A 57,671-nucleotide genomic window follows, 5' to 3' on the forward strand; every position below is an offset into this window, starting at 1 on the left:
GTCTGTATCACTTGCAATCTATGGAATTACTAACAATGACTGGATTGAAGAAACATTAACTTGGCGTAATGCACCAAATGTTGCTTTAGATACCGTAGAGGTAACTGGACTAAATGAGACTGCATTTTATCTAGGAACCATAACTGTAGACCAAGCTGAAAATAGTAAATATAGTATCGATGTTAGTTCCTTTATAGAAGAAGGAAGTAATCAGAGTGTTAGTTTAATGGTAGTAGATATCGAAGGACAAAATGGGAATGTTAATTTATATTCTCGAGATGAACAGAATACTGCAAGTTGGCCAAAACTGGTTATTGGCGCAGTAGAGGACTAAGTTGAAAAAACCGCTAACCTACAAGGTTGGTGGTTTTTTGTACGCTAATTACAGGTGCCTGTGTTAGAAACTATTCTGTGTATTCAATGTAATTGCATAAAAATAGAAAGGGGATACCGACTATATAACACTTTGTCGATATTCCTTTGTTTTTTATCCGAAAAGTGTGAATATTTAATTTCAGGTACCTGTGTTGGAAACTATTCCGTGTATTCACTGAAATTGTATAAAAATAAAAGTTGGATATCGATTATATAATGCTTTGTCGATATCCCTTTGTTTTTTTATCCAAAAAACATGAATGTTCATAGTTGCGCCTGACACAGGTACTTTCCAATAAGCGCTAAGAAAATAGATTTTTGGCCGAACGAAACCATAGCTTCATATTGGTAATTTTTGAAACTCAACAACCACAAAACAATATAATGGTGTTTTTCCGCAACGTGAAAATGAGCCCGTATATTGGGAACTTGAATGAAAATCATATTCCCACAGTATATTTGACTGATAGGTGAACTTGAAGTTTGATTCCACTACGCATAAGTAAGGGGTGCTTGATTACAGGTACAAGTCACGAGAACTGTAAATGTATTTATTCAGTTGTCTGGGATAGACTATTCTGCATATCAAATATAAATGCACCTTGCATAGTGATCGAAATGATAACGGTATCTAAAGTAGGGCAAGCCGATTCGTTAGAAAACTATTGTTCTTAGGTCTATAATGAGTATATATTCACGTATGACAAATACTAACAACAGGAGAGATTCATATGGAAAACTTTTCGAATAAAGTAGTATTAATTACGGGAGCTGCGGGTGGAATTGGTATGGCTACAGCTAAAGCTTTTGCAGAACAAGGTGCAAAACTAGCATTAGTCGACCTAAATAAAGAAGCTTTAGAAAAAGCAGCAAAAGATGCAGGATTAAACGATGCTTTATTGCTGACGGCAAACGTAACAAACGAAGATGAAGTGAAAAAGTTTGTTGATGACACAGTTGAAAAGTACGGAAGAATTGATTCATTTGTAAATAATGCTGGTATTAACGGTGAATTTGCAAATATTGTCGATCAAACCGTTGAAAACTATAAAAACGTATTAAATGTTAACGTTATCGGGGTATTCCTGGGTCTAAAACATGTCATGAAAGTTATGATTGAACAAAAACAAGGTTCAATTGTCAACCTAGCTTCTAATGGCGGGTTGCTTGGTGCACCTGGAATGAGTTCATATGTAGCTTCCAAGCATGCAGTAATTGCCTTGAATAAAACAGCAGCACTTGAAGGTGCAGAACACGGCATTCGTTCAGTTGCAGTTTGCCCATCTGGTGTGGACACGCAAATGATGCGTTCTATCGAAAAGAATGCAATGCCTGGTCAAGAAGAAGAAGCCAAATCAGCATTTGCAGCAACAGTCCCAATGAATCGCTATGCAGAAGCATCAGAAATTGCAGATTTAATCACTTTCTTAGCATCTGATAAAGCGTCATTCATATCAGGATCTTACCACCGCATCGACGGTGGACAAGGCGCTACTTCGGTTTAATTTAATTAAGAAAAATTATTCAACAACAATTGCATGAAACAAGGGGATACCGACTATACAACACGTTGTCGGTATCCCTTTGTTTTTTTATCTGAAGTCATGAGTTGTCATAAATGCACCTAACAGATACTTTTCACTACCACGCCGGGAACAAGTACCATTTAAATACTAGGATTAACTTGATAGAGTAGTTTCAATATCTGTCTGTTATAATATCTGAAATGTGACATAGGATATGTTAGGAAGCTACTTTAAAGTTTAAGATGGGGGATGGATAGTGTGCTTTTTTGTAGTGAGTGTGGCAAGGAATGTGCTGAAAACACCAATTTTTGTTCTACATGTGGGAATTCGCTAGTCTCTTCTTCCAATTCATTAAAAACTGATTCAGTATCTACTAATGGAAATGTAATGAACAATGGATCTGTATATGCTATCTTAGGATGGGTTTTCACTGCTATAGCAATTTTGTTTTTCCCAATCTTATTTGGTGGTGGTGGCGTTATATTTGGATACTTGCATAGTAAAGTTGAGAAAACGCACGGAACCATCATTATGATTTCAGCAATCACATGTGGATTATTCGGAACAGTCTTAGGCGCAGGTTTATGATGCAGATAGTTTAACTCAGGACCTATAGTTGATTTCAGGTGTCTGTGTGGGAGACTACTGGGCATATTCACTACAATTGCATAAAACAAGGGGATACCGACTAAACACATTGTCGGTATCCCCTTGTTTTTTATCTGAAATGGGTATGTGAATTGGGAGTTAATTGTTAATGACAAGGTCAAACCTCATGATATAATAGACCTAGTATAAAATGTAGAATGATAGAAAAAGAGGGATTTTTTTGCAGTTTAAGGGTAGAATCTTCGCCGTCATTATTGTTGGGCTTTTTAATGTACTTCGTTTTTTTTATTATAATGTTTATATCGGTTTACCTTTTAAGATGAATTTCTTTGTTTTAACAGCAATATTTTTATGGATTGCCTGGTGGTGTGGAAAGTATTATGATCGAGCGGAATACTTTTCGAAGAAAGATCCTTTAACAGATACTTACAATCGCCGGCAAGCGGAACAATATTTTGAAAAACTTTCGTCAAAAGATGATGAAAAGTTGGGTGTTCTAATGATCGATCTTGATGATTTCAAGAACATCAATGATACATATGGTCATTTAATAGGTGACGAAGTATTACTAAATTTCGCGACGGGTTTAAAAAAAGTTGTCGCAAAAAAGGACATAGTCATACGATGGGGAGGGGACGAATTTATTATTCTTGTCCCTAGTATGTCAGAGGATGTTAACATGACAACGATCGAAGCGTTCGAAGAGGACATTAAAAACAATCTATCCAGTGATTTACCCCCGATTGGCTTATCCGTAGGCTTCGCGCTTTACCCGGATGACGGAGAAGATTTTCAACAACTTATACGACAAGCTGATTGTGATATGTATGGGAGAAAGGGAAATTTACATCATAACCTGAAGAGATGAACCGTCAATTAACAGGTAATACTGCAGCAATTGATTCTTTGAAGATGACGTTTAAAGATTCTTATACACATCCAATGCTAGAATAGCTTGGGGATGAAAGGTTAATCTCTTGTTCACTGCACATCAAAGAGAAAACCTTGCTGAGCAATGCGTAACATATTTAGAGCCGTTAATCATGTTTTTGCAGTGTTTAGCGGAAAATAAAATAATTATAGAAGAAATAGCCGCATTGGATGATAATGTGGCTATTTATAATGTAATTATTCTATGGAAATGCTACTTGCTAGGATAAAAGTATTGCAGGGAGTTTAGATGCCGGGTGTAAAGGCTTGGTCCAGACACATCAATTTTCAAAATATGCAGAATATTCATTGACTGTGTTAGAATTATCCAATAGTATATTGGTGAGATGTCAAGTGATAGTGTCAGGTACCTGTGCTAGAGACTATTCTGCACATTCACTACAATTGCATGAAACAAGAAAGGAAATGTTGGTTTTATAACGCTTTTTTGATTTTCTTTTGTATTTTCATCCGAAGTCATGAGTTGTCATAATTTCACCTTGCACAGGTACCTTTCACTTAGAAAGATCATCTTGAACACACTTTTCAATTAGATTTTGTATTTCTTTTGTTTTCAATGTGAAATGGATCTGGGCCTTATTGATTTGCCTCCAGGAAAAGTTTTTGTCGTTAAGAACATTGTAACAAAAAGGCAGTCAATATGGACTTTATCAAAATCCATTCGTACAAATTACTATTTATTATTAATCTTATAGGAGGAATAATATGTTTAATATTCAGAATGTTGCTTACTCTTACGACAAAAAAAATACTGTTCTAAACAACGTAAGTTTTAATTTAAATAAAGGAGAACTATTAACAATTGCTGGCCCTAATGGAAGTGGAAAAACAACGCTTATTAAGTTAATAGTAAATTTACTTAAAATTCAAGAAGGGGCTATTTCCATTAATAAAACTTCCCATGATAACCCATCGTTTAAAAAAGAAATTATATATTTATCTAGTGAGGATTTTTTACCGGATTTTTTAACAGGTAAAGAATATATAGAAATGATATGTGATTTTTATGATACACCATTGGATAAAGAAAAGTTATCTCGGTTAGTAGAGTATTATTCTTTAGATTCTAAATTAGATCAATTGATAGAAAGTTACTCTCATGGAATGAGGAAAAAGATTCAATTAGTTAGTGCATTTATGATTAACAATAAAATTATTATTATAGATGAAACATTGAATGGTATAGATGTGGAAGCAAAAGAAGCAACCAAACTATTATTTGTACAATACAAACGACGTGGTGGTTCCATAATAATGTGTACCCATGATTTAGAATTAGTTGAAGAGATAGGATATAGGGTGTTACTCATAAATAATGGTGTAATATATATAGATGATCTTATTGAAAACATTCTCAAGACTGGTTCTAATTTAACAAATGTTTTTAAAGAACTTATAGATTATGAGGGCATGAAAAATGAAATTGAAAAATATTTTTAATTTACAAAAGCTATATTTCCTATTTATTTTAAGAAGAATTCTAAGTGTGGGTATAATAAAAGAGAAAATATTTAAAGCTTTCATCTTTATTGCTACAGTAGTAACTATTACGGTAACCACAGTTTTTCTATATAATTTTTTAGATGACACCGATGTTTTCGAACAAATTGACTTTATATATTTTATTATTAAAATGCAAGGTGTAAATATTATCGTTTGGACGATGATTATATTCGTTTTTACTAGAATTATTTTCTTGAAAAAAGGGGATTTCTTAAAAATAACAAATCAGTTGCCAATTACACATAATGAAAGAAATAGTTCATTTATTATTTTTGAATTGCTTATGTCTTTAACTATTATTTTTGTAATTAGTATCGCCGTTATTATTGCAGTAGTATTACGCACTAACTTTCACTATATTCCTTTACTAATTTGCACAATTTTTTTTACGAGTTTAACAGGATATTTATTATTACAACTGATTAATTCCATAATCATATACGTACTAAATTTAATTAAATTCGAAAAAGTAAGTGCACTCGTTTCAATTCTAAGTTTTATTGTTATGTTGGCAATATTATATCTAGATATAATGCATTCTATAAAAAATATAAATTATAAAACTGGTGAATTTAATCATTGGTCCCAATTTTATATAGAATTGTATAGTAATTATGGATTTATTGTTACATCCTTAATTTTTGTAATAATCATTTTTGTGCTATTAATGATCATTCTTTATATTCCTAATAATTTCGGATCAGAAGATAATCTATATTTTAAAATTAAAAAGCCTACTAAACTTAGACTAACCATGTTTAATTTGTATATTATACAAATATCGAGAAGAGTGGAAAACATAACAACTCTTATAATTGCATATTTTTTATCGATTTCTTTGCTTTCTCTAGATATATTGAATCCGTTATATGCCATGTTTTTAGTTACTACATCAGGACTGTATATTTATAGTCAAACTGATTCAATTAGAATAAATTACTATAGATTTAACTATAGTGCAATTAAAGATTATATTAATCTAATTATCAGTCAGTATCTATACATTTTAATAACTTCATTACCAATATTGATATTAGGGCTTATTATAAATAAAGGTAACGTTAATCTTTATGATACTCTAATTATTTTTGGTCAATTACTTTTAATAATTATACTTTCAACTTTGATTGGAATTCTATTCCCGGCAAAAAAGGACAATCCATTCTCACCTTTTATTGGATTTTTAATAGTCGTAATAATTTCAGGATTTATATCATTAATAATACAATTCTTAAATTTATCAAAACTGTACAATAGCATATTAATGATGATTTTATATATTTTCGTTATACACATAAGTTGTTTGGGATTAAAAAAACTAAAGGAGGAGTTTTTACATGAAGATAGTTAATATTATCATTGGAACTCTAGTGTCAGCTGTGATAAGTACGTTAATAATCGTAGTATTTAGTTTGATCAAGCTGATGTTCACTTATGATGAAGTTGGTTATACAACATCATTTTTCAATTCGTTATTTGTAAATGTCGAGGAAAATACCGAGGGCTGGGATTTATATACAAGTCTAGGGGTGAATACCGAAAATTTAACACCTATTATTTTAACGATTATCTTTTTTTGGTTTTTCTATTTAATTTTAACTAAGATCTATATAGATAGAAAAAATAAAGTAATAGATAGAAAAAATAAAGTAGAAAATGTACAGTAAAATATTATGGTAGATAAAAAAATAAATATTTAATTTCAGGTACCTGTGCTAGAAACTATTCTGTATATTCAATACAACTGTATGAAAATAAATGGGGATACCGACTATATAACGCTTTGTCGTTATCCTCTTGTTTTATTATCCGAAAAACATGAATAGTCATAGTTGCTCCTAACACAGGTACCTTTTGATTATCCAATGACGCACATTATAGGTACCTTTTAAAAATTGCATAAACAGAAATAGGAAGTCAACCAGATCAAAGTTTGGTTGACTTCCGTTTGTATATTTATTTAGAAATTTAAATTGTCATAAACGCATCTCGAATTCAAGAATTGATAGTGTCCTGATTAATTACAGTTACATCAAAATTCATGTTCTTCTCCGAATCCTAAAACGATAACTTCTGTTTTATCATAGTCTTCTAATAGCTCGGCCAATTCCTGGTCTCTATCCATCATTTCAGTAACAATCGGAAATCCTGCTAATAAGAGATCATAGTTTTTCTGGGAGGCGGCAGTTTCTTTGGTAGGAAAAGTATGACTTGGGATAACATATTTCACTTCCAATAGATTTTTAACAGTGTAGGCTGCTTCTTTTGGTCCCATGGTGAAATGACCAGATGAGGACAAAATAGCGACTGTTGGTTTATATATATCTTGAATGAGCTTAATATCCAACGTGACAGCAGTATCTCCAGAATGATATAGCGTCAAGGAATTTTGAAATTCAAAAACATAACCAGCCGCTTCGCCCGCATACATGGGGGGGCCTTCGGTTTCACCATAAGATGAACTATGCTTTGCCGGCACCATTGTAGCAATAACGTCCTCTAAAGTAATGGCGCCACCAAGATTAATTGGATAAACATTCTCCATACCTTTTTGCATTAAAATAAATGCTAATTCATATTGCGCGACAACTAAGAGCTTGGAATTGACTGCCACTAATTTGTCGAGACCACTTGTATGGTCAAAATGTCCATGTGTAAGAAAAACAGCATCAATCGACTTGTAAAATTCATCGTTGTCTAAGCTTTCTGGAAACCCTGGATTCATGTCAAAGAATGGATCAATCAGATATCTTTTTCCCTCGTTGCTTTCGTATAGAAACATAGCGTGGCCTAAACGTAATATCTTCATTATAAATACCCTCCTTCAAATTAACCCTCATAAAAGGATTTGCAGTGATTCAGTTTCATGAACAAGTGTATGAAACGAAGGTTAAGTTTAGGTTAAGAAATAGAAACTAATATTTAGGTGCAATTTTAGGTGTTTGCATTTACCTTGATTTCATTGTCACTTCGCGGTTCTGGTGATGAATGATGTGTTAATGTCTGTAAATCATTATATCTCGAGAGATAAATCAGCAGTTTAATAAAGATGGCAAAACGTTGAATGGGGACTTGGGCTCTAATCTCTTTTCAAGATAAACAAAAAACACTGGAATTCCCTCGGGGGATATTCCAGTGTTATGGATTTCTTAAAAGGTGCTTCCTGTTCCATGTTTATTGCAAAATTGATCCGCCATCAATTATTAATTCGCTTCCCGTTACAAATTTGGATTCGTCGGAGGCTAAGTATAGAACTGCATAAGCAACATCAGTTGGTTGACCAAGTATATTCAAAGGGATACCCGATAGTGCTGCTTCTTTACCTTCTTTGGTCCCTACAAATTCTTTGATCATTGGTGTTTCAATGGTTCCCGGATGGACAGAATTTGCGCGTATATTATATTTTCCATAATCTAAAGCTATATTCTTTGTCAAAAGTCTGAGGCCGCCTTTAGATGTGTTATAGGCAGGATTCCCAAGACCATAAATACCAGAAAGAGATGAAATGTTGACAATACTACCTGCCCCCGCTTTTTTCATTTCCGGAATAACAGCTTTAATGCCTAAAAACGGTCCTTTTGCATTAATATCCATGATCAGATCCCATGTTGATACTTCTATATTCTCAACGTTTTGCATAATTTGACCTGTAATACCAGCATTATTTACGAGTATATCGATTTTACCGAATTCACTTATTGCAGCATCGACCACCGATTTCCATTCATCTGCAGATGTAACATTATGTTTAACAGCAATTGCTTTGCCGCCATTTGATTTGATATCCTCAACGACACTCTCCAATAAATCAAACTGCAAATCAGTCGCCACAACTTTGGCACCTTCATTTGCAAATAATCTTGCTTCTTCTGCTCCTTGGCCACTAGCCGCACCTGTAATAATTGCAACTTTACCATCTAATCTTCCCAAAATAATCTCCCCTTTTAACTGTTTTTTTAAGAATTTATTAGTGATAGTGAGACTATCACTATACAGACTATTATAATATGTTTGTTAGTGAAACTCAAATAATAGGGGGGGTTTCGTTGATGCCTTGATAATCACTCTATACTCTAGTAATCTTTTTAATAAAGGTGGAGTTTGTAGCATGAGCATAATAGGTGGAGACAATAAGTCTGGATTTAATAAAAGACTTAAACGACAGACAAACATAATTGATGCTGCGGAAAATATTTTTAGCAGGCAAGGATTTGAAAAGACAACCATGCAGGAAATAGCTGATGAGGGAAGCGTAGGCATTGCGACAGTTTTTCGCTATTTTCCTAAAAAGGATAAACTGATTGTGGCAGTTGCGGTAAATATATTAGAAAGATATATCACGATTTTCCAAAGATATGCCGATATGGAGGTTAGCTGTTTTGAAAAGGTGGACAGATTGTTTGATTTTTTCATCGCTCAAAACAAGCCCGAGAACATAGTAAACGCTCAGCTGATTGAAGCGTTCGAAAGTTATGCTTCTCTTTTAAATGAGCCCCTTGAGGATATTGCTGAATATAATAAAGCTCAAAAAAACATATCAAATATATTTGCCGCGATCGTTGAAGAAGGTAAAACAGATGGTTCCATCCGCTTAGATATCCCAACTTGGGAAGTGCTAAGCTCGATTATGAATGCTTTTGGTATTTTCTCAAGGAAACTTTCTTTATTTGAGAATATCCCTTTATTAGAATCTGATTTACCTCCCGAAAGCCAATTAACCATCATCAAACAGATATTCATGGCGTATATAAAAGCGAAATAATTGGTCGCATAAAATAAATAATAGATGGAATTAGAGATTGAAGGATAGAACAAGAAGCTTATAAGTATATGGATGATTATAGTCGGTTGTTAATGCTATAGAGGGGTTGATAAATGTTTTAGGCACCATGTTTGGTTGAAGGTAAAGGATGTGAGGTAGATGGGAAAAACTTTTGATTAATTGCTTTGCTACCCTTTTGCTAAATATGCCTGAAAGTTTATTATTAATCATCTCAACTAATGCGATGTGGGCGGTTTTGATTCTGGTAGTCTGGTTGACTAGGCCAATAAAAAGAACGCTAGTATATAAACAATTAAAAAGTGACCTATAAAAAATGTGCACGCTTCTAAGTATAGAAACGTGCACATTTTTTTTACTTCTTCAAGTAATTGATTAGATTTTCAGCTTGTTGAGTCAAGTTTTCCTTTGCATCCACAGTTATATGTTGTTGCATTGGCTTATTATTCATATGCTTAAGGAACTTTTCTACAAAGTCTGCTGCTTTCTGTTCAGATCCTTTATTCAGATGATGTTCAGCTTGTTTTAAACTATTTTGAAGCTGATTTACTAATGGTCCACGTACATCGTTTGAATTGATATATGCCTCTAATTGCCCAGACAACTCAGCTAATAGTAATTCAGCTGATTGTTCAGGCTCAACTGGGACAACTTCTTTTTCATAAGTCAGTTGGAAATCATCGTAGTATACACCTTTTGTTGTAAAGAAGTTAGACGCTCCTGCAAATAATCTAGCATATTTAGCACCTTCTGGAGCTTGAACAGTAGCGTTGACAGTTTGCCATTTACCATGTCCACTACGAATATGAATAATATTCACACCATCTTTATCACTTCCAACTTGTTTTCCAGCTTCATCAAAATAACGTAAGAAGAAGCTTGCACTTCCATCTTCTAAATACATTTCAACAGAACCTGTATAGTCAACACCTGCTTCGATTGGTAGTAAGTCGGATTGAACAAATACTGTTTCAGTTGTGGAAGTATCTGTGACTTTTAAGCTTTTCTCATCACTATTGCTCTTTTCCTCCGAGACTTCAAATGACACGTTATCCGTTATATTTGCAAATAAGGATGACCAGCCTGGGATTGACCCATCTTCATTTAAATCCTCTTCAAATCCTGGATTAAGAATGGGTACATGCACAGTTTCATATTCAGGTACGACTGGTAATTTACCACCATCAATTACAGGAATCATTTTTAAGTAATTTGGTTCATTAATAAAGTAAATGTTTTGATTACCTTCCGCATCGTATGCCAATTCCATAAAGGACAGTTCTGCTCCAGTATCAATTAAGCTTACATGATCTAAATCAGCTGAATTAGGATCAACGACCGCTAACTTTCCGCCAATATCTGTGTACAATAATCCATCATCACCAAAATGAATATGAACTGGTCGCCACATTCCCCGTTTAATAATATTCGGGTAAATATTTTTATGTTTCACAATTTCATACGTATTGGGGTCCATTGCAAATATAAAACCATCAACCGCTCCCCATAATAATCCTTCGTCATCAAACGTCAAACCACTAATCATCGGTGACTTCCCAAGTCCTGGTAGTTTAACTTCAAATTCTGTGATTTTTTTCTTACCTGCGATATCCCAAACAAACATTTTTGCATTGTCTGCTGTTGGTGCAATATCTAAGCCACCCCGAATTGTCGTAGAACCATAAATTTTTCCATCTTTCGTTGCTAGTCCTACAATACTATGATCTTGGACGACGTTTCTATATGTCTCTCTTTCCTCTGTTTCAGGATCATAAATTGTTAATGTACCACCTAATTTTTGATAATCAGGAATTGTCCCTATTAATAACTTATCATTTTCAAATTTCATAATGTATGGACGATCCTGTTCATAAACATCTTTTAAATTGAAGAGGGTATTCATTTTCAATGTATCGGTATCCATTTTTTGAATAACTGCACCTGCATAAATTCCAAAATACATATCTGATCCATTCCCAGCAATCATACCTTCAGCTTGTCCTTGCGCATATGATAGGAATTCACCAGTTTTTGTATTATATTGTGCTCCCCTAGGTCCACCAGGATATGTCGTCATATATAAATTCCCGTCTGGTCCTAATCCTAAGTTATGCAAATCTAATGGCTGATCCCCACGAATTGCTAATGGTAAAATTTCCTTTGTTTTCTCAGCAATGTTAATCGTCAAGAGTTCTCCATTTCTTTGGAAATTTACCAAGCGGATATCCTCTTTACCATCTTCACTGAAATCTGAAAAACTTAAGCCACGCCAACCTGCTGCGTTATCAATTCCAGTTTCTCGTGTCTCTAACGTCTCTACATCAATCTCTAGAACTTTTCGGTCATTAATCACATATGTTTTATTATTATGGACAGGTAATTGTGTGAACCCGAAACTGCCAAAATCCTCAACTGAGCCATCATTTTTCTTTCCAATGACGACGTCCTCAACCCATTTATCCGCAACTAAGTCATAAAATACAATTGCAGTAGCATCACTAAATCTGACGGCTAAAAATTCGCCTACCACCGCCATATCATAAGCAAACCCGATATCTTTATGATCCATCTCTAAAATTTCTGGTACATTTTTTGTGATATTTTCCTTATCAGTTGAATCATTCGCATTAATCTTATAAACGCTCCCAGTGACACCTAACCCCGCATAAATATACCCATCATAATATGCAAGAGAACGGACATAACTACTATCACCTTCGTCATCGATTTTTCCAAAATCAACAAATTTGTTCAAAGACGAGTCATACTTAAAGATTTTTCCTTCGCCTTCTTTGTACGTCCCGATATAGACATTACCGTCTTCATCTGTCGTACTACTCCAAAACTGATGGGCGGCATCTGCAACACCATGATTCGTGACCGATTTAGTTTCGGGTGAATAACTCCATAACGTACCCACATTCCCTGCCGCTAACCCCGCAATATACACTGTTCCATCTGAAGCAACGGAGTGCGTCCATACTTGTGAAATCCCTGCCAGTTGTGCTGTGAATAGCACTTTATTGTCCACGACATCAACTGCACTAAATGTTCCGCCGTTAGCCGTGGTATAACCAACACTTCTTCCATTTTCAACACCAAAGACAGCAGAAGTTAAGACAGCCCCAGTTGCTGGCATACCTAAATTTACTTCTTCTTTGAAACCGCGATCCTTAAGTTTAGCAACCACATCCTCTTCCTCAGTTGTTGCAGCCAAGCTACTAAATTGAAATGAGCTAAAGACCAATAATAAAATTAAAAGACTTGAATAAATAACTTTTAAATACTGTTTTTTCATTTAAAATCTCCTTATTATTAATGTATTTTAGAGCGATGGAGAATCAAGATAATAAGAGAGCGCTTACATATAATGCGTCAAAACACCTCCAGAATCATTGATAATTTAGACGAAATAAGAGTTATCTTCATCTTAAATAGAAGGCTATCAGAGTGCTTTTATATAGACAAGTCTTTAAGAGGTCTTTAATCTAATGAGTTAGACTATTTTCATATTTTTGATTTATTGGCATTTAAATGTGTATTTTAAAGGAGTGAGTGAGCTATTAAGGTATTACTGGAAAAGGATATGAATAGCTAATCCATAAATCAATTCTACTACTACGATGCCTATACATGCCGATGAAGGATTCCTTCTCCTTTTGTCGAATTGGGTAGATAGAAGGAAGGGGCTACCTTGACTTTATTAAAGAATCTACCGGAAGGTTCAGTTGCTTATGGATAGGCACTCAAAGTTAACAAAGGGGGATGATTTAATCATGCAAGTAGATGAGTTATTAAAAATATATAAAAAGGTTTTCAGCTTGAAAAATGGATATAAAAGAACTGTTAAGTTACATAAAGTGGTACTTTTCTTTGTAATACTAACAGGGGCAATGGGTGTTGCACTTATTATTAGTAGTATATTCTTCAAAAAAATTATTTTTCTTGCTATAGTACTTTATCTTGCATGCTGTGTAATAGTAAGTCTAGTAATTCAGTTCATTTTAAAGCGGAAATATAATGATGTTCATTACTTGGAAAAGGAATCAAACGCTGAATTTATTGATAAAACTTATCAGACTTTAAATCTTGATTTCCGAGATGATAGGGTACTAAATACAATCGAGGACTACTTAAATTTTCATTGGAAAAAGGAGAAGAATAAAGTATCATTCCTAACTCTATTTAAACCTGGGATGTCTTGGATAATAATTATTTTCCCGATTTTACTATCATACTATGTTAAGGAGATTGATCATGATGTCATGTATTTTCTTGTAATATGTTCAATATATATTCTCGCCTTTATACTTATGTTTTATGTAGTTAAAATAGATATAAAGAATCGCTCGAAAGATAATTTAATAATGGGGATGTTAGAAATTTTAAGTGATCAAAAAATCATTAATCTTCGCAGAGACTTGGCGATAGATGTTATAAGTCTAGTACTATCAAATGGGCATTTTGATAAACTCTCCAAAGAGATATTAATTGATGCAGGGTATCAAAATATTGTCGAACAAAATATGTCACAGTATATTTCTTCATTAAACTCAATTAAAGAAAATATGGATGCGAATAAGCTACAAGACGTTATTAATGACTGTAATCATTTTATTGAAAATAAGTTTGAAGAGAAATAGAAGAGGTTGGTTTAATGAACGATAATTCCTTGCCTTACTTTTACTGTTATGAGATTATTTCAAGAAGGGTGCAAACTTAAGTTTCAGGTGCAAGACACTATTCAGATAATCAATTACATATAACAAAAAAGGGATATCAACTGTATAACTTTTTCGATATCCTTTTGTTATTCAAATTCTTGAATTGTCATAATCGCACTATGCCACCATTAATCTTCCCTAAGTCATTCGAATAACTCCGCTTTGTCATTGTCATCTGGTCCAACTAATTTTGCAAGCACATCTTCATAACCGTAAATACCACCGCAATCTTACGGTAGGCAAGCTAGTCGTTCCTCATCTTGTCCGAGAATCTTCTGTTCTGATCTTTTCCAGTATAATCCTAATGTCTATTCATCGCCGAAGTTATCTGTGTACAGATAGCCTTCTTTGATTAGGGGTTCTCGGTCCATTGTTTTACTCGGATGATAATTTAATCAGTTAATTGAAAATCGAATCTTGACGCTATGGCGATTATTGGATAGAGTTACTTATTATCGATAGATTTATTGAGTATTATATAAGTTCAGAAGAACAGGAATTTGAAATACATATTGTAAGCGCTTTACTGAACAGCTGTTAGACTTATGCGAAAAAAGGATTGAATTTATTGGAGGGGAAAATGTGGAGAAGATAGCGGTAATTGGCTGTGGAACTATGGGGCATTCTATTGCACTTAGTGCAGCTTGGGCAGGATATGACGTGAAGATGCAAGGGATAGATATTGCAGATGTAAATAGGGGACTGGAAAGCATCCAGGTTAAATTACAAGTGCTCATTCAAAATGGGTTAATTGACGAAGTGGAAGCGCAGTTGATAAAAGCTAGAGTTGAAACGACGACATCGATTGAAGAACTTGTAGTGGGGGCCACTTTTATAATTGAAGCTGTTCCAGAGAATATTGAATTGAAGAAACAGCTATTCAAGCAGTTAGATAGTTTATGCAGTATGGATGTTATTTTAGCGAGTAATACTTCTGCACTGAGTCCAACGAAAATTGCTTCCGAGACGAATCATCCAGAGCGAACAGTGATTACACACTTCTGGCATCCGGCACATCTTATTCCATTAGTTGAGGTTGTCCGTGGTAATAAAACAAATGATGCTACTGTAAAGAGATCATTGGAATTGATGATCGAGATGAACAAAAAACCGATTGAAGTAAAAAAGGAAGCACCTGGATTTGTCGGGAATCGTCTGCAATTCGCCCTTCTTCGAGAGGCGCAACATATTTTGGAGGAAGGCATCGCGTCTAAAGAAGATATTGATGCGGCTGTTGTTTACAGTATAGGACGTAGATTACCTGTAACGGGTCCAATTTTATCCGCAGATATGGGTGGGCTGGATGTGTACCAGGACATATCGAATTACTTGTATAGTCATTTATCTACCACGCAAGAATCATCGCCTAGCATGAGTGAACTTGTAGATGAAAATAAGCTTGGAAATAAATCAGGTGAAGGCTATTATAAGTGGGATACAGCGTTCTCTGAAGAGGTGAATAATGCGAGAGAAAAGGAGCTTATTCGCTATTTAAAACAGGATATGGGTAGATAAGAAGATGTTCAGATAACATTTAATTACTTCAACTAAAATGTGCGCTTATCCCTTGTCCCTCGCTTGGGACAACGTATGCTATTGAGAAGGGAAGTTTGTGTTAGAAGATTGTAAAATGCTGCTTTCATGAGTCCTTTCTCACATACGGGTAAAGGAGGTTTGGACATGTCAATATTTTATGAAGATGAAATACGAAAAGTAAAAGCCAAAGCCAGTCCGTCTGAGTTAAAAGAAATCTATTCACAAGATCCGCGCGTTAATGGCAAGATGGAGAGTAGAAATAGACAAGTTTTGCTTGACCCTAGCACACGGAAAGATGAACGCTGGCGGTAAGTTTAAGGTGCCAATACAAGACACGATTCCCAAAATATCATATAAATGCATATAACTAAAAGGGATATCGACTGTATAACATATTGTCGATATCCTCTTGTTTTTTATAACGTCGTGAATTGTCATTATTCAATTTTGAACGGGTACCTTTTCACTGATTGTTTCTACTGGACCCGGTTTCCGTTAGTGTCAGTATTTAAGCCCATGATCATCAGTATTTCAAATGCAGACATAGTTGGTAGTCGATTTGCAAATGTGATAGCGCTTTCACGATTCAAGAATCCAAATGCCTCGATTTCGTTATCTATGCTAAATTCAGTGGGCTTTCTTATCAAAGAATATAATCTAACGACATGGCTAATGACTTCGGGATATGTATTTTGAATGATAATTAGCACAGCTGGTCCTTGCCCATTTTCGCTGATACAGATTTCATGTACTTCCATATTGTCGGCGTCTTCTAGTCCTTCTAAGTTCAGTTCTACTTCATCCTTCAACATTTACATACTCCTCTACAAATTAGTAAATTATAGTACAGTGGATAGCTTGGCATTAACCCCAGCAAAAGCTTCAATTTGTTTTTGTTTAAAAAGCATCAGTAATTCAAATGCAGGCATTTCAGGAAGTTCATTCGCAAATTCAACAGCAGCTTCATAACTACGGAATGAGAAACTGTCGATTTGACCGTCGATGACTAGTTCTCCCTTTTCTTTTTTTAAGGCGTACAGTCTGACGACGTGACTAATTCTCCCAAGGGAAATCTCATGTATCATAATGATTGCTTCCCGACCATCCCGACCGCTTATGAAGTTATGTGCCTCCATATTCTTTCCTGCGATATCCCCTAAATTCAGCTTAAGATCATTCCCCAACAATCCCAATTCCCCCTTGCAATCTCTCTGTAGAATATACAAACTAGTGGCTATACTCCCACTATGATTATAGAACATTCTGCCTATAGTTGTCGATAACTATTTTTCAGAATTCGTAAAATAAACAATAATTTTACAGAAATGGATTGTCGACTAAAAAATATAGTCGACAACTCATTTCTAATGTTCTTTATATAGAAGGAACTTCTTTTGAAGAACTCTCTAATACCTCTCTCAATTTCACCAACATTCGTTGTCGTCTTTTTTTTATACCCGCAACAGAAACACCAGCTTTTTCAGCACACTCAGATTGCGAAAGCCCTTCAACGAAAAACGACTGGATAAATTCTCGTTCAGCATCATTCAAAACTTTAAATGCAAGACAAAGCCGATCGGACCATTCATCGATTGTTTCTGGACTTTCAATCTCATTCAAAAACTCCAACACATCTTCCTCGGTTTGCATCACATTCTCCTCAAAGTGAACCTCCTTCTTTATCAAATCGAGCATAGCCCCTCGAATACTCCTAGAAGCAAAGGGTGCAAAATGACCTCTCTCTTTCTCATAACGTGTCCAAGCCTGCCACAAAGCAACGCGACCAGCCTGCCGAAAACTGTCATGATCACGGTATATATTCAGCTGTCTCAAAGCTGCAGAAATCATTGGTTCATATTGCGTAAGTACCTCTTCAAAGTTTTCCAATATACGGCCCTTTCGACCGTGCACGATACAGTTATTCCCGGGTAAGACAATCGTAGAATATTACTCGAACTGAGTCGAATCGATAAAATTCACAAATACCCGTTTATTATTGAGTTTTGTATGTATTTTTAAAGCCTGGTTAAAACACGTTTGTTGTTATTATAAAATGATTTTTATGGGGAGAGAGTGGTCTGTAAATGTTGTAGGTGAGGAGTTTGTCAGGGGTTCTGGAGAACTGTTTTTTGTCAAGTCGGTGAAATTCAATTTTGATGGGGTGAAAGTTGAATTATTGTAGTATTTTTGGAGTGAGGTGTGCAGTGTGCATTTAGTCGCTTAAATAGATTTGGTGAAAAAAGAGATCTTATAGACCTGAAGCAAGTGATATGGCAGTTGCAGGCGCAATGTTAATGATTATCCCAGAAACGTATACAGATATCGCGGGGGTAGTTATAGTAGGCGTCCTATTTGGATTAGATTGGCTGAATAGTAGAAAAGCGGAACGAGGGAAAGTCGAATATAGTTGCGGGAATAGTAAAGATGGGGAGAGCAACTCTTGGTGGGTTGCTCTTTTCTTATATAAGAATGACTTACACGAAAGTCTACCATCAAGATCACTCTAAAGTAGAATGCGATTTCACCCGTTAGAGGGAGGTTTGATTCTTTTGCTAGGTCTATACTAAACGTAGTTCCATTTTCATAGTGAGAAAAAAGAAGTTTCAAGGAGGAGATCGCCAGCACTTATCTATAGAAGAACTATCTAAATCACGGCATTCTGCTTCTTTTATCAATATTTCAGGCTGAGAAAGAAAAATGTAATGCGTGGTCAGCCGGTTTTCTGATAGGGAAGAGGAACCAGTTTATCAGATGTTGCAACATTAGCAGATAAACAAAGTTATCTAGCTATGAAAATGAGGAATGAACTAGGTTTCATTACCAAAAGCTTGAACACGGTACTCATAAGTGCAAGGAATAAAACTAAAAACAACTATTAGGAGGAATTTTATAATGAGTCTAAAAAAGAAATTGGCAATGGGTATCGCAACTGGGGCATTGGCTGTAAGTATGATCGGTGGAGGAACGTATGCTTATTTTAATGATGTGGAAGTGAATCAAAGCACTTTTGCAGCTGGTACTTTGGATATTAATGTTGCAGGTAACGATGCAGACAATGCAATTATCAATGTTAGTAATCTAAAACCTGGGGATCATATGTTGCGTACATTTAACCTAAATAACACTGGTAGCTTGGATGTATCCAAGGTATTGTTGACATCAAGTTATACGGTTTCTGACTATCATGGTGATAATGCCGTCACAGACGACTTTGGTGAACATATTAAGGTTAAGTTCCTTGTCAATGAGGACAAAAGGTCTGATGTTATCTGGGAAACTACTTTAAAGGATCTTAGTGAAACAGACGCTGTTGCTAGAGATATAATTGGAGCAATTCTTGGCGGAGAACGTAGCGGACTAAAGGCAGGCACATCCGATAAACTTCATGTTCTGTTCGAATTTGAATACAAAAATGAAGATCAAAACGTTTTCCAGGGAGATACTCTAAAGCTTAACTGGACATTTGATGCAAAACAGACACTTGGGACATTTAGATAAAAAATACCAAGGGAGGAGAGCACTTCTCCTCCTTACTTTTATTTCACCAGAACCCCAGTGTTCAACTTACATATATTTCTCAACACATAACTGAACTTGTGTTTTGAGGAATATATTTAATGAAAGTAAGATAAGAAATTGAAAGGTGGAATCGGGTTGGAAAAAAAGCGGGGGCGCAGATACAGGGATAAGGGGAAGCAGAGTCTTTTCTTAGTAATTGAAATGGCGCATACGTGTTATTTGAATGTCTCCCAAGGGATCACTACCAGAATCGAGTTGAGAAAAAAGCGGAGGCGTCGATATAGGAAATCAGATAAACAGGGTCTTTTCATAGTGATCAAAATGGCACTCATCTGTTATTTGCTCATCTTCGGTACCAGTTACCTGACGTCCAACACATCAGCCTTTTACAGCAGTCAGTCGACAGTAGAGCAGACGATTACTGCCGGTACATGGGAAGATGAGACGAATGTATGCAGTGAGGAAAATGTGGAATCAGGCGATGATGTTGACTGCGAAGAAATGGAAGAAGAGCCTATTGTAGAAGACGATATAGAAGTTGAAGAAGATAGTGAGCCGGCTGAAACAGATAGTGATGAAACGAATATAGATGAAGACACAGTCGATTCAGATGCAGGTCAAGAGGAAGAACAACAAAATCCTGAAGAGGAAGATCAAACACCTCCAGAAAACGAAAATGAATTCGAGGATAATGCTCCTATAGAAGATGAAGAACAAGAAGATGTTGCTGAGGAAGAAAACGAAATGAATGATAAACAAATAGGGAAAACAGGGGAAGTAGAGGGGGATCATCATGAAAACGAAGAAAATCAGGAAGAAGAAGACGAAAAAAATAATGAAGATAATGAATAACATCGTTTCCACCATACTGATGGTTTTGTTAATTACTGTGGCGTCTGTTGTAGTTATCACGAAAGCTTCTGGCGGAGAGCCACAACTCTTCGGTTACCAAATAAAAACAGTTTTGTCGGGATCCATGGAACCAGGAATCCAAACGGGTTCGATTATTACCGTAAAAGAGGCCGTGGATAAAACAAACTTCAAAGAAGGCGACGTTATAACATTCCTGGCAGAAGAGCAGATTTTGATTACCCATAGGATTACCGAAGTTGTCGGAAGTGGAGATTCTGTACTTTACCGGACAAAAGGTGATAACAATAATGCTGTGGATATGAATCCGGTTTTAGCTACGAATGTAGTTGCGGCGTACACAGGGTTTACCATTCCTTACGTCGGATACTTTGTTAACTTCTCCCAATCGAAAAATGGTGCATTTCTATTATTAATTCCCGGCTTTTTATTGCTGATTTACTCAGCTTTTACAATCTGGCGGGCATTGTCACAACTCGAACTGCCTCAGAAAAATCAATCGGATATTTTGGGCGGAGATGGAGAGAAAAGTACATCTTAAACCAATTGCTAAGCAATAAAAGGAGGCAAATTCATGACCAAGCTGTTTCGGCTCTTCCCGCTTCTTTTATTGATTAGCGGAATATGTTTCTTACCTGCAATTAGTGTCCTTGCAAACGATGAAGATGGTGTGGAACAGAATGAAATAGACATCACACTTTCACCAACTGATAATTTATTTAATATCAGTAATATGAAGCCTGGCGACTGGGCGCCCCGGACGATTACGGTCAAAAATTCCGGAAGTAAAGATTTTTTCTATCAAATGGAGCTGCAAAACAACGGGGATACCAAACTGTTTAATGAAATGTTGTTAGAAATAAAAGTGGATGCCAATGAGTTGTACAACGGTAAATTAGCTGAATTTAATTCAATCGTCACACGTGAACTCGTAAGTGACAGCAAGGAGAATTTAGACATTACAATTCGTTTCCCAGAGCATCTGGGGAATGAGTTTCAAGGAATGGATTCGTCATTTGCTTTAGTTTTTATCGCCGAAGGAAAAGAAAGAGGAACAGCAGATCGAGCCGTCGCAAATGGGAAAATCGGCAGTAACAATCCAGCATCATCCGGCTTCACCCTACCAGACACCGCAACAAGTCTATTCACACTACTATTATTCGGCACAGCCTTAATCGCAGCTGGTATTGTATTGATGATTGTGAAGCATTATAAACGGGAAAAAACGGTATAAGATAATCGTGAAGTAGAATCCAATCAACTAACACTTGATTGGATTTTTTGCGTTTTTATTGCACCGTGCAACGTATTTATTTGGATTTTCTAATTATCTCTGTTTCTTGAATTATGGTAATATAGAATCAACATAGAACAATTGAGTCTAAGGGAGTTAGGGTGAGGAATGGAAATGCTAAATGAAGTAGTTGATGAAAAGAAAGATGACATGCTGAGTGCTGGACATTGGATGACGCCTTTTCCACATGTCATCGAGGTTGGAAAAACCTATAGGGAAGCCGCGATCATGATAGAAAAGTTTGATATAAATTGTCTGCCTGTCGTGGATGAGTTCGGGCATCCAGTAGGTTTGGTCACTTTGAAGAAAATCATGAACTTATTTCTCCATGGGAATCCGGATGAGGAAATTAGGAGTAGTGTTCGAGTTCGTGATTTAGTGCTTATTAAACAAGATGCTAATTTAATGGATGTCTTTAAGATTCCTCATAAACAGTTTTTGGTAGTGGATGACAGTGGGCAACTCGTTGGTATTTTGACGAATCAGGACATCCTGGATGGGTTTTCGAAGTATATTTATAAATTAGAGCAAGCCGAGAATAAAGCTGATGTGCTGAGTGTTATTTTGGAAAAAGCGTATGAAGGAATTGCAGTTGTAGATGAGAACGGGGTTTTATTGGAGTTTAACGAAGCGTACAGCCGCTTTACAGGTGTGAAAAGTGAAGATGCGATTGGTCGACATGTAACGGAGGTGATTGAAAATACAAATCTTCATATCACAGTGAAGACGGCTATTCCAGACCGAGGGGTACTCCAAGTGATTCAGGGACAGCCTATGGTTGTCCACAGAATACCACTTTGGAAAAATGGAAAAGTTGTTGGCGCGATTGGTATGCTGATTTTTGAAGGTGTCTCAGAGGTTTATGAAATTATTGAGAGGCTACAAAGTGAAAAAATGAAAAATTCGGCCGAAAGAAAAATGATAACGACTGAAATAGCAGAAGATAGTCGTATAACGATGGATCAAATTATTGGAACGAGTGAAAGTGTATTGCAGGCAAAACGATTAGCGCGAAAGGCTGCAAGAACGGCGGCTACGATTCTCATTTCCGGGGAAAGTGGTACCGGGAAAGAAGTGTTTGCTAAGAGTATTCATCATTTGAGTCCCTATTATAATGGTCCATTCATCAGCGTGAATTGTGGGGCGATCCCTGAAAACTTATTTGAGTCAGAACTCTTTGGTTATGAAGGGGGTGCGTTTACGGGTGCTAAAAAAGAAGGGAAACCAGGGAAGTTTGAACTGGCGCAAAATGGGACGATCTTTCTGGATGAAATCGGAGAGTTATCTCTCTTACTACAAACAAAGTTACTACGTGTCTTGCAGGAAAGAGAAGCAGAAAGAGTAGGGGGCGTGACAAAATATCACGTGGATGTTCGTGTGATTGCCGCAACGAATCGGAATCTTGAACAGATGGTTGAGGACGGAACATTTAGAGAGGATTTGTATTACCGATTAAATATTATCCGTTTGCATTTGCCGCCTTTACGTGAACGAAAAGAAGATATCCCTATATTATTAGCCTATTTTTTGAAAGAAATATGTGAGAAATACAACATCGAGAAAAAACAGTTTACTTCAGCTGCCGTGTCATCTTTAGCTAATCATCAATGGAAAGGAAATATCAGAGAACTCGTGAACACCATTGAACAAACTGTCATCATGAGTGATCAGGTAATGATTGATAGTAGCGATTTACCCAGAGTGATGCGGGAGCAATCAATGGATGACGGGACGAATCTGACGTTAATCGAACAGGCAAAATCAGTAGGGGAAGAAGCTGAAAAACAACTTATTTTACAAACATTAAAAGAAGTTGGTGGAAATAAGTCAAAAGCGGCGATTAAACTTGGTATTCATAGAACGACATTATATCAGCGATTGAAAAATTACAACATCTACTAATATGTAGTGTCATCACTACAATGTGTAGGATGTTGTAGTGAACACACTACATATTTGTAGGATAAGATTGAGGTTCATTTACATAGATAATAACAAATGAAAAGATTAATATTTTAAAAAATAAATGGCCTACTTGCCGTCAATAAAGGAAGTAGGCCCTTTTAATATGACTAAATCACCTTTATTTTCATCTGAAAATGGCTATTTAAAATTAGTTGGCATGCTTCTTGCATTTAAGTAGTGTGAAGAGAATGGAGTGATGGAAATGGAAAATTATAAGCTTTTCAGATCGCCACAATTAACGGTATACGGGCGAGATGCATTTAATCGGGTAGGTTCAGAAACAGCTCTCCGAGGAAAAAAAGCTTTAATTGTAAGTGACGGAATTATGGAAGGCCTTGGGTATTTGGATCAATGTGTACAACTTTTAGAATCGGAAAACATTGAATGTGTCGCGTATATAGGCGTGAAATCGGAACCATGCGACAAGTATGTAGACGAAGCGTTAGCTATATTCGATGACAATAACTGCGATGTCATTCTTTCACTTGGTGGAGGTAGTTGTATTGATACGGCAAAAGCAGTGGCTGTTGTGGCAACAAACGGTGGATACATAGGGGATTATATGGGTGGGAAAAAGATGGCCACAAATCCATCTGTTCCCCATATCGCAATTCCTACGACAGCTGGAACTGGATCAGAGGTAACAGATGTCACGGTGATTACGAATTTAAGTAGTGATGAAAAAATGATGATAAAGCAACCGGCCTTTATGCCGGCAGTTGCGATTGTGGATCCATTCTTAACGATGTCTTCCCCTGCTAAAGTAACAGCAGCTACGGGCGTGGATGCTTTATGTCATGCTGTGGAAGCCTATTTATCTAAAAAGGCACAACCGTTAACAGACACACTTGCACTCTCCGCAATTACATTAATCGTCAAGAACTTAAAGCAAGCTTATAACAATCCAAAAGATATCGATGCAAGAGAAGGCATGTCAATTGGGTCCATGTATGCAGGAATGGCATTTACGAATGCGTCTGTTGGCCTTGTTCACGGCATGTCTAGACCAATTGGTGCACTCTTTAATGTCCCGCATGGTGAATCGAATGCAATGCTACTTCCCGCAGTTCTAGAATTTAGTCGTGTGGCATGTACGGAAAGGCTTGCAGTCATCGGGCGTATTTTTTCCGAAGAAGCATTACAAATGGATAACGATGAGGCATCTGAATTTGCAGTAGAGCAAATTAGAAATCTTTGTTTAGATCTTAAGATTCCTAATTTAAGATCCTGGGGAATTGAACAAGACAAATTTGAAAGCGTTCTCAGTAAAATGTCAGTAGATGCTTTAAATAGTGGTAGCCCTGGTAATAATCCTCGAGTTCCGAATCAACAAGAAATCGAAGAATTATACCAAACCTGCTACGATTATCAATTTTCAGGGAGCAATGTCTATTAACTAGATATGGGGTGAAATTATGTTAGGTATGATTGGTTTAATTGGATCTCTTGCGTTATTGATGTTCTTAACGATGAAGGGCGTTAACATTATCATTGGCGCGATTATTAGTGCAGTTGTTGTTGCTATAACTGGGGGTATTAACCTTGAGGTTGCAATGACTGAACACTATATGACGGGTTTCACAGGCTATTTTGCTAGTTGGTTCCTAATATTTCTATTAGGCGCAATCTTTGGTAAGATAATGGAAGGCACCAAAGCTGCCGATAGTATAGCGAAGTGGGTAACCGATAAACTGGGTCATGCTAGAGCAGTATTCGCAGTTGTTGCCGCTGCTGCCATTATGACTTATGGTGGGGTTAGTCTGTTTGTTGTCGGATTTTCGGTTTATCCAATTGCAGTCTCGTTGTTTAAAAGAGCGAATTTACCTCACCGTTTTATTCCAGCGGCTTTAGTATTCGGCTCGATTTCATTTACAATGACAGCACCAGGATCACCGGAAATTCAAAACCTTATACCGACTCAATTTTTCGGAACGAAGCCAACAGCTGGTGGGTTGATCGGCGTACTTATGGCCCTCATAATTATGACAGCTGGTGGTTTATACCTGGGGCGTATGGTTAGAAAAGCAACAGCAAATGGGGAAATCTTCTCGTTACCAGCTCAATCTCAGAGAAGAGAAGATGAAAAGAAAGAAAAGGAAAAAGCAGATAAAGAAAATGGCGTGAAAGTTAATAATGGGGCACTTCCACCAATACTGCTCGCCGTATTACCGCTCATTTCTGTCATTGCCATATTAAATATTATGGCGAACTTTATGTCTTCAACGGCAGCGGCACTTATCTCGTTATCAAGTGGTATTTTCCTAGCTAGTGTGTTGATGGCTAAATATTTGAAGCATTTCTGGGATGCATTGGCTCAAGGGGCGCAAGATGCATTAGTTGCGGCGGCCAATACATGTGCGGTTGTCGGGTTTGGTAGCGTTGCCGCTCAAGTAAATGCATTTGATAGTGTAATAGATGCACTCATGAGTATTCCAGGTCCACCTATGTTGGGACTTGCGATTGCAGTTACCTTAATTTGTGGGATAACAGGATCTGCTTCTGGTGGTCTTGGTATCGCATTACCAATCTTAGCACCAATATATATGGCTCAGGGAATTGATCCGGGATCTATGCACCGAGTTTCAACGCTTGCATCAGGTGGTCTGGACTCACTCCCACATAACGGATATGTCGTGACGACAATTCGAGCGATTAGTGGAGAAACACATAAACGAGCATATGGACCAATCTTTATATTAAGTGTAATCATTCCAACGATTGTCATGTTCTTAGCTGTATTCTTATATACAATATTTTGAGGAGGAATAAACAATGACGAAAAATATATTGAAAAACTTTATTAACGGTGTATGGGTAGAGGCAAAAACAGAGAAGTATGATCCAGTACCAAATCCAGCAACAGGTGAAATATTAGCGGAAGTTCCAATTTCAACTGCGGCTGATGTAAACGATGCAGTTGAGGCCGCGTCAGTTGCGTACCGTACATGGAGTAAAACAGCTGTACCAAGAAGAGCACGAATCTTATTTAAATATCAACAGCTTCTAGTCGACAATTGGGACGAACTTGCTAAATTAATTACCATTGAAAATGGGAAGAGTTTCAATGAAGCTCGCGGTGAAGTACAACGTGGTATTGAGTGTGTTGAATTTGCGGCAGGTGCACCGTCACTAATGATGGGGAAACAATTGCCTGATATCGCAACGAATATTGAGTCAGGAATGTACCGTTATCCTGTTGGTGTGGTGGGTGGAATTACACCGTTTAACTTCCCGATGATGGTCCCTTGTTGGATGTTCCCACTGGCGATTGCAATGGGGAACACATTTATTTTGAAGCCATCAGAAAGAACACCACTTTTGGCTAATCGCTTGGCGGAATTATTCCAAGAAGCAGGTCTTCCGGACGGCGTATTTAATATTGTTCACGGTGCACATGACGTTGTCAATAGCATTCTTGAGCATAAAGATATTCCAGCTATTTCATTCGTAGGATCAGAGCCAGTCGCGGAATACGTCTACAAAACAGGTGCTAGCTATGGTAAACGTGTACAAGCATTAGCAGGTGCAAAAAATCACTCAATCGTTATGCCAGATGCTGATTTAGATGCTTCTGTTAAAGAAATTATCGGCGCAGCTTATGGTTCAGCAGGCGAAAGATGTATGGCTTGTGCAGTCGTTGTTGCGGTGGGCGAGGTTGCAGATCCACTCATTGATAAATTAATGGAAGCTGCTGATGGCCTTAAAATCGGTAACGGAATGGACGATGGTGTATTCCTTGGACCAGTTATTCGTCCAGAGCACAAAGAAAAAACAGCGAATTATATTGAGATTGGTCTAGAAGAAGGCGCAAAACTCTTACGTGATGGACGAGAAGATGAGTGTATGACAGGAGAGGGCTACTTTATTGGGCCAACTATTTTCGATAATGTAACAACGGAAATGAGAATTTGGAAAGAAGAGATTTTCGCTCCAGTCTTATCGATTGTTCGTGTTGCAACGCTTGAAGAAGCAATTGAGCTAACGAATAAATCCGATTTCGGAAACGGCGCATGCTTATTTACACAAAGCGGACATAGCGTTCGATACTTCCGTGAAAACATTGAAGTTGGAATGCTTGGTGTTAACTTAGGCGTTCCTGCACCAATGGCATTCTTCCCATTCTCAGGATGGAAAAACTCATTCTACGGCGATTTGCATGCGAATGGATCAGATGGTGTCGAGTTTTATACAAGAAGAAAAATGATAACATCTCGTTGGTCGTAAAATAAGCTAGATAAAAGGCTGCAAGGAAGGGTAATTCTCTTCCTAGCAGCCTTTTTAGATTTCTTTTCGCATTCGCGATGAGGGGATGTTGAGTTCTTCTCGGTACTTACTAATCGTGCGTCTTGAAATTATAATGTTGTTTTCCGATTTAAAATGATCGGCTATGTTTTGATCGGATAGTGGTTTTTGCTTGTTTTCATTTTCAACAATTCTTTCTAGAAGCGCTTTCAATGTCGTCTGAGAAATGTCATCACCGTCTCCTGTTTCCAGCTTTGAAGTGAAAAACAGGCGTAAATCAAATGAACCCTTCGGTGTTTGAATGACTTTATTGGTTGTTGCGCGGCTAACTGTTGATTCGTGCATATCAATTTCATCGGCTACTTCCTTTAATGTAAGTGGTTTTAATGCGATGAAACCATCCGTGAAAAAGGCTTCTTGTTTCTGAATAATGACCTTCATAATTTTAATAATCGTTTGACGACGTTGTTCGATGCTGCTGATTAACCAATTATAATTGGCCAGTTTCTTTTGAATATATTTTGACGTTTCATCGTTTGAAGTAAGTGCATTCGTGTAGTTGTTCGCAACATGAATTGTAGGTAAATAACGATCATTTAAATAAAATGAAAGGCCCTTATCCTTATATTCTACAATAATATCAGGATTCAAATATTCCACTGAAAAATCAGCTAAAGAAGCGCAAGGCCTTGGATTTAAAGTTTTAATAAAGTCGGTTATTTCTTTTACTGTCTCTAGTGAAATTTCCATGATAGAAGCGATTTCATTCCATTTGCGATTGGCTAGTAAGTCCAGATTATATTTAATTAAAGATTCTGCCAATTTCCGCCCTGGGTATTCATATGCGATTTGTAAAAGTAAGCATTCTTCTAAATCTCGGGCACCTATACCAATTGGGCCAATTTGCTGAAGAAGATGTATGCCACGCGTAATTTCCTCCATGTCAAATTCTTCATGTGAGGGGAAGTCATTTTCTGTAATCTGCAAATAACCATTATCGTCTATATTATAAAGTATGAATCGAACAAGTTTTTGATCTCGAGAATCCCTAAATAAAAGCATTGCTTGCTCAACTAATTGACTCCGCATATCGATATCATCACTTTTTATCTGATCTGTTAGCGGTTCAGAAGTACCCCTAGCTATTGTATTTCTTGATCTTTCCTCATAAAGATGATCTTGCGCGTGTTCCTCTAATTGAATTAATGGGTTTTCGAGCTCTGCTTCTTTTATATATTCATAAAGTTCATAAGTAGAATACTTTAATAGTTCAATAGCTTGTCTTAATTCAACGGTCATCGTTAGATTTAATGTTTGTTTCTGTTGGAGAACAAGTTCCAAGTATTCCTCCTCCTAGCAATTATGAAGCTAATGTTTGCGCAATTACAATTACTTACTATTATAACACAATCACTTTTTGGGTCTATGCAAGAAACTGATTTGAAAACAAACTATAATTGCAGATTCGTAAAAAGAAATCCAATCAGCTATTAAGTAAATTTGCACAAGAAAATCATGTGAAACTCGTCATAGAGAATGTCGGCTATAACGGGACATCTATTTTTACACAAGCAGAATTCACAAGCTTCCTAGATGAATATTTCGAAGACGATGAGTCAATTGGCGATTTAATAGAAGTGGGCCATGCTTATTTAAATAGATGGGACATTCCTAAACTCCTGACAGAGACAAAACATCGCTTGTTAGCCATTCACCTTTACGACAACAACGGCATCAACGACGACCATCTTCCTATCGGAGAAGGCAAAATGGAATGGCAGCTATATTTAGTACCATTCAAGAACACAAGAAATCAATTGTGAATTTATCTTAGAATACAGTCCAAACATCCCCTTGGACAAGTTAAGAGAGGGTAAAGAACTACTCCAAACAAAACGCGTATTTTAAGTGCTTTGGTAAATACAATCCAATTGCATAAACCGAAAAAGGAGTCCGATTAGATTAATACCTAATGGGGCTCCTTTTGTGTTTTTTATCATAATTGAACCTTGCATAGCTTACCTATTTTTCAATCACAACCTAGTTAAAGTCACGACTTTGTTCTGACAACATAAGCTGATTTACTAATTTTTGATCTTTTCCTATTCCTAACGCTTCTATATAAGCGTACAATACCGCACCAAGTGTCGGGGATAATTTTGTTTCGGTAAATGTGATTGTTTTTTGGGTTTTGCTAGAATTTAGCTCTTCTTGTAATAACGCCTTTATGTAAGGTTGATTGGCGACGCCGCCTACGAGTGCTAGTGGTACGGTGGTAGTTGAAAAATTTGATGAAACCAGCTCAATTCCCGTTACTAATGATTTCGCTACTTTTTCACAGGAATGTTTCGCAATTTCGCTACCTATAATTGCTTCATCTGTTACGATTGGCCCCATTTGGCTAAGCTTTTGGATTGCCTGTATCGGATTGGTGGAAAATCCGTTTGAAGCGATTAACCTTAATCCCTCAATATCCACTACATTCCAATAGTTTAAAACGCGATTTATTAGCCGTTGGTCCTCCAGTCCTGCATTTTTTGAAATGATTTCGTAAATAGCCGCGTACGATAAATATCTTGCGGAGGCATTGGAATCATAATGGAAATCTCGCGCTACGAATAGTTGCCCGGTTTCTGTTTTACCTAATACTGTCGATCCTGTGCCTGCGATTGCTAACAAACCATGACTCCCCAAAAATGCGCCGTATTGTGCGATTTCGGCATCGTTCACTATGATTACTGGACAATTTATCCCTGGTAATTTTACGTATTCTGTAGCCCATTCTTTATCATTGGGTTTATTTAATCCAGCAAATCCACCAACAATACACGTGACGGCTTCTGCGGGTTGATTTGCCATCAGTAATGCATCGGCTATTGCGGACTGGACATTTTGTTCTGGATTTCTGTTTTTCTCTGGATGAGCGCCTCCTTTTTTGGAAAAAGCGAGGACTCTTCCTTCAAAATCAGCAGCAACAACTCGGGTATATGTTCCGCCGCCATCGATGCCCAATACAATCCCTTGTGTCATATCAATTGCTCCCATCTCTTATTTTTTAACATGCTGAAAGTAGCGATAATGATAGATAAAGCATAAGATGTTCACGATTAAGAGTACTGTATAGGAGATAATCCACGTTAAATCTATTGTAAACCATGCAGACCAAAGCTCCATCCCTCCATAGAGCGTGGCTTCTTTGACCATTAGGAAATTATGAACAAATCCCAAAGTGAGAGAGAGTATGCTTAAGCCGCCGAACATAATAATGATTGCAATATAATTGCTTTTTAATTTACTGTTTTGTGCTGGATCTTTTTTAAATAAAAAGGAATACATTTGTTCGAAATATGTCGTCACGCGATTAAATTTGGAGTTGGTTTTTTTTACCTCAACATTCCCGAGTATTGGTTTACGTAAAAATGTTTCCCAATCTAATGCGCGTTCAGTAATCCCGGATTTTGCTGACAACTCTTTATGCACTTTGTCTTCTATCTGTTTTATGTATTGGCCAGCTCGTGACATTCTTCGTACTTCACCGTTCCAAATGAGGATGATTAAATTACACATAAATGGAACAAATATAACATAAATGCTTTCAACAATTCTTTCCTTTAGCCATAGATTTGCACTAAACGCGATTAAAACACCGATTGCTGTTAGTCCGTAGTTAATGATGGATTGCTGGTTGTTTAATGAATTCGCGGACTCATTTCTAAGCGAATTATATTCTTCTATCGCGAGGTCAAACCATTTTAATTGAAATTCAGTTTCTGTTTGCTTTTGATCCATCTAATGATCCTCCTCAATCCTATTAACCAATTCGGAAAAAGTTATTTCTGCAGTATTCAAAACATGCCAATCAGCCGTTTCCATGATTGGATCCTTCCCTATCCCAATCGAAAACATTTTTGTCGAATGAATGGCTTTCATTCCAGCAATCCCGTCTTCAATAGCGGCACAATTCTCTTCAGAAACACCTAGTGCTTCAGCGGCTAATAAAAAAATCTCCGGATCAGGTTTCCCTTTTAATAGCGTATTTGGGTTAACTATATAATCGATATAGGTAAAGAGTCCGACTTTATGTAAAACTACCTCACCGTTTGTGCTAGAAGAGGCAATGCCAATTTTAATTTTATTTCTGCTTAATTCCATAATGAATTCTTTCATCCCTGGTAATATGAATTGTTCATTCATATTCTCGATTAACAGTTGGTAATAAAGATTTTTTTCATGAGCAAGTATCGCCTTTTCTTTCTGACTGACGGTTTTACTAGATGTATTGACCAACGCATCAATGATTTCATTTCGACCAATCCCTCTAAATTGTTCATTATCTTCTATTGAAAAGGGAACACCTAATTTGTCAGCAACCATTTTATTGGCTTGATAGTAAAGTTCAAATGTATCGACAATCACCCCGTCTAAATCAAAAATTACCGCTTGAAGGGTACGCTTCAAAGTAAACAAAACCTCCTTTTTCACTGTTCAATTTAGAATTTTCTTCCTAACCTTCACTATACTTGAATTCCAATCACCTATACAAGAAATTCAAAAAACAACAACAATAGGCAGGTACCGGTGTTAGCTACATGTGCAAGGGAAAATTTAGAAAATACACTGGAATTGTATAATGTAGTAGAAGTAATTCGATTATATAAACATGTTCATGGATTTCATTTATGTTTTTATTCAATGGACTAAATTGTCGTAAATGCATCGTACACAGGTTTCTTTGTTATATCGGCTATTAAAAAACTTGTATAATAAATAGTTTGAAATATCTTTTATTATAAAAACACTCGTATTAAAATGCATTAAAGGTTATAATTATAATTATTAATTGAAATCGTAGGAGGGCATACATATGGTGAAAAAAAATATATTAATTATTGGTGCGGCGGGAAGGGATTTTCATAATTTTAATACGTATTACCGAAATGACGAGGCATGTAATGTAGTTGCTTTTACAGCGACGCAAATTCCTGATATAGATGGACGTAAATATCCGAGTGAATTGGCTGGGGAACTTTATCCAGAAGGTATCCCGATTTATTCACAGGACCAATTAGAAGTGTTGATCGACGAGTTAGAAGTTGATGAGTGCGTGTTATCTTATAGTGATATTCATTATGTAGACGTGATGAGTTTGAGTGCCGTTGTGAATGCTGCTGGCGCGAACTTCACGCTTCTTGGATCTAAGAGCACAATGATTAAGAGTAATAAACCTGTGATTTCTGTTTGTGCTGTGAGAACGGGTACAGGGAAAAGTCAAACGTCTCGCAAGATTATCGAAACACTACTTGAATATGATATTAAAGTTGTTGCAGTCAGACATCCGATGCCTTATGGCGATTTAAACGCACAACGTGTTCAACGTTTTGCAACGGTGGAGGACTTAAAGAAACATAATTGTACGATTGAAGAAATGGAAGAATACGAACCACACGTCACACGTGGAAATATTATTTATGCGGGTGTGGACTATGCAGATATTTTGGCGGCAGCTGAAAATGATCCAGACGGTTGTGACGTGATTTTATGGGACGGCGGAAATAATGACTTTTCATTCTACGAGCCTGATTTAGCGGTAAACGTCTTAGACCCACATCGTCCAGGTCATGAGTTATTGTATTATCCTGGTGAGGTTTGTTTAAGAACAGCTGATGTGAATATTATTAATAAAATCGATAGCGCGTCAGCAGAAGCGATTCAAATTGTAGAAAACAATATTAAAAAAGCAAGTCCGGACAGTATCATTATTAAAGCCGAGTCAACGATTACAGTTGATCGTCCAGAACTGATTGCTGGGAAACGTGTGCTTGTTGTAGAAGACGGTCCAACATTGACGCATGGAGAAATGAAAATTGGTGCAGGTACAGTTGCCGCGGAACGTTTAGGTGCAACAGAAATCATAGATGCACGCCCATTTGCGGTAGGTTCATTAATCGAGACGTTTGAAAAATATCCGCATATTACGAATGTCCTTCCTGCGATGGGGTACGGCGAACAACAATTAAAAGATCTAGAAGAAACAATCAATAATGTTGACTGTGATGCAGTCATTATTGGAACGCCAATGGATTTAACGCGCATCATTTCGATTAATAAACCGACAACACGTGTACACTACGAATTAGACGAAGTCGGCGCACCGAATTTAAGCGAGATATTGAAAGGTTTTATTCAAGAACATAAACTTGCGAAGTAATTTTTAGGTAGCTGTGGAAGAAATAAAGACTCTAATTGCATAAAAGAACAAGGGGATCCCGACTATGTAACACTTTGTCGGGATCCCCTTGTTTATTTATCTTATGTGGTGGAATTGTCGAAATTGGACAGTGCTCACCCTTTTATGCATAGCGTTTGGAATTTACTCTTCGACCAATAGCGTTTTAGCAGCGAACTCTTTATGGCGGATAATTTGTCTAATATAATGAACGAATACGACAAATGTGATGAGGCCACCGATGATGAGAGAAATTGTATAATTTAAATTTAATCCTTCTGGTGCATACAAGAAATAAGTTGAGACAACACCTGTCATGAATATTGCTGGAATCCCAGCGATCAAATGGGCGTGGGCTCGTCCTTCTTTTAATAAATAGGATACGATGACCCATAACATAATTGCCGCAGTGAGTTGGTTAGTGCCGCCGACATATCTCCATAAAAATGAATAATCAATCAGTGACAATGAAAATGCAGGTATGGCTAGTACGGTCGTTGTAAAAATCACTGTCCGATTCTTCTCGGGGTCGATCCATTTAGAAAAAGAATCCATTACAATCATTCTGCAAGAACGAAGTGCCGTATCTCCAGTCGTAACCGGTAAAATAATAACCGTCAGTATGGCCAAAATACCACCAAATCCACCGAGCATGGAAACCGACATCTCGTTCACCACGCCAGCAGGACCTCCTGCTGCAAGTGCTGTTTGCAACCCGCCTGTTCCGCCAAAAAACGTCATTCCAGCTGCTGCCCATATTAATGCAATAACGCCTTCTCCAATCATCGCACCGTAAAATATTTTACGACCATCCGATTCTTTCTTCATTGTTCTTGATACGATGACACTTTGCGTGGAGTGAAATCCAGAAATTGCCCCACAGGAAATCGTCACCATGAGAAGTGGCCAAATTGGCAACTCTTCAGGATGTAAATTGCTTAATGTTAAGTTCGGAATTGTATAATCTCCAAAGACTAAAGCGAATGCGATTGCAGCCGCCATAAAAACAATCACCGCTCCTAATATCGGGTAAATTCTACCGATAATTTGGTTGATAGGTAGAATTGCAGCGATGAAATAGTAAGCGAAAATAATGAGGATTGCGGCGATGAAAGAAAGTGGTGTGACCTGCGCGAGTAACTGTGCGGGGCCAGCTGTAAAAGCCGCTGTTACTAAAATCATTAAAATTAGTGACACAACAACAACAGAATTCTTTGCGAATTTCCCTAAGTATTTCCCTACAATTTGTGGGAATTGTGCTCCACCGTGTTTCGTTGAGAGCATTCCAGAAAAATAATCGTGAACGGCCCCTGCAAAAATAGAGCCAAGGACGATCCAAATAAATGCAACAGGACCATATAACGCTCCTGCCACGGCTCCGAAAATCGGTCCCAATCCTGCGATATTTAATAACTGAATAAACCATCCTTTCAACCAATTCATCGGTACATAATCCAAGCCGTCATTAACAGAATATGCAGGCGTAGTACGTGCGTCATCAATCTTAAACGCTTTTTCCACGACCCTCGAATAAACCGCGTATCCGGCAAAAAGTAAGACCAAAGATGCTAAAAACGTCGCCATTTACGCTCCTCCTCTATGTATGAAAATATATTAATATACTGATAAGTATATATTGTTGAATAGAATTAACAAGTACCAACTGTTGTAATTATCCGATGATTTAAATTGGAAGAGATGATTTAATTACATAGAAAAGGGGATACCTACTATAGGTTATTTCTTATGCTAGCCACCAATTTTATTGTCTATTTATGCGATTTGAACCGCAAAACTATAAAGCTTATCTTATCGATAACATCACTGTATATTGGTCAGAAAAGAGGGGAAATTAAATTGAGTAGATAAACAATAAACAAGGTTTTAGACAACAGCATAAAACAGCTATTTCACACTGGCTAAAGCAAATTTACAAAACCTTAACAATTAAAGTCTATTAATATTTACAATTCGACAGTATACTCTACAAAGACCCATCAAATTATGTTGGAGGTACAAATATGAACATTATAAAGAATGCAGCAAAAGGTTTGTTTTTTATATCCTTGGCAGTTGTCCTGACTGCATGCGGCAACAATGACGAGGGAGGTACCAAATCGTCAAACGGCAATTCTTCAGTAATATCTATTTCAGGGTCTACTTCAGTAGGACCACTGGCTGAAAAATTAGCATTTAAATATGAAGAGAACAGCAATGTCAAAATAGAGATAAACCAGATTGGATCATCAGCAGGTATTACAAATGCAATAAGTGGTGTATCTGAAATCGGTATGTCTTCCCGTGATTTAAAACAAGAAGAACTGGATAGTGGGCTAAGTGAAATCATTATTGCTTACGATGGAATTGTTGTCGTCACACATCCGACAAATAAAGTAAAAGATCTCACGTTGGAACAAGTTAAAAAAATATTTACCGGTGAGGTGACCAATTGGAATGAGCTTGGCGGTGAAGACTTGGAGATTGTCGTTGTTTCCAGAGAGGACGGCTCAGGTTCGCGTGACTCATTTCAAGAAATTATTGACTTCTCATCCGGTGAATTAGTCAGAAGTGCCATTATTGCAAGTGGAAATGGTAATATCAAAACGACTGTTGCGATGAATAAGCACGCAGTTGGTTTCATTTCCTTTGAGTATGTCGATGAATCCGTTTCAACAATTGATATTAACGGCATCGAGGCAACCGCAGATAATGTACTCGAACAAACCTATCAATTATCACGTCCATTCTTATTCGTTAACAAAGAAGAAAGTCTTACTGACGAAGGACAAGAATTCATTGATTTCATATTAAGTCCAGAGGGACAAGCCGTTGTTATTGAAACGGGTGCTATCCCTGTTAATTAATCAAATCAATAAATCTACGTCTGTCTTGAATCAGTAATCTTGGAGGAATGTAGCCATGACAAGTCCACCTATTGAAAAACCAAACATAGGTAACGGTAAATCAAATAAAAGAAAATATATAATGGAAAGTTTATCATCAAAGCTTTTCTTATTCTGTGCACTTCTATCAGTGCTCAGTTTGCTGCTAATCGTCGGATTTGTATTTTATAGAGGATCACATCCGTTTTTAGCAGAAGGATACAGCTTTTTTGAATTCATCTTTGGCTCAGATTGGGTGCCGAGTGAGGATAAATACGGGATATTCCCAATGATTGTTGCTTCTATCTACGCGACAATTGGTGCATTAGTTATTGGAGTTCCTATTGGATTGTTTACAGCGATCTTCTTATCAGAGATTGCACCAAAACGCGTTGCAAAGATTATTTCACCAGCTGTCCAATTGCTAGCTGGAATTCCATCTGTTTTATATGGTGTTTTTGGACTTGCGATTATCGTGCCATTATTACAAGAAAATTTTGGCTTAGCTAAAGGACAAAGCTTATTGGCGGTTATTTTGGTTTTAGCGATTATGATGCTTCCGACAATTGTTACGGTAGCTGAAACGGCGATTCGCGCTGTTCCTAAAACATACCGAGAAGGCTCATTGGCACTTGGTGCTTCTGAAATCGGTACAATCTTTAAAGTCGTCGTGCCAGCAGCAAAGTCTGGTATTATGGCAGCCATTGTCTTAGGATTAGGTAGAGCCATCGGGGAAACGATGGCGGTTATTTTGGTCGCAGGGAACAGTTTAATCGTTCCAACAAGCCTGACAGATAGTGTCCGCCCGTTAACGACCAATATTGCATTGGAAATGGGTTATGCTGCAGGCGTCCATCAAGGAATGTTGTTCGCAACAGGAATTGTATTGTTCTCCTTTATCTTGATATTGAATTTTGTATTAGCATCAATCAGTTCAAGGGGTGCTAAATAATATGAGAAAATTTAAAGACAACTTATTGCGTGGATTTCTATGGTTTTCTGCATTTGTTACGGTAGCTATTCTTTTGCTTATCGTAGGATACATTTTTTATAAAGGGTTCCGTCTGATTAGTTTCGACTTTATCTTTGGTGATTATTCACCAACAGGTGGCGGCGGTATTTGGCCAATGATTGTGACAACCGTCTATACGATTGTAATTTCGCTAGTTATTGCGACACCCATTGGAATATTGGCAGCTGTATATCTTCAAGAATACGCGAAGCAAGGCCGTCTTGTTAGAATAATCCGTTTTGCGACAGAAAGCTTAACAGGAATTCCGTCAATCATCTATGGTTTGTTCGGTGCGGTATTCTTCGTGACAACGTTAAAACTGGGTATGTCAATCATCGCTGCGTCACTTACTTTGACGATTATCGTTTTGCCTGTCGTCATCCGGACAACAGAGGAAGCATTGAAAACAGTGCCACAGGCATATCGTGAAGGTTCCTTAGCTTTAGGGACAACAAAACTTCAAACGCTTATGAAAGTCATCTTACCAAGTTCGATGCCTGGAATTTTATCAGGAATCATTCTATCAATGGGCCGGATTGTCGGAGAGTCGGCTGCGATATTTTTAACTGCTGGTACAGTGGCAGCAATGCCTTCAAGCATATTCTCTTCTGCAAGAACATTAACGGTTCACTCTTATTTAGTCACACAAGAGGCAGGAGATATTGAACTTGCAGCTGCGGTCGGAATCATCTTGATCATTATCATCTTGATTTTGAACTTCTCAGCGACGTTTATATCCAAGTTTTTCAATAAAGCAGATCATTAATTTACGTAAAGAATTTATATGCGGGACATAGAAGTGAAGGAGGAATTGTCACTTATGAAGCGGGCAGAGGGAACAGCAAAGATTAGCGTGAAAGATTTGAATCTATTTTACGGAGATAAACAGGCACTCTATAATGTGTCATTAGATATTGAAGAAAAGAAAGTGACTGCATTAATCGGACCATCAGGTTGTGGGAAGTCGACTTTTCTAAGAACCATTAACCGGATGAATGATCTCATCGACGGTGTGACAATCAACGGGGATGTAGTCATTGATAACGAGGATGTTTATAAATCCAGTGACGTTATTAAGTTACGTACAAAAGTCGGCATGGTATTTCAAAAGCCGAATTTATTTCCAATGAGTATTTTTGATAATGTTGCATACGGCCCTCGGGCTCAGGGTATTAAAAATAAAAGAGAACTGAATAAAATTGTCGAGGAAAGCTTACGTGGAGCGGCGATTTGGGATGAGGTTAAAGACCGTCTTAAGTCATCCGCGCTAGGGTTATCAGGTGGTCAGCAACAAAGAATTTGTATCGCACGTGCCATTGCGATGAAGCCAGATGTTATACTTATGGACGAACCAACTTCTGCACTCGATCCGATTTCAACATTAAAAGTTGAAGAATTGATTGCACAAATGAAAAAAGACTATACAATTGTAATTGTAACGCATAATATGCAACAGGCTGCACGGGTATCAGAAAAAACAGCTTTCTTCCTTAATGGAGAAATTGTCGAATATGATATCACGAATAACGTCTTTTCAAATCCGAAAGACCAAAGAACAGAAGATTATGTTACGGGTCGATTCGGCTAATTAAATGAAGGGGTGACTTTGATGAACGTAAGGAAAAGCTTTGACAAAAACTTGGCACAACTGCAAAAGAAAATGACTGAGATGAATGAGCTAACTGAATCAGCGTTTGAAAAAGCTTTCACTGCATTTAAAACACAGGATGTTGAATTAGCGCTAAGAGTCATTGACGAAGACAGTGCTATTGATAATCTTGATCGAGAAATCAACCAATATGCTGTGTGGTTGATTGCGAAAGAACAACCATTTGCAACGGATTTACGAAGAATCATTGCGTCTTTAAAAATTACTTCTGATATCGAACGAATTGCTGACTTCGCAGTTAACATTGCGAAAGCGACTGCTAAAATTGGACATAGAGAATCACTCATCAACATTACAAATCTTGAGCAAATGAAAGAAACTTCCATGAAAATGCTGAAAATGGCGTTGTCTGCATTTATCAATGAAGACATGGCACTTGCCAAAGAAGTCGGAGAGTTAGACAATACAGTCGACAACAACTATGGAGAAAACTATAAAAAACTCACTGAATATTTACGTACACACCCAGAAGAAACAACACAACCCGTACAATTATTATTCATCAACCGTTACCTAGAAAGAACTGCCGATCACATCACCAACATCGCAGAAAGTGCCGCATACTTAATAAAAGGCAAAATCTATGATTTAGGATAACTTTTAAGGTACCTTCAACTCTGGGTACCTTTTTTTTGAACTTTTTTGGTACTTATGCAAGAAACAATTCCGGAAATAGGCTGGAATTGCATATTTAAAAAGATGACATCCTATAATGACAATGATTACTGAGTTTTATCCAGTTCGTTAAATTGTCATATCTGCACTGTGTACGGGTAGCTTCCGGGGGTGTGGAAGAATTTTTTTGTTATAATAAAAATACAAGGGAGGTAGACTAAATGGATTTCATTCGTCAACAACTAATTCTAAAGTGGGAATTGAATCCAACCTTAGTGGGATACCTTTCAATTATCATTATGCTGCTTTTCATTGCGGTAATTTGTATAATCGCAAATCTCATTGCGAAAAAGGTAGTTATCCGGATTATCACTAAAATCGTGAAGAAAACTAAATTTCGATGGGATAATTTCTTTTTGGATAGAGAAGTTTTCCATAAACTATCTCATGTTGTTCCTGCAATTATCATTTATTACTTTGCCACAGCCTTCGAGAACTATCAATTTGTGATACAAAAAGGTGCGATGGCTTATTTAATTATTATGGGGTTAATCATTATCAACAGCGTACTAAATGCGGTGAATGATATTTATCAAACCTATGAAATAGCCAAGGTCAGGCCAGTTAAGGGCTATATTCAAGTGACGAAGATTATATTCGTAACAATTGGAGTTATCTTGGTCATCGCAATCTTGATGGATAAAAGCCCACTCCTTCTCTTAAGTGGTATTGGTGCACTTTCTGCTGTATTTTTGTTGGTTTTTAGAGATTCATTACTTGGTCTAGTCGCAGGGATTCAGTTAACTTCGAATGATATGGTTCGAGTTGGAGATTGGATTGAAATGCCTAAATACGGTGCAGATGGCGATGTTTTAGATATCTCGTTAAATACAGTGAAGGTTCAAAACTTCGATAAAACGATTACGACAATACCTAGTTACGCTTTAATATCGGATTCTTTTATTAACTGGCGTGGCATGCAAACTTCCGGGGGACGTAGGATAAAGCGGTCACTATTTGTTGATACAAATAGTATTTCATTTTGTACGAAGGAGATGATTACTAATTTTAAAGATATCCACTATCTAACTGATTATATCATCGACCGAGAACGTGAAATTGCTGAGTTCAATACGAAAAATAAAATAAACCCGTCCAATCCAGTGAATGGTCGAGCACTGACGAATATCGGTGTCTTTCGGGCATATATCAGTAATTACCTCCAACATCATCCTGGGATCAATCAGGAGATGACACTAATGGTGAGGCAGTTGGCACCAAGTGAAACAGGGTTGCCGATAGAAATCTATGCATTTTCTAATGATATTAGGTGGGCAGTGTACGAAACGGTTCAAGCTGACATCTTTGATCATCTTTTCGCCATAGCGCCAGAGTTTGGAATTCAATTATTCCAAAACCCATCCGGAAGTGATTTGAAATCATTGAGACTAAAGTAACGTTAGATTTGTCACAATATGTCGTATAATAGAAGTAAGGGAGGGGAATAAAATGAAGTCTAACACGATTCAGTTGATTGGTCCTGATGGGAATGTTTATGATGAACAACCACTTGGAAAAATGGTTGAAAATCTTAGAAAGCAACCAACTGAGCTATACCCCAAAGGTTTAACGATACATGTCGGCGGTACGAAGTATACTGTCGAACGATTTGAATATTCAACAGAAGAGGAAATTCTAACCGTATACTTAGTTTGATATTTTGGGGATAGCGACAAGACAATACTCTATCGCTATCTTTTATTTATTATTTTTAGGTACTATGCAGGACATAATTCACAAAATACACGACTACAACTGCATAAAATAAATAAGGAAGCCGACAATATCACAACTTTGTCGGCTTCTTTTTGATTTTTTATTCAAACGCTTAGAACTAACCGAAAGAACATCATCAAATGTTTCACTTGATTTGCTAGGTTTAACAGTTAAGTTTACATAATCATGATATATTGTTATGATGATAGGAATAACTATTTTTTTAGATAGTTATTGAAAGCGATTCCAAACATCTATTCCATTGATATTCGTTATTTTAAATGAAGAAAGAGGAGAAGGTTCAATGAGAAAAGTGGTAGACATAATTCGAGAGGCGCTTAATGTTCCCGCGTCAGAAATCACAAACGTCCATGCAATGGGTGGGATGACAAATATCAATTATCATGCTTCGGTTGGCAACGAGCGGTATATTGTGAGAATACCAGGAGTGGGGACGAATCAGTTTATTAATCGAAAAGAAGAAGAGAAAAATCTTGATATTGGTGTGCAATTAGGTATTAATCCGGAACATATATGCATCGATGCAGAAACAGGTTTGAAGATAACACGAATGATACCAGGCGCGATTACGTTGACTTTAGCCGATACGAAAGAAAAAGAAATGATGAAAAAAACAACCGATGTGCTACGGACTTTACACGGTTCGCATGTTCAAATGGATAATCAATTCAAATTGTATGCACTGATGGAAGACTATGAGAATAATGCAATTGAAGCAAATGCGGAGTTCTATCCAAACTTTGAAGAGGTTAAAAAGAAAATTCTGCGTATCAAATCAACATACGATGAGTTAGAGAAAAAAGATTGTCCGTGCCATATCGATGCTTTAGCTGAGAATTTCGTTATGGATGGGGAAGGAAAGCTGTATTTAATAGATTGGGAGTATAGCGGAATGTTTGATCCATTATGGGATGTGGCCACGATGTTTCTTGAATCGGACTTTGATGTCGGAGAAGAATCTATCTTTTTAAGTAACTATTTTGAGAGAGAAGCAACGGAGGAAGAGAAAAAGAGAATCCATATTCACAAAGTCTTCCAAGATTACTTATGGTCGATTTGGACGTTATTCAAGGAAGCTAGTGGTGATGACTTTGGTTCGTATGGAAACGATCGTTTTGAGAGGTTGCAAGTAAACTTGACACAATTCGATGAGCAATATGGCCAGGGGATTCTGCAATGAGAAATTCCAAAACGATAGGCGGTGTCTCGTACGGAATTTTCTCGGGTATTTTTTGGGCAGTAGATACTGTTTTAATCGGTATTGTTTTATCCATGTCAGGATTTTTAGCGTTTGAACAACTCCTTTTTGTCGCTCCATTATTAAGTACTTTTCTTCACGATACATTCTCCGCGATCTGGATGACGATTTATCTGGCGGCAAAAGGCGAATTCAAGACGGCGATTTCTAGTTTGAAGCGAAAACCTGGTAGAATCATTATTTTGGCGGGACTGCTAGGCGGGCCGATTGGAATGACTTTTTACGTTCTGTCAATTCATAGTATTGGGTCGTCCTACACGGCTGTCATATCGAGTATTTATCCTGCGGTGGGTGCTTTATTTGCCTATTTAATTTTAAGGGATAAATTGCGATTAAGAAATTGGTTTGGGCTGATTATGAGTATTACCTTTATCATTTTACTCAGCTATTCTGGAGAACTTGTTGTTGGTTCTAGCGCTTCACTGGGAATTATTTTTCTTGCTATTTGTATCACGGGCTGGGGAATGGAGTGTGTTGTCAGTGCGTATGCCATGAAAGATGATGGCATTAAACCTGAACACGCTTTGCTAATTAGACAATATACTTCCGCAATCATTTACGGAACGTTGATTATTCCAATTTTTGTTGGACACTCCTATACAATCCAAATTATTTCCTCACCGATTGTTATTCTTGCACTAGCTGGTGTCGCACTTGCAGGGACATTGTCGTATGTTTTCTATTACAATGCAATCAATATACTCGGGCCGATTCGTGCCATGGCGATGAATATTACATATGCAGCCTGGGCTGTTGGATTTGAAGCCATTCTATTTGGAACGATATTTACATGGAAAGAGGCTTTGTTCGGAGCCTTCATTATCGTGGGTTCGATTTTAACGGTCGTAGAAAAAAGCGATCCGCCATTACCGCCACTGGGGAAAGAATCGTATGCTAAATAGTAATTGTTAGTACTTCAAAAATGTTTTTCCAGGAAAGATCAACCATTGAATGTATCGCATGATTGCTGTATACTAATAAAACAAGCTGCATTGTGCGTATGACTATTAAGTTTTAACCTTTATACTGTAACAGGGAGTTTTACATCGGGATTGAAATGGCATGCTTCGTTCATTATGATTAACGAGGACAAACAGGAAAATTTCTGCGAACACCCACTTTTAGAAGTGGTGGTTTAAAACTTTCTATAAAATACGGCAGAGGCGGCTTCCTACTATAAAAAATTCATACTAAAAATTATAACTAAGTACTGTCCTTATGGATGGTGCTTTTTTGTTTTAGACTTTTTTGGTACATTTTTCTGCATAAAGCTTTGTCCATATCCTTATGTAAAGTACCTATTAAAGGTGAAAGAGCGTGTTAAAAAAGAAGAACCTAAAAAGGAAGAATTGAAAGAATATAAACTTCACACAATCTACAAATGCTTGACGTGACAGGAGCGAATAGTAGCGTATAATAGAAAATGGTAACTTTGGTTCTTTTTTTTAGCCTTTATTGAGAATGGTTATCATTAATAATACATAATTAGTTCTCATTTAATTTAATATGAAAGGAAGGAAGCCTTTTGATAAAAAAATTTTTACTTCAATTTGCGGTACTAGCACTAGTTTTAACGTCGGCTGTAACCGTCTATGCAGAGAATTCTGAGGAGACCTTTTCAATCGATTATCAAGTACTAAATTCTGATAGCGATTCAGTATCTATTGCAAATGATTATTTCGGCAAACCTGCAATACTATTTGTAGAAAATGGAGAGAAATTCGTCCAATTTCCAATCAATCACAGTGAATGGGTAAAAGAACTTCAAGCCCCACTTGGAGATGCTTTCGTCGACGTAGATATTGTCAGTGAAGATGAAACTGAAGATACTCGAACTGTAAGATTTAAACTAGAAGAGGATCTGTCTCAACCTGTAGAATTTAAGATGCATATTCTAATCGAATCCATGGAGCCGGTTTATGACCACAGCTATTCAGTTCGCTTTGACTTCGACGATTCCCAAAAAGAAGAGATAGAAGCCACAGTAGCAAGTAGTCTAGAACAAGGAAATGCGGATGAAGAGGAAGAAGAAGTCGTAACAGAATCAACAAATACAAATAGTGAAAAACAAGATGAAAATTCCAAGGAAAATGGTGGTTTAATCATTGTTTTAATCGTTATTGTAGTGGCTATAGCAGCATTACTAATAACTAGACCATGGAGAGCAAAGAAAAATTAGATTGAGGAGCGTTTAAGATGAATAGAATTCTAAAGGTTTTATTTTCATTATTGATCATGCTAACTGTATTTCCAACCATTCAATCGAATTCAGTTGAAGCAGCTTCAAAATATGCGGACGGAGAATATAGTGTACCTTTCTCAGTTCTGAAAAATAATAGTGAAGAACAATCCGTGACGAATGATTATATGACATCACCCGCTAAGCTAGTTGTGAAAAATGATGAAAACTATATTCAAGTTACATTGAAAAACAAATCATGGTGGCAATACTTTAAAGTTCAAAACGGTGGTAGTTTTGGTGATGTAACTGTCCTTAGTGAAGGTAAAGACACCCAGTTAGTCCAGTTTGAAGTACAAGATGTCGACAAATTGATCAACGCAAAAGTACATATTATCGTACCAGAGATCAATTATGATAATAAATACGATGTTCGTTTTAATTTTAATACATCTAATGTAGCAGCAAAAGCAGCAGTAGGTAACACAAGCAACACTACAGATAAATCAACTGCAAAAACTACTGAAAAGAGTACAACTAGTAATAAAGAAACGACGACAAAACCTGAAAGTAACCCGCAAACAGGCGACAGCACACCAATCTTTTTCCTTGTTGTACTGCTGTTAGCATCGGGCTTCTTTGTAGTTCGTAAAGTCGCATTTAAATAATAGCTACATAATAGAGGAGAAAATAGAATGAAAAGATTAATTTCAATGATGTTAACTTTGTTATTAGTAGTTTCAGCAGCATTACCAACAGGTATCGTATTTGCTGAAGAAAACTTGAAATATGCTGACGGAGAATATGACTTACCAATGACTGTCCTTCATTCCACTAAAGATGAAGAATCATCAATGGGTAGATACATCCAAAATCCAACTGTTGTCATAGAAGATGGACAAGCTACCGTAACAGTAACGTTGACAAGTAGTCATATGATCGCAGCCTTCCAAGTAGAACACGACGGTGAGTTTATTGATACAGAAGTCGTTAGTGAAAATGAAGATGAAAACACGAGAAATGTTAGCTTTGCAGTAGAAGACTTGAACGCAATCATCGGAGGAAAAGTCTCAGTCGATCCTGGAATTCCTAGCATGGGGATTATGAATCACGATGTTCGTTTACAGTTTGACGCTAGTAAAATTCCTTTTGCTGAAGAAGAGCCAAAAGAAGAAGACCCAGTAGAATTAATTACGTATGAAGACGGAGAATATGATTTACCATTGACAGTCCTTCATTCAACAGAAGATAAAACATCATCAATGGGTAGATATATTGAAAATTCAACAGTCGTTATTGAAGATGGCCAAGCTACAGTATTGGTCACATTATCAAGTAGCCAAATGATCGCAGCTTTCCAAGTGGAACATAACGGCGCGTTCATTGATACAGAAGTCGTTACTGAAAATGAAGAAGAGAATACAAGAATTGTGAGCTTCCCAGTTGAAAATCTAAACGCAATCATCGGCGGTAAAGTTTCAGTCGATACTGGAAATCCTAACTTCGGCATCATGAGTCACGATGTTCGATTACAATTCGACCTGAGTGAAATTCCTGTTGCTAAGGAAGAAGTTCCTGAAGAAGACCCAGTTGAATTAATTACATATGAAGACGGTGAATATGATTTACCATTGACTGTCCTTCATGCAACAGAAGATAAAACTTCATCAATGGGTAGATATATTGAAAATTCAACAGTTGTTGTAGAAGATGGCCAAGCTACAGTATTGGTCACATTATCAAGTAGCCAAATGATCGCGGCTTTCCAAGTGGAACATGAAGGCGCGTTTATTGATACAGAAGTTGTTAGTGAAAACGAAGAAGAGAACACAAGAGTTGTCAGCTTCCCAGTTGAAAATCTAAACGAAATCATCGGCGGTAAAGTTTCAGTCGATACTGGAAATCCTAACTTCGGCATCATGAGTCACGACGTTCGTTTACAATTCGACCCGAGTGAAATTCCTGTTGCTAAGGAAGAAGTTCCTGAAGAAGACCCAATAGAATTAATTACGTATGAAGACGGAGAATATGATTTACCATTGACAGTCCTTCATGCGACGGAAGATAAAACATCATCAATGGGTAGATATATCGAAAATTCAACAGTCGTTATAGAAGATGGCCAAGCTACTGTTTTGGTCACGTTATCAAGTAGCCAGATGATCGCAGCTTTCCAAGTGGAACATGGCGGCGCGTTCATTGATACAGAAATCGTTAGTGAAAATGAAGAAGAGAATACAAGAATTGTGAGCTTCCCAGTTGAAAATCTAAACGCAATCATCGGCGGTAAAGTTTCAGTCGATACTGGAAATCCTAACTTCGGCATCATGAGTCACGATGTTCGATTACAATTCGACCCGAGTGAGATTCCTGTTGCTAAGGAAGAAGTTCCTGAAGAAGATCCAAAAGAAGAAGAACCTGGTCAATCATTTAAATATGCAAATGGCGAATATGATTTACCGTTGACTGTCCTGCATGCGACAGAAGATAAAACATCATCAATGGGCCAATACCTGCAGGATTCATCTGTTGTCATTGCAGATGGCCAAGCGACTGTATCCGTCACGTTAACAAGTAGCCAGATGATCGCGGCTTTCCAAGTGGAACATAATGGTGCGTTCATTGATACAGAAATCGTTAGTGAAAACGAAGCGGAAAACACAAGAGTTGTGAGCTTCCCTGTTGAAGATCTAGACGCAATTATGGCTGGAAAAGTCTCAGTCGATACTGGAATTCCAAGCTTTGGCATCATGAATCACGATGTTCGTTTGCAGTTTGACCCAAGTGGAATACCATTAAATGAAGAAGCTCCTGAAGATCCAAAAGAGGATCCGAAAGAAGACCCTAAAGAAGAACCAAAAGATGAAGAAGATCCAGTCATTGATCCTAAGAATTTAAAAGATGGGGAATACACCATCGGATTTGAAGTCTTAGAAGACAATACAGACAACACATCTATCATGAATGGCTATGTTGTCAATCCAGGTCACTTAACAGTTGAAGACGGGAAAAAATATATGTCCGTAACTTTTACAGATAGTTCTTGGATCACAGAATTCGAAGTTGAATCTAATGGAAGTTATATAAATCCAGAAGTCGTTAGTGAGGATAAAAGTAAAAATACACGTATTGTGAAATTTGAAGTAGAAGATTTATTTGAAAAGTTGAATGCCAAAGTTTCATTGGACATCTCTGCTTACAACTACAAAGAAACACATGATGTGCAGTTTGCTTTCGATACAAATTCAATCAAATTACTAAAAGATGGAGAAAATCCACCAGCAGGTAATGATAAGAATCCACCAATCGATAAAGATAAGGATAAAGACGGCGGAGGGTTAGATTTTGATCGCGACGCTGATGCGAATACGAATATAGTAGGAAGTAAAAATACAGATAAAAAAGGTAAGAACCCAAAAACTGGGGACACAACACAGACCCTATTATTCACATTATTGCTAGTAGGATCTTTAATTCCACTGGTGATTAAATACCGAAAACGACGATTAGCCGCATAATTTGACCTTAGTCAAATTGGCCATTAGAAATGTAGTCTTGTTGTTAGCGATATCTGGCAACAAGACTTAATTGATAGGAAGTGAATATTTATGATGAAGAGAAAGTCCCTCTTATTTTTATTCATTGCGCTCATGATGGTAATTGCTGGTTGTTCAGCAAATGCCAATCCAGCAGGAGAAAAAAGTAAAGAGACAGAAGAAATAGAGGTAACAGAAGGCGGAGACCGCATCATTGCAACAACAGTCGCCGTAACTGAAATTATGGATGCTTTGGAAATAGATCTAATCGGTATTCCGACGAGTTACAAAGATTTACCACAGCGATATGAGGGGTTAACCGAAATAGGAAATCCGATGAGTCCTGATATGGAAATCGTCTTGTCCTTGAAACCGACGGAAGTGATGTCTGTCTCAACCCTTAAAAGTGATTTAGATACGATTTTTTCTGATAGAAATGTAAATGCTAGTTATCTTAATCTACAGACATTGGAAGGTATGAAAAATGAGATTGTAGCCCTCGGAGAACGATACGATCGGCAGGAACAAGCAGCAGCGATTATTCAAGAGTTTGAAGAAAAAGCTGAAGAGATTGAACTGAAAAAAGCGGGGCAAGATCAGCCAACAGTGCTTATATTATTGGGTGTACCTGGTAGTTATTTAGTTGCGACAGAAAACTCTTATATGGGAGATCTTGTTAAACAAGCTGGTGGAAAGAATGTGATTACCGGTGAATCTGTCGAGTTTCTAGCATCTAACACGGAATACTTGCAGAAATCGAACCCAGATATTATTTTAAGAGCAGCGCACGGGATGCCTAAAGAAGTTGTAGAGATGTTTGACAAAGAATTTAAAGAGAACGATATTTGGAAACATTTCAATGCGGTTAAAAATGATCGTGTCTATGATTTAGAAGAAACGCTCTTTGGGACAACTGCAAATTTAGCAGCAACAGAAGCTTTAGATGAATTATTAGAAATGCTTTATCATTAAAAAGCGATTTCCGAAAAGGATGTCTACAATGAACAAAAAGGTTATTAGCTTTATTACTGTGATTACACTACTCATAATCGTAACAATTTTTTCTTTCGTAACAGGAAGTTTAGAAGTTACCGTTCTTGAATTAGTTCGAGGGATTTTCACAGGTGACAATGAGAATGTCCAAATAATCAAAGACTTGCGTTTCCCACGAATCATCATTGCACTGTTTGCTGGTGCAGCGTTATCTGTTTCTGGGGTTTTATTGCAAGCAGTCATGAAGAATCCATTAGCAGACCCAAGCATTATCGGGGTATCGTCTGGTGCAGGTTTCATGTCTTTACTAATCATTTCTTTTTTCCCTTCATTATTTTTCTACATGCCTCTATTTTCATTTATTGGTGGTGCTTTTGCATTTTACTTAGTCTATAGATTCTCATGGAAATCAGGACTGAATCCACTGCGAATGATTTTAGTCGGTGTGGCGATAAATGCTGTGTTTACAGGGTTAAGCCAAGCCTTAAGTTTCATGGGGGCAGCTACTTCTATCAATCAAGTTACAACATCGACGCTATCCATGAAAAATTGGAGCGATGTCAATGTGATGGTCATCTACGGTACCATCGGGCTCCTATTAGCATTTTTACTTTATTCTTGGTGTAACCACCTGGCACTTGGCGATAAAACAGCAAGAAGTTTAGGGATTAACATCAATCGAACACGCTTAATCATTTCAGCAGTCGCCGTATTACTGGCATCGATTGCAACAGCAGTCGCAGGCATGTTTGCGTTCATTGGTCTTTTAATTCCACATATTGGCCGAATGTTGGTGGGAACGGATCATAAAGTACTCATTCCATTTTCTGCACTATCAGGCGCGTTATTAACACTGACTGCGGACACATTGGGTAGAATAGTCATTGCGCCAAATGAAATCCCAGCATCGATACTAGTCGCTGTCATTGGCGGACCATTCCTCATATTCTTGCTGAGAAAGAGTGAACGTATTTATGGAAATTAAAGGAATAACTTTTTCTTATGACAATAAAAAAAACCAACTTCACAATATTAATAGCAGCATCAAACGCGGTGAAATCACGACAATTATTGGCCCAAATGGCTGCGGAAAGTCAACGCTATTAGGTGTCATGTCGAATAATAATTTTCCGCAACAAGGTCAAATCATTTTAGATGGTAAGGAAATCCGACAGTATAAATCGAAAGACTTCGCTAAGAAATTAGCCATTGTTCATCAACAAAATGAGGCACCAGCAGACATGACCGTTGAGAAATTAACGACTTATGGAAGATTACCGCATCGCAGCATGTTTTCCGCGATTACAGATGAAGATGAAGAAGCCATCGAATGGGCGCTCACAAGCACCAATTTACAACAAAAGCGACATGCAACAATCGATTCCTTATCTGGTGGAGAAAAACAACGCGTTTGGATCGCCATGTCACTGGCTCAAAAAACACAATTTCTTTTTCTTGATGAGCCTACAACTTATCTGGATATCTATTATCAATACGAGATCCTAGATTTGATTAAGCGACTCAACAGAGAACATGGTCTTTCCATCGTCATGGTCTTACACGATATTAACCAAGCCATTCAGTACAGTGATACAATTATTGTGATGAAAGATGGTGAAATCGTCTTAAAAGGCAAACCCGAAGAAATCATCACCAAGCAATTAATGGCCGATATCTACGGGATTGATGTTATCGTAAAAAAAGACGAACGAACCGGATTATACATTGTTCCAGTAGGCATTTGAGGTACCGTATTCGCTTTTTCGGTCCGTGCTAAAAATTCGTGAGGAGTGATTATATGAAAAGCAATAGACGAACAAAACAGAAGAAGAGTCCGCTGAAAAGTTTTATCTCACGCGCATTTACCATTTTGTGTCTTGCTGTTTTCATCTATTCAGCTTACTCACTCGTCAGTATCTTTTTAGGTTATCACAAAAATCGCCAAGTTTTAGCAGATGCCCAAGAAATCTATTATGACTTTTCCGATGTGGAAATTTTAGAAGAAGAGGAAGAAATCGTAGAAGGTGAAATTCGGCCACAATTTGCTGAGTTGCAGCACATTAACTCGGAAATTAGGGGTTGGATTTCAATTGAAGATACACAAATCAATTATCCGATTTTGCAAGCTGAGAATAACGACGAGTATTTAAATCGAAATTATAAAGGCGATAAATCAATAGCCGGTAGTATTTTCATGGATTACCGAATTGATATTGGCGCGCATAACCTAAATACAATTCTCTATGGACATCGTATGAAAGACGGTTCGATGTTTGAGGAGCTTAATAAGTTTTTGGATAAAGACTTTTTTGACAATCATAAAGTCGTCAAATTCGACACACTTTATGACAGTTATGACGCAGAAATATTCGCGGTTTATAAAACAACGACTGATTTTGATTATATACAGACAAATTTCACAAGTGATGAAGAATACGGATCATTATTGAATGAAATTCGAGAAAACGCATTGTATCATTCAGATATTGAAATCAGTGAAGATGATCAAATTCTCACATTATCAACTTGTGATTATGAACTAGACCCCCGCGAAGGTCGCTTGGTTGTCCATGCGAAATTGGTGAAAAAGAAGTAAGTATAGTAGGGCAAAACAGTTTAATTCTTTCAACTTTACTGAGTACCAGAACAGTTCCTGTTCTAGTACTTATTTTTTATATGACAACATCCTTTGTTTGTAAAGGTGACAGACTAGTGATACAATTTGGATGTATTTTTATAAGAGGGGGAAACGATTTATGGCTAAGACACATTATTTTCCTACAGATGTTGTTCATTTTAAATGGAATGCTGCGAATAAACCTATTATTACGATAGAAAGTGGTGATACTGTTATTTTTGAAACAACTGAAATAACGGATAATCAGTTAACACCTGAATCCACGACAGCATCACTTTCTGATTTTAATTGGGAGCGGGTGTATCCATTGTCAGGACCTGTCTATATAGAAGGTGCTGAACCAGGCGATACGCTGGCGGTTGAAATTTTAGATTTACAAACTAAAGGTTGGGGATGGACAGCGGTCCTTCCAGGAATGGGTTTATTGGCAGATGAGTTTCAAGATGCTTATCTGCGCGTCTTTGATTTATCAGATGGACAGTACATTCATTTCCGCGATGATATCAAGATTCCGATTGAACCGTTTTTAGGGACTATGGGGGTATGCCCAGCCAGTGCAGTGGATCAAGAAGTGATGCCACCGGGAAAATTCGGTGGAAATATCGATACACGTCAACTGACCATAGGAACAACATTATATCTTCCAGTGGAAGAAGTAGGTGCCTTGTTCAGTATCGGTGACGGGCATGCGAGTCAAGGGGATGGGGAGGTTTGTGGCTCCGCATTAGTATGTGAGTTGTATGCAAGCCTGAAATTTAATCTTATTAAAGGTAAATCCATTCCAGCAGCACAGTTTAAAACAAATGGACAATTTACATCAAAAGTAAATGATGGAGATTTCTACGGTACTTCTGGAGTAGGTGCGGACCTTTATGAAGCTTCTCAAGATGCATTACGTGCGATGGTAGTCCATATTTCAGAGAGCTACAACATGCCGAAAGTTGATGCATATTTGCTTTCAAGTTTATGTGTAGATTTAAAAATCTCTGAAATTGTGAATGTTGGACAGTATGTCGTCAATGCAGTACTGCCATTATCGATTTTCGAAGAATGATAAAAAGTTAATAGATCTCAAAAATCTGATTCTATGAAAATAGAGTCGGATTTTTTGTGTTTATTTCTGATTTATTTGTTCAGTTAAAGGCTTGATGACATTCGAACAATTCACAGAATTCCTCTGGAAATGTTATACTAGAGTAGTAGAGCGGAATAAGGGGTATCACATCAAATAGATAGTAGAGGGGGGATGTTTATATGATGGAACCTTATTACATAACAGCATCTAAGAAGACATGCAAAGTGTCTGGCATGGATCCGAATGAAGTTGCAAGACCTAAAAAGTTTTTAAGTGAAGTAGAATTCGAAGAACTAAGAAACGACTATAATGAAATATTATCTGTTGTGAGTTTTTTCTCGAACAAGCTCCTGGATTCGTTAAAAGGGACGCCAATACTGGTAGTTGTTTCAGATGCAGATGGTTATCTATTGGAAATTGAAGGAGATGCAACCATCAAATCTATGACTGAACAATTTGGTATTAAAAATGGTAGTCTTTTTACACAAGAAGATACTGGAACAAACGTGGTCAGTCTAGCTTTGCAACAAAAGCACCCAATCAGCCTCATTGGCAATCAACATTACCATACTTTTCTTCATGAAATTGCTTGTTATGGAACGGCATTTTATATTACAGATGAAAATAAAATGCTAGGCAGCGTATGCATTATGATGCCGATACAATTTCAAAATCCGCTTTACTTAACAATGTTAAGCCAATCGATTGATTCGGTTGAAAGAGAATTATTATTGAGGAAACAAAATAAAAAGTTGGATATTCTCAATCAAATCATGTTAAGTCGAACGCGAAATGGCATTGTCATAACGGATAGGGATGGAATTACGACTGATTTTAATGATTATGCTGAAAAAATTTCAAATACTAGCCGAGATAAAGTCATTGGAAGAAATATTCGTGAATCGGATTTAACGGGTGATTATTTCACAGAAGTACTAGATAACCAAAGAATCTTTAACAATGAAGAAATTAAATTTAAAGATGAATCCGGTAATCTCGTCGTCTGCCTATTCGATGCGCAACCGGTTTATGAAGGGAACAAAATAATTGGTGCCTTTGGTCAGTTCAGAGATATTTCAGAACGGTATTTATTGCAAGAGCAATATAACTATTTGGCCTATCATGATGACTTAACCAAACTACCTAACCGGCGATTTATTAAGAAGGAAATAGAAACAATCATTAAAGAATCTGATAGTGACAAAAATCGAACATTAGCTCTATTATACATCGATCTGGATCGTTTTAAAATCATTAACGATAACTTTAATCATTCATACGGGGATTATCTTCTCATCGAGGTGAGCAAACGTTTAATGACTTGTCTTGGTGAAAAGGATATTCTTGCCCGGATGGGTGGCGATGAATTCATATTCTTGCTGAAGGACTTTGAAAATCCGAGTTATGTAACGAAGAAAGCAGAAGCGGTTCTCGATTTGTTCAATAAACCTTTCTTAGTTAACAAGAAAGAAATTCATACGACTGCAAGTATCGGCGTTGCGATCTATCCTGATTATCCAATTTCCTTTGAAAAGTTAATGGTTTATGCTGACAACGCAATGTACCAAGCAAAATTACAAGGGAAAAATCGTTATACGCTTCATACTGCAGAGTTATTAGAAGATATGCAGTATGAATACAGTCTTGAAATTGAGCTAGGAAGAGCACTTGAGAATAATGAGTTTGTCCTTCATTATCAACCTCAAGTTCATAATGTTAGCGGAGAATTGGTAGGATTCGAAGCGCTCATTCGTTGGCAACATCCAGTGCATGGGCTGTTGCCTCCCGGAAAGTTCATCAAACTAGCAGAGGAAAATGGTTCAATCACACAAATTGGCGAGTGGGTCATTGATGAAGCGTGCACTCAAAATAAAAAGTGGCAAGATGCAGGTATGCCGCAAGTTAAAATGTCCGTAAATCTATCTACACAGCAATTTCTGACAACGAATTTGTTTCCGTTTATGGAGGAGGTTTTGGCGCGCACAGGACTTGATCCACAATATTTTGTCGTGGAAATTACGGAATATATGGCGATGGAGTACGATTATTCCATTCGTGTATTGAAACAGCTAAAAGCACTTGGTATCGGTATTAGTATTGATGATTTTGGGACAGGATACAGCTCTCTTAATTATCTTAAAAACTTCCCAATCGATTCTATTAAAATTGACAAATCCTTCGTTGATGAATTGATGAAAGACCAAAACAATGCTTTTATAGTGAAAGCAATCATTACGCTAGCGCATAATCTTCAAAAAGAGGTGATTGCGGAAGGCGTTGAAACCAAAGAACAGCTAGATTTCTTGAAAAAACATAAATGTGACATTAGCCAGGGATTTTATTTCAGCAAGGCCCTTCCGGCGGAGGAAATCGAGAGAAAGTATTTAACATAATAGAGAATAAGGGGACACGGCAGCATGAAAACGATATCATCCATATTAGTGGAAAACTTTAAATATTGGGGAATCCATCATATATTTGGCATTCCAGGTAAAGCAGTATCACCAATCTTATTTGAAATATTAAACCATGAATTAGAATTTGTATTAACGAAACACGAAGCAGCAGCAGGTTATGAAGCAGCAGGCTATGCGTTAATGAATAAAAAAATAGGTATTGCTGTTGGAACGTCGGGACCAGGTGGGACAAATCTGTTAACTGCAGCAGGACAAGCGAAAGCATCCAACCTTCCGCTTTTAATCATTACAGGACATCCTTCGGTGAAAGATACAGGGAAACCATTGGGACAAGATTCCAGCATATTTGGAACCGATCTTGTCGATATGTTTAAATCTGTCACTAAGTTCAGTGCTCGGATAGAACGCGGCGACATGCTGCAACCATTTTTACAACACGCACTGGAAGCTGCAGTATCCGGTGTAAAAGGACCCGTGCATTTGTCTATTCCATTTGATGTTTTATTGGAAGAGATTGAGCCGTTCCAAATCGATTTTCCTGAGTCTTATGAAATGGTTTCTCCGAGATTGACGGAAGTTCTAGAAAAGGTGAACAATGCTAAGCGCCCACTTTTATTTCTTGGAAAAGGCGTTCATTCTAGCAGCGCTTACGAGGAGGTCCGGCATCTTGCTGAGCATTTTAACATTCCAGTCATCACCACGCCGGGCGGAAAAGGAACATTTCCATCGAATCATCAGCTTTCTTTGGGTGCGTTTGGATTGGGCGGGACTACCGAAGCGACAGAATATTTTCAAAATCAAGTTGACTTACTAATCGTCGTTGGTACAAAGTTAAGCGATATGTCGACTGCTGGTTTATCAGTAGAGATGTATCCCGAAGAAGTCATCCACTTCGACTATGATCCGACCTATATTGGAAAAGTGATTCCAGTTCCAACTTTACCAGTTCTAGGCGATATCAAATCCAATCTGACCATGATGTTAAAAGAAATTCCAGAAACAAATAGCGAGTCCTTTTTAACACCCGTGCAGTTGGAGCCACTTCAGGTAAATGAACCTGACCAACCGATGTCTGCAGTCCAAGTTATACGGGCAATGCGTCAAGCACTTCCAGAAGATGCAATCATTTTCGGAGATGACGGAAGCCACTCTTTCTACGGCATCAAACACTTTGATATTTACAAGCCAGGAACGTTTTACTTCGATGATATTTTCGGTGCGATGGGCAACGGAATAGGCTATTCCATCGGTGCAAAATTAGCAGCCCCGGAGAAAACAATTGTCTGTTTAGTAGGGGATGGGTGCATGTTCATGCACGGTACGGAAGTTTCAACAGCCTACAATTATGACTCACCTGTTCTGTTTATCGTTTTGAATAATGGACGATTGGATATGGTGGAAAAAGGCATGCAAAAAATGATCGGCACATCCATTGGTGGAATATATGAGACGCCGCTCAATGCAGCACTTTTTGCGAAAT

General features: G+C 37.3%; 52 protein-coding genes (2 of these 52 running past the window's edge). 41 read left to right on the forward strand and 11 right to left on the reverse strand.

Features of this window, described 5'->3' with window-relative positions; translation table 11 throughout:
• The 7 genes from AC25Y1_RS05315 to AC25Y1_RS05345 form a co-directional block, all read left to right on the forward strand.
• A protein-coding gene (locus AC25Y1_RS05315; RefSeq protein ID WP_488146910.1) for a DNRLRE domain-containing protein crosses the window boundary here: on the forward strand, positions 1-334 show its 3' end. It extends 2,195 nt beyond the left edge of the window; 334 of the gene's 2,529 nt are visible here — the last part of the coding sequence; the start codon falls outside the window, past its left edge; its stop codon occupies positions 332-334.
• Positions 335-1,106: 772 nt separating this feature from the next.
• The gene (locus AC25Y1_RS05320) at positions 1,107-1,880 is read left to right on the forward strand and encodes an SDR family NAD(P)-dependent oxidoreductase (protein WP_488146911.1); all 774 of its coding nucleotides are present in this window, start codon (positions 1,107-1,109) and stop codon (positions 1,878-1,880) included.
• A 408-nt stretch (positions 1,881-2,288) separates the two neighbouring features.
• A complete protein-coding gene (locus tag AC25Y1_RS05325) occupies positions 2,289-2,489 on the forward strand; it encodes a hypothetical protein (RefSeq protein ID WP_488146912.1) in 201 nt (66 codons plus the stop codon).
• 241 nt (positions 2,490-2,730) lie between these two features.
• Complete coding sequence (locus AC25Y1_RS05330) at positions 2,731-3,378, forward strand: GGDEF domain-containing protein (protein WP_488146913.1); 648 nt, start codon at positions 2,731-2,733, stop codon at positions 3,376-3,378.
• Positions 3,379-4,166: 788 nt separating this feature from the next.
• Positions 4,167-4,901, forward strand: a complete 735-nt coding sequence (locus AC25Y1_RS05335; protein ID WP_488146914.1) for an ATP-binding cassette domain-containing protein — start codon at positions 4,167-4,169, stop codon at positions 4,899-4,901.
• Positions 4,879-6,315: a hypothetical protein gene (locus tag AC25Y1_RS05340; protein ID WP_488146915.1), complete on the forward strand. Its 1,437-nt coding sequence runs from the start codon at positions 4,879-4,881 to the stop codon at positions 6,313-6,315. Before AC25Y1_RS05335 ends, AC25Y1_RS05340 begins: the two co-directional genes overlap by 23 nt.
• Positions 6,302-6,631: a hypothetical protein gene (locus AC25Y1_RS05345; protein WP_488146916.1), complete on the forward strand. Its 330-nt coding sequence runs from the start codon at positions 6,302-6,304 to the stop codon at positions 6,629-6,631. The genes AC25Y1_RS05340 and AC25Y1_RS05345 overlap by 14 nt, the downstream gene beginning before the upstream one ends.
• A gap of 365 nt (positions 6,632-6,996) precedes the next feature.
• Here the strand turns inward: AC25Y1_RS05345 and AC25Y1_RS05350 are convergent, their stop codons facing one another.
• Complete coding sequence (locus AC25Y1_RS05350) at positions 6,997-7,773, reverse strand: metal-dependent hydrolase (protein ID WP_488146917.1); 777 nt, start codon at positions 7,771-7,773, stop codon at positions 6,997-6,999.
• A 365-nt stretch (positions 7,774-8,138) separates the two neighbouring features.
• On the reverse strand, positions 8,139-8,894 hold the full coding sequence (locus AC25Y1_RS05355; RefSeq protein WP_488146918.1) for an SDR family NAD(P)-dependent oxidoreductase: 756 nt from the start codon (positions 8,892-8,894) through the stop codon (positions 8,139-8,141).
• A gap of 178 nt (positions 8,895-9,072) precedes the next feature.
• Here AC25Y1_RS05355 and AC25Y1_RS05360 point away from each other — a divergent pair, with 178 nt between their 5' ends.
• The gene (locus tag AC25Y1_RS05360) at positions 9,073-9,726 is read left to right on the forward strand and encodes a TetR/AcrR family transcriptional regulator (protein ID WP_488146919.1); all 654 of its coding nucleotides are present in this window, start codon (positions 9,073-9,075) and stop codon (positions 9,724-9,726) included.
• Between the two features lie 373 nt (positions 9,727-10,099).
• Here AC25Y1_RS05360 and AC25Y1_RS05365 read toward each other — a convergent pair whose 3' ends face one another.
• Positions 10,100-13,042: an FIMAH domain-containing protein gene (locus tag AC25Y1_RS05365; RefSeq protein ID WP_488146920.1), complete on the reverse strand. Its 2,943-nt coding sequence runs from the start codon at positions 13,040-13,042 to the stop codon at positions 10,100-10,102.
• Between the two features lie 478 nt (positions 13,043-13,520).
• Here AC25Y1_RS05365 and AC25Y1_RS05370 point away from each other — a divergent pair, with 478 nt between their 5' ends.
• From AC25Y1_RS05370 to AC25Y1_RS05380, 3 genes are all read left to right on the forward strand, one after another.
• Positions 13,521-14,387: a hypothetical protein gene (locus AC25Y1_RS05370; protein WP_488146921.1), complete on the forward strand. Its 867-nt coding sequence runs from the start codon at positions 13,521-13,523 to the stop codon at positions 14,385-14,387.
• A gap of 663 nt (positions 14,388-15,050) precedes the next feature.
• A complete protein-coding gene (locus AC25Y1_RS05375) occupies positions 15,051-15,983 on the forward strand; it encodes a 3-hydroxyacyl-CoA dehydrogenase family protein (RefSeq protein WP_488146922.1) in 933 nt (310 codons plus the stop codon).
• 165 nt (positions 15,984-16,148) lie between these two features.
• Positions 16,149-16,316, forward strand: coding sequence for a hypothetical protein (locus AC25Y1_RS05380; RefSeq protein WP_488146923.1), 168 nt, complete (start codon positions 16,149-16,151; stop codon positions 16,314-16,316).
• Between the two features lie 164 nt (positions 16,317-16,480).
• Here the strand turns inward: AC25Y1_RS05380 and AC25Y1_RS05385 are convergent, their stop codons facing one another.
• The 3 genes from AC25Y1_RS05385 to AC25Y1_RS05395 form a co-directional block, all read right to left on the reverse strand.
• Positions 16,481-16,816: a hypothetical protein gene (locus tag AC25Y1_RS05385; RefSeq protein ID WP_488146924.1), complete on the reverse strand. Its 336-nt coding sequence runs from the start codon at positions 16,814-16,816 to the stop codon at positions 16,481-16,483.
• Positions 16,817-16,843: 27 nt separating this feature from the next.
• Positions 16,844-17,191, reverse strand: coding sequence for a hypothetical protein (locus tag AC25Y1_RS05390; protein ID WP_488146925.1), 348 nt, complete (start codon positions 17,189-17,191; stop codon positions 16,844-16,846).
• 187 nt (positions 17,192-17,378) lie between these two features.
• Positions 17,379-17,852 (reverse strand): sigma-70 family RNA polymerase sigma factor, encoded by a 474-nt coding sequence (locus AC25Y1_RS05395; RefSeq protein WP_488146926.1) that lies wholly within the window; start codon positions 17,850-17,852, stop codon positions 17,379-17,381.
• Between the two features lie 422 nt (positions 17,853-18,274).
• Here AC25Y1_RS05395 and AC25Y1_RS05400 point away from each other — a divergent pair, with 422 nt between their 5' ends.
• From AC25Y1_RS05400 to AC25Y1_RS05440, 9 genes are all read left to right on the forward strand, one after another.
• Positions 18,275-18,511 (forward strand): hypothetical protein, encoded by a 237-nt coding sequence (locus AC25Y1_RS05400; RefSeq protein ID WP_488146927.1) that lies wholly within the window; start codon positions 18,275-18,277, stop codon positions 18,509-18,511.
• Positions 18,512-18,896: 385 nt separating this feature from the next.
• Entirely contained in the window at positions 18,897-19,502 is a 606-nt protein-coding gene (locus AC25Y1_RS05405; RefSeq protein ID WP_488146928.1) for a TasA family protein, read from the forward strand.
• Positions 19,503-19,658: 156 nt separating this feature from the next.
• Positions 19,659-20,375, forward strand: a complete 717-nt coding sequence (locus AC25Y1_RS05410; RefSeq protein ID WP_488146929.1) for a SipW-dependent-type signal peptide-containing protein — start codon at positions 19,659-19,661, stop codon at positions 20,373-20,375.
• Positions 20,317-20,934: a signal peptidase I SipW gene (gene sipW / locus AC25Y1_RS05415; protein ID WP_488146930.1), complete on the forward strand. Its 618-nt coding sequence runs from the start codon at positions 20,317-20,319 to the stop codon at positions 20,932-20,934. The genes AC25Y1_RS05410 and sipW overlap by 59 nt, the downstream gene beginning before the upstream one ends.
• A 33-nt stretch (positions 20,935-20,967) precedes the next feature.
• Positions 20,968-21,627: a hypothetical protein gene (locus AC25Y1_RS05420; RefSeq protein WP_488146931.1), complete on the forward strand. Its 660-nt coding sequence runs from the start codon at positions 20,968-20,970 to the stop codon at positions 21,625-21,627.
• A 174-nt stretch (positions 21,628-21,801) separates the two neighbouring features.
• Entirely contained in the window at positions 21,802-23,589 is a 1,788-nt protein-coding gene (locus AC25Y1_RS05425; RefSeq protein WP_488147036.1) for a sigma 54-interacting transcriptional regulator, read from the forward strand.
• 265 nt (positions 23,590-23,854) lie between these two features.
• On the forward strand, positions 23,855-25,048 hold the full coding sequence (locus AC25Y1_RS05430; RefSeq protein WP_488146932.1) for an iron-containing alcohol dehydrogenase: 1,194 nt from the start codon (positions 23,855-23,857) through the stop codon (positions 25,046-25,048).
• A 19-nt stretch (positions 25,049-25,067) separates the two neighbouring features.
• A complete protein-coding gene (locus tag AC25Y1_RS05435; protein WP_488146933.1) occupies positions 25,068-26,411 on the forward strand; it encodes a GntP family permease in 1,344 nt (447 codons plus the stop codon).
• Between the two features lie 13 nt (positions 26,412-26,424).
• Positions 26,425-27,876 (forward strand): CoA-acylating methylmalonate-semialdehyde dehydrogenase, encoded by a 1,452-nt coding sequence (locus AC25Y1_RS05440; RefSeq protein WP_488146934.1) that lies wholly within the window; start codon positions 26,425-26,427, stop codon positions 27,874-27,876.
• A 54-nt stretch (positions 27,877-27,930) separates the two neighbouring features.
• Here AC25Y1_RS05440 and rpoN read toward each other — a convergent pair whose 3' ends face one another.
• A complete protein-coding gene (gene rpoN, locus AC25Y1_RS05445; RefSeq protein ID WP_488146935.1) occupies positions 27,931-29,235 on the reverse strand; it encodes an RNA polymerase factor sigma-54 in 1,305 nt (434 codons plus the stop codon).
• A 116-nt stretch (positions 29,236-29,351) separates the two neighbouring features.
• Here rpoN and AC25Y1_RS05450 point away from each other — a divergent pair, with 116 nt between their 5' ends.
• The gene (locus AC25Y1_RS05450) at positions 29,352-29,717 is read left to right on the forward strand and encodes a sugar phosphate isomerase/epimerase family protein (protein WP_488146936.1); all 366 of its coding nucleotides are present in this window, start codon (positions 29,352-29,354) and stop codon (positions 29,715-29,717) included.
• 217 nt (positions 29,718-29,934) lie between these two features.
• On the opposite strand, the gene AC25Y1_RS05455 is transcribed toward AC25Y1_RS05450, so the two are convergent.
• Genes AC25Y1_RS05455 through pgmB form a run of 3 tightly spaced genes read right to left on the reverse strand, consistent with a single transcriptional unit; the run spans position 29,935 to position 32,352 of the window.
• Positions 29,935-30,924, reverse strand: coding sequence for a BadF/BadG/BcrA/BcrD ATPase family protein (locus AC25Y1_RS05455; RefSeq protein WP_488146937.1), 990 nt, complete (start codon positions 30,922-30,924; stop codon positions 29,935-29,937).
• 18 nt (positions 30,925-30,942) lie between these two features.
• Positions 30,943-31,683 carry a hypothetical protein gene (locus AC25Y1_RS05460; protein ID WP_488146938.1) on the reverse strand — a complete coding sequence of 247 codons (741 nt, stop codon included), beginning with the start codon at positions 31,681-31,683 and terminating at the stop codon, positions 30,943-30,945.
• The gene (gene pgmB, locus AC25Y1_RS05465; RefSeq protein WP_488146939.1) at positions 31,684-32,352 is read right to left on the reverse strand and encodes a beta-phosphoglucomutase; all 669 of its coding nucleotides are present in this window, start codon (positions 32,350-32,352) and stop codon (positions 31,684-31,686) included.
• 406 nt (positions 32,353-32,758) lie between these two features.
• On the opposite strand from pgmB, the gene AC25Y1_RS05470 reads away from it, so the two are divergent.
• A complete protein-coding gene (locus AC25Y1_RS05470) occupies positions 32,759-34,102 on the forward strand; it encodes a cyclic 2,3-diphosphoglycerate synthase (protein ID WP_488146940.1) in 1,344 nt (447 codons plus the stop codon).
• Positions 34,103-34,264: 162 nt separating this feature from the next.
• Here AC25Y1_RS05470 and AC25Y1_RS05475 read toward each other — a convergent pair whose 3' ends face one another.
• Positions 34,265-35,704 carry a carbon starvation CstA family protein gene (locus tag AC25Y1_RS05475; protein ID WP_488146941.1) on the reverse strand — a complete coding sequence of 480 codons (1,440 nt, stop codon included), beginning with the start codon at positions 35,702-35,704 and terminating at the stop codon, positions 34,265-34,267.
• A gap of 437 nt (positions 35,705-36,141) precedes the next feature.
• Here AC25Y1_RS05475 and AC25Y1_RS05480 point away from each other — a divergent pair, with 437 nt between their 5' ends.
• From AC25Y1_RS05480 to AC25Y1_RS05570, 19 genes are all read left to right on the forward strand, one after another.
• The gene (locus AC25Y1_RS05480) at positions 36,142-36,984 is read left to right on the forward strand and encodes a phosphate ABC transporter substrate-binding protein (RefSeq protein ID WP_488146942.1); all 843 of its coding nucleotides are present in this window, start codon (positions 36,142-36,144) and stop codon (positions 36,982-36,984) included.
• A gap of 55 nt (positions 36,985-37,039) precedes the next feature.
• Positions 37,040-37,954 carry a phosphate ABC transporter permease subunit PstC gene (gene pstC / locus AC25Y1_RS05485; RefSeq protein WP_488146943.1) on the forward strand — a complete coding sequence of 305 codons (915 nt, stop codon included), beginning with the start codon at positions 37,040-37,042 and terminating at the stop codon, positions 37,952-37,954.
• 1 nt (position 37,955) lies between these two features.
• Positions 37,956-38,780 carry a phosphate ABC transporter permease PstA gene (gene pstA / locus AC25Y1_RS05490; RefSeq protein ID WP_488146944.1) on the forward strand — a complete coding sequence of 275 codons (825 nt, stop codon included), beginning with the start codon at positions 37,956-37,958 and terminating at the stop codon, positions 38,778-38,780.
• Between the two features lie 54 nt (positions 38,781-38,834).
• Positions 38,835-39,602 carry a phosphate ABC transporter ATP-binding protein PstB gene (gene pstB / locus AC25Y1_RS05495; protein ID WP_488146945.1) on the forward strand — a complete coding sequence of 256 codons (768 nt, stop codon included), beginning with the start codon at positions 38,835-38,837 and terminating at the stop codon, positions 39,600-39,602.
• A 21-nt stretch (positions 39,603-39,623) separates the two neighbouring features.
• A complete protein-coding gene (gene phoU, locus AC25Y1_RS05500; RefSeq protein WP_488146946.1) occupies positions 39,624-40,280 on the forward strand; it encodes a phosphate signaling complex protein PhoU in 657 nt (218 codons plus the stop codon).
• 239 nt (positions 40,281-40,519) lie between these two features.
• The gene (locus AC25Y1_RS05505; protein ID WP_488146947.1) at positions 40,520-41,755 is read left to right on the forward strand and encodes a mechanosensitive ion channel family protein; all 1,236 of its coding nucleotides are present in this window, start codon (positions 40,520-40,522) and stop codon (positions 41,753-41,755) included.
• Between the two features lie 52 nt (positions 41,756-41,807).
• Positions 41,808-42,014, forward strand: coding sequence for a hypothetical protein (locus tag AC25Y1_RS05510; protein WP_488146948.1), 207 nt, complete (start codon positions 41,808-41,810; stop codon positions 42,012-42,014).
• A 364-nt stretch (positions 42,015-42,378) separates the two neighbouring features.
• Positions 42,379-43,275 (forward strand): phosphotransferase, encoded by an 897-nt coding sequence (locus AC25Y1_RS05515; RefSeq protein ID WP_488146949.1) that lies wholly within the window; start codon positions 42,379-42,381, stop codon positions 43,273-43,275.
• A complete protein-coding gene (locus AC25Y1_RS05520; RefSeq protein ID WP_488146950.1) occupies positions 43,272-44,255 on the forward strand; it encodes a DMT family transporter in 984 nt (327 codons plus the stop codon). The genes AC25Y1_RS05515 and AC25Y1_RS05520 overlap by 4 nt, the downstream gene beginning before the upstream one ends.
• Positions 44,256-44,878: 623 nt before the next feature.
• On the forward strand, positions 44,879-45,532 hold the full coding sequence (gene isdC / locus AC25Y1_RS05525) for a heme uptake protein IsdC (protein WP_488146951.1): 654 nt from the start codon (positions 44,879-44,881) through the stop codon (positions 45,530-45,532).
• Between the two features lie 17 nt (positions 45,533-45,549).
• Positions 45,550-46,200, forward strand: a complete 651-nt coding sequence (locus AC25Y1_RS05530) for an NEAT domain-containing protein (protein ID WP_488146952.1) — start codon at positions 45,550-45,552, stop codon at positions 46,198-46,200.
• Between the two features lie 27 nt (positions 46,201-46,227).
• Positions 46,228-49,050: an NEAT domain-containing protein gene (locus AC25Y1_RS05535; RefSeq protein ID WP_488146953.1), complete on the forward strand. Its 2,823-nt coding sequence runs from the start codon at positions 46,228-46,230 to the stop codon at positions 49,048-49,050.
• Positions 49,051-49,143: 93 nt separating this feature from the next.
• A complete protein-coding gene (gene isdE / locus AC25Y1_RS05540; RefSeq protein ID WP_488147037.1) occupies positions 49,144-50,040 on the forward strand; it encodes a heme ABC transporter substrate-binding protein IsdE in 897 nt (298 codons plus the stop codon).
• 28 nt (positions 50,041-50,068) lie between these two features.
• The gene (locus tag AC25Y1_RS05545; RefSeq protein WP_488146954.1) at positions 50,069-51,046 is read left to right on the forward strand and encodes a FecCD family ABC transporter permease; all 978 of its coding nucleotides are present in this window, start codon (positions 50,069-50,071) and stop codon (positions 51,044-51,046) included.
• Positions 51,036-51,806: an ABC transporter ATP-binding protein gene (locus AC25Y1_RS05550; protein WP_488146955.1), complete on the forward strand. Its 771-nt coding sequence runs from the start codon at positions 51,036-51,038 to the stop codon at positions 51,804-51,806. Before AC25Y1_RS05545 ends, AC25Y1_RS05550 begins: the two co-directional genes overlap by 11 nt.
• A 53-nt stretch (positions 51,807-51,859) precedes the next feature.
• Positions 51,860-52,657 carry a class B sortase gene (gene srtB, locus AC25Y1_RS05555; protein WP_488146956.1) on the forward strand — a complete coding sequence of 266 codons (798 nt, stop codon included), beginning with the start codon at positions 51,860-51,862 and terminating at the stop codon, positions 52,655-52,657.
• 160 nt (positions 52,658-52,817) lie between these two features.
• A complete protein-coding gene (locus AC25Y1_RS05560; protein WP_488146957.1) occupies positions 52,818-53,753 on the forward strand; it encodes an acetamidase/formamidase family protein in 936 nt (311 codons plus the stop codon).
• A 200-nt stretch (positions 53,754-53,953) separates the two neighbouring features.
• Positions 53,954-56,167, forward strand: a complete 2,214-nt coding sequence (locus AC25Y1_RS05565; protein WP_488146958.1) for an EAL domain-containing protein — start codon at positions 53,954-53,956, stop codon at positions 56,165-56,167.
• Positions 56,168-56,191: 24 nt separating this feature from the next.
• Positions 56,192-57,671: the 5' portion of a thiamine pyrophosphate-binding protein gene (locus AC25Y1_RS05570; RefSeq protein WP_488146959.1), read on the forward strand. Its footprint extends 155 nt past the window's final position; the window shows 1,480 of its 1,635 coding nt (coding positions 1-1,480); the start codon lies at positions 56,192-56,194; the stop codon falls past the right edge of the window.

It is taken from the genome of Sporosarcina sp. Y1009 (genome assembly GCF_057669865.1).

What these genes read in the sequence shown, in the direction of transcription:
- AC25Y1_RS05320 (WP_488146911.1), top strand. Translation starts at nt 1,107, where the DNA reads ATGGAAAACTTTTCGAATAAAGTAGTATTAATTACGGGAGCTGCGGGT.
- AC25Y1_RS05325 (WP_488146912.1), top strand. Translation starts at nt 2,289, where the DNA reads ATGAACAATGGATCTGTATATGCTATCTTAGGATGGGTTTTCACTGCT.
- AC25Y1_RS05335 (WP_488146914.1), top strand. Translation starts at nt 4,167, where the DNA reads ATGTTTAATATTCAGAATGTTGCTTACTCTTACGACAAAAAAAATACT.
- AC25Y1_RS05340 (WP_488146915.1), top strand. Translation starts at nt 4,879, where the DNA reads ATGAAATTGAAAAATATTTTTAATTTACAAAAGCTATATTTCCTATTT.
- AC25Y1_RS05345 (WP_488146916.1), top strand. Translation starts at nt 6,302, where the DNA reads ATGAAGATAGTTAATATTATCATTGGAACTCTAGTGTCAGCTGTGATA.
- AC25Y1_RS05350 (WP_488146917.1), bottom strand. Translation starts at nt 7,773, where the DNA reads ATGAAGATATTACGTTTAGGCCACGCTATGTTTCTATACGAAAGCAAC.
- AC25Y1_RS05360 (WP_488146919.1), top strand. Translation starts at nt 9,073, where the DNA reads ATGAGCATAATAGGTGGAGACAATAAGTCTGGATTTAATAAAAGACTT.
- AC25Y1_RS05365 (WP_488146920.1), bottom strand. Translation starts at nt 13,042, where the DNA reads ATGAAAAAACAGTATTTAAAAGTTATTTATTCAAGTCTTTTAATTTTA.
- AC25Y1_RS05370 (WP_488146921.1), top strand. Translation starts at nt 13,521, where the DNA reads ATGCAAGTAGATGAGTTATTAAAAATATATAAAAAGGTTTTCAGCTTG.
- AC25Y1_RS05380 (WP_488146923.1), top strand. Translation starts at nt 16,149, where the DNA reads ATGTCAATATTTTATGAAGATGAAATACGAAAAGTAAAAGCCAAAGCC.
- AC25Y1_RS05385 (WP_488146924.1), bottom strand. Translation starts at nt 16,816, where the DNA reads ATGTTGAAGGATGAAGTAGAACTGAACTTAGAAGGACTAGAAGACGCC.
- AC25Y1_RS05395 (WP_488146926.1), bottom strand. Translation starts at nt 17,852, where the DNA reads ATGATTTCTGCAGCTTTGAGACAGCTGAATATATACCGTGATCATGAC.
- AC25Y1_RS05400 (WP_488146927.1), top strand. Translation starts at nt 18,275, where the DNA reads ATGGCAGTTGCAGGCGCAATGTTAATGATTATCCCAGAAACGTATACA.
- AC25Y1_RS05405 (WP_488146928.1), top strand. Translation starts at nt 18,897, where the DNA reads ATGAGTCTAAAAAAGAAATTGGCAATGGGTATCGCAACTGGGGCATTG.
- sipW (WP_488146930.1), top strand. Translation starts at nt 20,317, where the DNA reads ATGAAAACGAAGAAAATCAGGAAGAAGAAGACGAAAAAAATAATGAAG.
- AC25Y1_RS05420 (WP_488146931.1), top strand. Translation starts at nt 20,968, where the DNA reads ATGACCAAGCTGTTTCGGCTCTTCCCGCTTCTTTTATTGATTAGCGGA.
- AC25Y1_RS05425 (WP_488147036.1), top strand. Translation starts at nt 21,802, where the DNA reads ATGCTAAATGAAGTAGTTGATGAAAAGAAAGATGACATGCTGAGTGCT.
- AC25Y1_RS05430 (WP_488146932.1), top strand. Translation starts at nt 23,855, where the DNA reads ATGGAAAATTATAAGCTTTTCAGATCGCCACAATTAACGGTATACGGG.
- AC25Y1_RS05435 (WP_488146933.1), top strand. Translation starts at nt 25,068, where the DNA reads ATGTTAGGTATGATTGGTTTAATTGGATCTCTTGCGTTATTGATGTTC.
- AC25Y1_RS05440 (WP_488146934.1), top strand. Translation starts at nt 26,425, where the DNA reads ATGACGAAAAATATATTGAAAAACTTTATTAACGGTGTATGGGTAGAG.
- AC25Y1_RS05455 (WP_488146937.1), bottom strand. Translation starts at nt 30,924, where the DNA reads ATGACACAAGGGATTGTATTGGGCATCGATGGCGGCGGAACATATACC.
- AC25Y1_RS05460 (WP_488146938.1), bottom strand. Translation starts at nt 31,683, where the DNA reads ATGGATCAAAAGCAAACAGAAACTGAATTTCAATTAAAATGGTTTGAC.
- AC25Y1_RS05470 (WP_488146940.1), top strand. Translation starts at nt 32,759, where the DNA reads ATGGTGAAAAAAAATATATTAATTATTGGTGCGGCGGGAAGGGATTTT.
- AC25Y1_RS05475 (WP_488146941.1), bottom strand. Translation starts at nt 35,704, where the DNA reads ATGGCGACGTTTTTAGCATCTTTGGTCTTACTTTTTGCCGGATACGCG.
- AC25Y1_RS05480 (WP_488146942.1), top strand. Translation starts at nt 36,142, where the DNA reads ATGAACATTATAAAGAATGCAGCAAAAGGTTTGTTTTTTATATCCTTG.
- pstC (WP_488146943.1), top strand. Translation starts at nt 37,040, where the DNA reads ATGACAAGTCCACCTATTGAAAAACCAAACATAGGTAACGGTAAATCA.
- pstA (WP_488146944.1), top strand. Translation starts at nt 37,956, where the DNA reads ATGAGAAAATTTAAAGACAACTTATTGCGTGGATTTCTATGGTTTTCT.
- pstB (WP_488146945.1), top strand. Translation starts at nt 38,835, where the DNA reads ATGAAGCGGGCAGAGGGAACAGCAAAGATTAGCGTGAAAGATTTGAAT.
- phoU (WP_488146946.1), top strand. Translation starts at nt 39,624, where the DNA reads ATGAACGTAAGGAAAAGCTTTGACAAAAACTTGGCACAACTGCAAAAG.
- AC25Y1_RS05505 (WP_488146947.1), top strand. Translation starts at nt 40,520, where the DNA reads ATGGATTTCATTCGTCAACAACTAATTCTAAAGTGGGAATTGAATCCA.
- AC25Y1_RS05510 (WP_488146948.1), top strand. Translation starts at nt 41,808, where the DNA reads ATGAAGTCTAACACGATTCAGTTGATTGGTCCTGATGGGAATGTTTAT.
- AC25Y1_RS05515 (WP_488146949.1), top strand. Translation starts at nt 42,379, where the DNA reads ATGAGAAAAGTGGTAGACATAATTCGAGAGGCGCTTAATGTTCCCGCG.
- AC25Y1_RS05520 (WP_488146950.1), top strand. Translation starts at nt 43,272, where the DNA reads ATGAGAAATTCCAAAACGATAGGCGGTGTCTCGTACGGAATTTTCTCG.
- AC25Y1_RS05530 (WP_488146952.1), top strand. Translation starts at nt 45,550, where the DNA reads ATGAATAGAATTCTAAAGGTTTTATTTTCATTATTGATCATGCTAACT.
- AC25Y1_RS05535 (WP_488146953.1), top strand. Translation starts at nt 46,228, where the DNA reads ATGAAAAGATTAATTTCAATGATGTTAACTTTGTTATTAGTAGTTTCA.
- isdE (WP_488147037.1), top strand. Translation starts at nt 49,144, where the DNA reads ATGAAGAGAAAGTCCCTCTTATTTTTATTCATTGCGCTCATGATGGTA.
- AC25Y1_RS05545 (WP_488146954.1), top strand. Translation starts at nt 50,069, where the DNA reads ATGAACAAAAAGGTTATTAGCTTTATTACTGTGATTACACTACTCATA.
- AC25Y1_RS05550 (WP_488146955.1), top strand. Translation starts at nt 51,036, where the DNA reads ATGGAAATTAAAGGAATAACTTTTTCTTATGACAATAAAAAAAACCAA.
- srtB (WP_488146956.1), top strand. Translation starts at nt 51,860, where the DNA reads ATGAAAAGCAATAGACGAACAAAACAGAAGAAGAGTCCGCTGAAAAGT.
- AC25Y1_RS05560 (WP_488146957.1), top strand. Translation starts at nt 52,818, where the DNA reads ATGGCTAAGACACATTATTTTCCTACAGATGTTGTTCATTTTAAATGG.
- AC25Y1_RS05565 (WP_488146958.1), top strand. Translation starts at nt 53,954, where the DNA reads ATGATGGAACCTTATTACATAACAGCATCTAAGAAGACATGCAAAGTG.